Origin of the sequence: Labrys sp. LIt4 (assembly GCF_017813775.1) — a bacterium.
In the GTDB taxonomy this organism is placed as follows: Bacteria; Pseudomonadota; Alphaproteobacteria; order Rhizobiales; family Labraceae; genus Labrys; species Labrys okinawensis_A.
On sequence record NZ_JAGIPY010000021.1, the window covers coordinates 1 to 57,671 of the forward strand.

The window sequence follows — 57,671 nt, forward strand, 5'->3', positions numbered from 1 at the left end:
TCGCCGTCCTTGACCAGCGTCACCGCATAGCCGATCCGCCCCAGCGCCGCCGCCATGTCGTTGGCATCGTTGGCCGGGTTCACCAGAGGCGTCACCGACCGATAGGCACTGTTGCCGATCACCAGCGCCGCCTTCTGGGCCGCCAGAGCATCGCCTCCCAGGAGCAGGCCGGTGAGGAGAAAAAGACCCCAAACATAACGTCGCATCATCATGGCCCGACCGGTCTTGTACAGCTTGGTAGAGTATCACCTTTTGTTAACACATCGAACGCGCGAAAAAGCACAACCGGTGCCCTACGCAATTTTTTGGAACCGATGGCTGTGGCAGGATTGTCACGCCTCCCAACCGTCTCATGATTCAGGGCAATTTCGCCGATTTCATCCTTGCAACGAAGCAGCGCTTGCGGCCATGAAGGCTGCCACCCAAGTGTTGTGTACGGGATCGGAGAGGCCGTGGATTTGCGCCAGGCAACCGCCATTGCGAAACAATTCATGCCACGGCCGCGCCAACAGGCCAGCCTCGCGGTTCTCGCGCTGCTCGCAGCGTCCGGTACAGCCCGAGCGGGCGATGATTCTCAGCCCATGCAGTTCAGCATCGTTGCTTCCGGCAAATCCTGCCCGGGATGCGTGGTGATCAATGCCTCGGGCCAGATCGTCGACGAAACCTCGCGAAACTTTGCCGTCTTCCTCTCGCAGAACCGCCTGAGCGGTGTCCTGCCCGGGGAACCGGTGGACGGGCAAGTGCCGCCGGGCGATGCGCCGAAGGTCATCATCGCTTTCGAGTCAGTCGGCGGCAAGGTGCAGCCCGCCCTGATCATGGGGCGGCGCATCCGCAAAGCCGGATGGACGACCGTGATCGGCCAGGCCCGACTTCAGCGCGGCCAGCCTGTCTTCGATCAGGCCGGCTGCTTTTCGGCCTGCACCATGGTGATGCTGGGCGGCACCGCGCGTTTCGTCGTGCCGGGCTCAAAAGTCGGCGTGCATCAGTTCTCGCCGCAATTTACCGATGGCGAGAGCTTCGATGCCCGCGAAATGGGCCAGATCGTGCGCGACTACGGCCGCGAGGTCGTCAGCGTCTATGATTTCGTCAAGACCATGGGGGTGAACGAGGCATTCTTCACCACCACGCTGCGCACTCCCTTCAACAGCCTCGACGTCCTGCCCGAAAGCCAATGGATCCCTGTCGGGGTCGCCACCGCCCTGCTGCCCGCCTCCGATGAGCCTGTCCTGGCATCGAGTCTACTTGGCAAGACGGGAAGCGAACAGCCGATGGCCGCCATTGCCAAGCCGAGTGTGGGGCTTAAGACCGCCCCGGGCACTCTGCCGACCAGTCATGGCCGCTGGACCCTCATCCAGACGACGGGACTGCCGGCAACCGCGGAATTCGCCAGCGAGAAGTTCCGTGTCGCCCTCGCCTGCCGCGACAGCAAGACAGCGCGCCTGGAACTTTCCTTCAAGGCCCTGGCGCCGCTCGACCTCGAGCGCATGCGGGCTGCCGCCGTCTCGGCGCGATCGCTCAGGATTGCAGGGCGTCAGATTGCGATCGACAGCGTGGAAGCGGCCGGTAACGGCGAACAAAGCGTTGCCGCCCTGCTCGCCGCCAAGGATGTCCGGGATTTGCGCAGGAGCGGCAATCTCACCGTCGCCGTGCTTGACAAGGCCGGCGAGGCGGTCGGCCGGTCGGAAGCCATCCCGACCGAAGACGCCTCCAAGACGCTCGACGACGCCATGGCCGCCTGCGGCGCCTGAGAGCCACTTTTTCAAGGTCTTTCGAATAGGCTGGGATAGGGGCAGTGCGACCCCTCATCCACCCCTTCGGGGCACCTTCTCCCGCAAGGGGAGAAGGCGATTGGTGAGCGTAGCGCGCCTTCCAAAATGATCTCCTTCTCCCCTTGCGGGAGAAGGTGCCGGTAGGCGGATGAGGGGTCGCACTGCCCTATTCAGGCTTCAGACCTCAACACCTTGAAAGGAGGCCTGAAAGCCCGCAGGCCGGGACGAATCCGGCCTCTTTGCGCTTTTCAGGCGGAGCACCGTGTCTTTCGGGAAACGACGCCGCCTTGGAGTTCAATGCAGCTTGTCGGCCTCCCAGGCCGCCCGCATGGCATCGTCGACCGAGGCGAAATGCGGCGGCACGTCGTCGGTGCTATCCTCGGCGTGCGGCTTCTCCTCGCGAATGACCAGCACCGAACAGCCGGCATGGCGAACGATGGCGCTCGCATTGCAGCCGAGCAGATAGGTCGCGACGCTCGGTTGATGCGAGCCGACCACCACGAGATCGGCGCGCTGCTCCTCGGCAATTGCCAGCACTTCATGATAGATGCCGCCGATCCGCACCACGCTCTGCACCTGGCCACCCGGGAGCAGCACCGTGCGGGCGAGATCGGCAAGCGATCCCTTCGCCTTCTCGGCGACTTCGCCTTCGAAGCTCACGGGCACCGTATCCAGCATCATCAGGGGCATGATGGGCACGACATGGACCAGGGTCAGCGTCGCGCCGGCGGTATCGGCAAGTTTCACTGCGCTGTCGATGGCGAGTCTGGCCAGTTTCAGATCTGCGATATCGACAGGAACGACGATCGACTTGAACATCTTGTCTACTCCCGTTGGCCGAGCTGACGCGCAGAACAGAATAGACGTTATGGCGTCACGCCTCAGTTGAAAGAGCACGCCCCAACCATCCGTGGACGGCTGTACCTAATCGATATAGGGCCCCCTGACGAATTGCAAACGCTTAGGATGCCGAAAAGTTCAGAGCACTCCGAGTTTCTTTTGCAGGGAGGAGGACGAGGTCGTGTATTGGAAGGTCAGGCGCTTCTCGGGATAGATGTAGCGGAAGGCCTTCTGCGCCATCAGCGCGCCTTCATGAAAGCCCGAGAGGATCAGCTTGAGCTTGCCGGGATACCAGTTGATGTCGCCGATGGCGAAGATACCCGGCTGCGACGTCTCGAAGGTCTCGGTGGAGACCAGCACCAATTCGTCATTATGCAGATCGAGCCCCCAACTCGACACCGGCCCGAGCTTCATGGTCAGACCGAAGAAGGGCAGCATGTGGTCGACCGGCAAGGTGTAGACCGTGTCGGCATCCTCCTTGATCACGGCGCCGGTGAGCTGGCCGTCCACCCCTTCCAGGCCGACCACCTGCCCAAACTTCAGGTCCATCGCCCCCTCTGCCACCAAGGCCCGCATCTTCTCCACCGAATGCGGCGCGGCCCGGAAGGCATCGCGGCGGTGCATCAGGGTTACCCGCTTGGCAATCGGCTGCAGGTTGAGCGTCCAGTCGAGAGCGGAATCGCCGCCGCCGACGATGAGGACGGAGCGGTCGCGGAAAGCCTCCATCTGCCTGACGGCATAGGAGACCGACTTGCCCTCATAAACCTCGATGCCGTCGATCGGCGGCTTCTTAGGCTGGAAGGAGCCGCCACCGGCAGCGATCACCACGGTCTTGGTCTCGAAGACGTCGCCGGCGTCGGTGGTGACGCGGAACAGGGGATCGCCGATACGCTCGATCGTCGAGATCATGCGCGACAAATGGAAAACGGGCGAGAAAGGTTCGATCTGCTTGAGAAGATTGTCGACCAGTTCCTGCCCCGTGACGATCGGGAAGCCCGGAATGTCGTAGATCGGCTTTTCCGGATAGAGCTCGGCGCATTGTCCGCCGATCTTGTCGAGAATGTCGACCACATGCACCCTTATATCGAGCAGACCGAGTTCGAATACGGAGAACAGGCCAACGGGCCCGGCGCCGACGATGAGCACGTCGGTCTTGATAATCTCAGTCATGATCTGTCCGATGGGTGGTTCACAGCGCAGCTTCTAAAGCGTTTTGCGATTTGGCGGAATCGCCAAGAATCGCAAAGACGCGTCCAATCAAAGAGTGAGAGCAATGCGGCGTTTCCGTCCAAACGCGCTTTGCTCTAGGGCAGCAAGGCTGACCAAAGTCAACGAAGCGCATGCCCTCGTCAACTCCGCAATCATGATCAAATCAGCGCAGCTAGGGTGAAGCCACCGGAGACAGGTCATGAGCCGCCACGAAACCAGCCTCGCCTATGCCGCTCGCATCGAGCGGGTGATGAGCCACATCGCCGATCATCTCGATGACAGGCTCGAACTCGACGATCTCAGCGACATTGCCTGCTTCTCGCCCTACCACTTCCACCGCGTCTTCGTCGCGGTCACGGGAGAAACAGTGGCAGAGGCTGTGCGGCGGCTGCGCCTCCATCGCGCTGCCGTCGAGCTCAATCGCTCCCAGCATACCCTGGCACGCATTGCCAGCCGGGCGGGCTACGGATCGGTGGCGGCCTTCACCCGCGCTTTTGCGGCCTCCCATGGCTTGCCGCCGGCCGCCTATCGGCGCGCCGGGCGGGATCTGCGCCCGGTATCCCAGCAATCAGGATCACAAGCCATGACCCGTGCGACCGCGTTGCGCTCCGCCCTGCATTACGACGTCACCATCGAGACCGTGCCCAGACTCAGGCTGGTGACCTTGCCCCATCGCGGCGATTACCAGAAGATCGGTGCCAGTTTCGAGCGCCTGTTTGCCTGGGCAGGCGGCCACGGCCTGCTGCGCCCGGGCGTGCGGTTGATCGGCATCTATTACGACGATCCAGACAGCAAGCCCGTGGCGGAGTTGCGCTCGGAGGCAGGCCTTTCGGTGCCGGAAGACAGCCCGCTCGGCCCGGACATGGTCTGGCGTGAGGTCGGTGGCGGCCCGGTGGCTCGGCTGGTGCACAAGGGTCCCTATGCCGATCTCGATGTGGCCTATGCCTTTCTCTATCATAGCTGGCTGCCGCATTCCGGGCGCCAGCCGGGCGATGCGCCCTGCTTCGAGGAATATCTCAACGATCCCCGCAGTGCGCCACCTTCCGAATGGCTGACGGCGGTGAACCTGCCGTTGAAGTAGCTTCCTCGCCAGGCCGGAGCAGCTTGCCATCGGTGGAAGCAAAGACGCGCCGACAACGCGTCAGAGCAGCTCGAAAAGACTGTAAACCGGCCCTCCCGGCTGCCTGTCGCCGATACCAATGGCAAGAACACGATTGAGCCAATCATAGTTCGCCGAGGCGGTTTCGAAGGTGCCGGTGATGCGGAAATAATAGTCCGCCGGCTCGACCCGACCGCCTTTCGCCAGCTCCGCCATCACATCGGGAGGTCCGTGCCGCAAGCCCCGATAGGACATGCCGATCAGGGCGCCATCCACGGTCTTGAGAATCAATCGCACGTCCAGTGTCGTGCTGCCGTCCGGCCGCGCGATCTGCCAATCGCTGCCGCCCTCGAGCACCTCGCCGGACAACCGCTCGCCTTCGAAACGGCCGCCGGCGACGACGCCGACACGCCGATCCCCATTTGGCGTCGTCCCAAAGCCGATCGGCTTTGCCACGTCCAGGGTCATCACAAAGAGGGGTCTGGTGTGGATGCCCCTTTGTACGTCCGGCAATCCGTTGAGAGATGGAGAGGGCATTTCGAACAACTCCCTGGCAGGAAGGAACCGATCGCCCTCCTTGAGGGCATCGTCGTTCTCATTGAAAATTGGGCCGCAGCCCGGTTACCTCTCATAGTTCACGACGATCTCACCGATCCCCTCGCAAGAGCCACGCAGGGCGTCGCCGGGCTTCACCGAACTGACCCCGGCCGGCGTGCCGGTCATCAGGAGATCGCCGGGCGCCAGCGCCACATAGCGCGACAGATAGGCAACCGCCTCCGGCACCGACCAGATCATCTGCGACAGATCGCCGGACTGCTGCACCTTGCCGTTGACCGTTACCTCGATCCTGCCCTTGTCGGGGTGACCGATGCGCGCGGCCGGCACGATGGCGCTGATCGGACAGGATTGGTCGAAGCCCTTGGCAAGCTCCCAGGGCCTGGAAAGTTTCTTCGCTTCGGCCTGGATGTCCCGGCGCGTCATGTCGAGGCCGACGGCATAGCCATAGACATGCTCGAGCGCCCGTTCGACCGGAATGTCCCGCCCGCCCCGTCCGATGGCGACCACCAGTTCGATCTCATGGTGCAGGTCCGAGGTCTGGCTCGGAAATGCCAGCAGGCCGCCCGGATTGACGGCATCCGCCGGCTTGGCAAAGAAGAAGGGTGGCTCGCGCGTGGGATCGGCTCCCATCTCCCGGGCATGATCGGCATAGTTGCGCCCGACGCACCAGATGCGGCGTACCGGAAAGAGGCCGGTTTCCCCGGCGACGGCCACGACGGGCTGCGAGGGCGGTTCAATGACATAGTTCATCACAAGATCTTCCTGACTATCTGGAATTCATCGCACTGGCGGGCCCCAATCAGCCGAATATTTCTCTCACGCGCTTGACGATATCGGCCACGCCGAATCTGACGGGATCCGTCGTCGGCAGGGCTTCGGCCTGACCGATCTCGGCTAGGCAGGCCCTCGCTGCTGCCTCGTCCAGAGCCTGGGTGTTGACCGCGATGCCGACACATCGAATGCCGGGATTGGTGAGGCGGCCATTGGCGACGGTGGCGTCGATGACGGCGCGGATGCTCGGCAAGGCTGCCGGCACACCGCGCATGGTCCTGCGGGTCGGTTCGTGGCAGACGACGAAGGCGTCGGGCTGGGCGCCATGCAGCAGCCCGAGGGTCACGCCGGCGAAGGAGGGATGGAACAGGCTGCCCTGCCCTTCAATCACGTCCCAATGATGGGGATCTGCCTCCGGGCTGAGCCATTCGGCGGCGCCGGAAATGAAATCGGCCACCACCGCATCCACGGCGACGCCGCGGCCAGAAATCAGGATACCGGTCTGGCCGGTGGCCCGGAAATCGGCATCGAGGCCCTGGGCCCGCATTTCACGCTCCAGAGCAAGGGCGGTATATTTCTTGCCCACCGAACAATCGGTGCCGACGGTGAGCAGCCGCAGGCCGCTGCGCTTGGTGCCCTTGCCGGTGGCGAAACCCTGGGACGGGATACGCACGTCGTGGAGCTGCCGGCCATGGTGCCGGGCAGCGTCGGCAATCTGCGGGAACTCCTCCAGCCGGCGATGCAGGCCGGAGGCGACGTCGAGCCCGGCTTCCAGGGCTTCGACGATCACGCTGATCCAGTGCTCCGGCAGGACGCCGCCGGCATTGACCACGCCGATCACCAGGGTCCTGGCGCCGCGCCGGACACCCTCGGCAATATCGAGATCCTCCAGCCCCAGATCGGCCCGGCATCCCGGCAGCCGCAACTGGCCGACGCACCAGTCCCTGCGCCAGTCGACGATGCCCGCCGCGGTCTTGGCGGCGAGCTGGTCGGCCACGTCGCCGACGAACATCAGATAGGGCTTTTCGATTTGCATGGGACGGCGCCTTCCTGAAGACCTGCGCGCAGTGGTTGCCGGATCGCGCTCTCACACGCTATCCTATTGACTGCACAGAAATATTGGCAAAAGCAGCACGGGGCTTTTTGCGCATCATGCCCGAGAGACTAGTATGACCTCCAGTGATTCCCCCGCAAGAGCGCGTTCCGCAACTTGAAGCCCGAGCCGGACATAGACAACAGCGATCTGACCCAGGCGGGTCCCGCTCGGCTGGCGCCAACAGGCGCCTGGGTCGCGCGTAATTCGCGCCATCTGGAAAAGCTCTCCGCGATCATGATCAAGGCCGCCCCGGCCAATACGGTGGTGGAGTTCGACCTGTCCGGCGTTTCGCAGCTCGACACGCTCGGCGGAGTCGTCATCGAGAATATCCGGGCGGCCTTCGGCGCGCGCAACTCCACGCTCGAGATCACCAACGCCACCGAAGCTCAGGCGATCCTGCTGGCGGAGATCGCGGCCCAGAACATTACTTCGCCCCCTCAACCGCCCGAGGCACACCATCTCATCGAACTCCTGGCCGATCTCGGCCAGTCCATGCGCAGGATCGTGCATGATGCCGTGAACATGAACGTGTTCCTCGGCGAAACCATGCGCGCGATCGGGCGCCTGCTCACGGCGCGCACGCGCTTTCGCTGGGCCGCGGTGGTGAACCAGATCGAGTTGATCGGCTTGAGGGGCGTACCGATCATCACGCTGATCTCCTTCCTCGTCGGTGCCATTCTCGCCCAGCAGATGATCCTGCAGCTGAGCTATTACGGCGCCACGCTGCTGGTGGTGTACACCCTGGCCGTGCTGATGTTCCGGGAAGTCGGCCTCCTGCTTGCCGCCATCATGGTGGCCGGCCGGTCCGGTTCGGCGATCACGGCCGAACTCGGCTCGATGAAGATGCGCGAGGAGATCGACGCCATGCACGTCATGGGCATCGATCCCATGGAGGTTCTGGTCATCCCCCGTATCCTGGCCTTGATCATCGCGCTGCCGATGCTCACCTTCCTGGCGGCGATGGCCGGCATGTTCGGCGGCGCGTTGGTGGCCTGGGGCTATGGCGGCATCACGCCCACCACCTTCCTGCAGAATCTGCGGGATTCGATGACCATGCACACATTCCTGGTCGGCCTGATCAAGGCGCCCGTCATGGCGTTGATGATCGGCATCACGGCCTGCATCGAAGGTTTCAAGGTGCAGGGATCGGCTGAATCGCTCGGGCGCCAGACCACGGCCTCGGTGGTCAAATCCATGTTCATCGTCATCGTGGTCGATGGCATCTTCGCCATCTTCTTCGCATCGATCAGTTTCTGACCATGGCGCCCCCAGACCAATCCCGCGAAGTCATCATCTCCGCCCACGACGTCAGGGTGAACTTCGGATCCCGTTTCATCCTCGACGGCCTCAGCCTGGACGTCTATCGCGGCGAGATCCTGGGTGTGGTCGGCGCTTCGGGCACCGGCAAATCGGTGCTGATGCGTACCATCATCGGCTTGGCACCACTTCACTCCGGGCAGATCGACGTCTTCGGCATGGACTATCTCAACTTGCGGCCGCGCGAACAGCAGCGCATTGCCCGGCGCTGGGGCGTGCTGTTCCAGCAAGGCGCCCTGTTCTCCTCTTTGACGGTGAAGCAGAACATCCAGGTTCCGATGCGCGAATATCTCAAGCTCTCGCCCAAACTGCTGGACGAGCTTGCCATGCTGAAGATCGCGCTGGTGGGCCTCAAGCCCGATGCCGCCGACAAGCGGCCCTCCGAACTCTCCGGCGGCATGATCAAGCGCGCGGCGCTGGCACGAGCCCTCGCCCTCGATCCGGATCTGGTTTTCCTGGACGAACCGACTTCCGGCCTCGATCCGATCGGTGCCGGTGAATTCGACGAATTGATCGCCACGCTCAGGCAGACACTCGGCCTGACCGTCTATATGGTGACGCACGACCTCGACAGCCTCCATGCAATCTGCGATCGCATCGTGGCGATCGGCGAGGGACGCGTGTTGGCTCAAGGCCCGATGGAGACCATGCTCGCTTCCGAACACCCCTGGCTGCGCGCCTATTTCCACGGCCCCCGTGCCCGTGCCGCCCTGGCGACTGCCAGCAACGGCGCCAAGAGAACGAGTTGAGCATGGAGAGCGAGCTGAGCATGGAAATCGAGCTGAACATGGATAATGCTTGACCCATGGAAACACGCGCTCACAACGCCTTGATCGGCCTGTTTACCCTTGCGGTCGTCGCCGCGGCGCTCGGCTTCGTGATCTGGTTCGCCCGCATCAGCGAGAGCCAGACCGTCCGGCGTTTCCAGGTGGATTTCGCCGGTTCCGTCACGGGCCTTACCGTCGGTTCGAGCGTCACCTTCAACGGTATCCGCGTTGGCCAGGTCGAAACGCTGGAGATCAATCCCAACAATCCCTCGGGCGTGATCGCGATCATCAGCGTGCGGGACAAGACCCCCGTGAAGGTGGACACTTCGGCAAGGCTGGAATTTACGGGCATCACCGGCGGCGCCAACATCCAGCTCTATGGCGGCAAGCCGAACACCGAGGATCTCAAGCCCAAGGACGGCCAGCAATATGCCGTGATCCAGGCCCAGCGCTCGGAACTGCAGAACCTGGTCGACGGCGCGCGCGACACCATCACCCAGGCTGCCTCCACCATGAATCGCCTGGATGGCTGGATCGCCCAGAACGAGGCCAATGCCACGGCGACCATTCAGAACGTTCAGGCCTTCACCAAGGCGCTCGCCGACAATTCCGCCAATGTCTCGGACTTCCTGCACAGCACCGGCGAGGCTGCCCAAAGCATCAAGCGCGTGGCCGACAACCTCAACGGCATGACATCCGATCTGCAGGCCTTGCTCAAAGCGGTCTCACCCGAGAAGATCGATCACATCGTCAGCAATGTTTCCCAGGCCTCCGACAACCTGACATCCTTCACCAAGGCCTTCGACGCTGCCAAGGCGCAGGCTGCCGTCGACAACATCACGGCCTTTAGCAAGACGCTGGCCGACAGCCGCGAGCCGCTGCAGGCCTTTGCCACCAATGCCTCCTCGCTGACGGCCCAGCTCAATGCGATGGCGCCCAAGCTCGACGCCGGGCTCGAGAATATCAACCGCATCACCGCGGCGGTCGACGGCGCGAAGGTCAACAAGGTGGTCGACAATGTCGCAGCCTTTACCGGCGCACTCGGCCAGAGCGCCGATGAAATCACGGCCTTCGTCAAGGATGCCCGCAGGATTTCCGGTGACCTGTCGGTCATGACGCCCAAGCTCGCCACCGCCTTCGACAGTTTCAACAGGGTCGCGACCGCTCTCGATCCTGCCAAGATCGACGGCGTCGTCACCAATGTGAACAAGTTTGCCGCCACCCTCGGCGATTCCAGCGCCCAGGTCCGCCAGGTGGTCGCCGATGCCGGCGACATCTCCAGAAAGCTCAACCGCGCGGCCGACCAGCTCGACGGCATCATGAAGAACATCGCGGACATGACATCCGGCCAGGGCGGCCAGGGCATGTTCGCCGAGATCACCGAAGCGGCCAAAGCAATCCGCCAATTCGCCACCAATCTCGACGCCCGTACGGCGGCATTGGCCAAAAATCTGGACCAGTTCACCGGCGCCGGCTTGCGGGACTATCGGCAATTGGCCGTTGACGGACAGAAAACCCTGCAGAATCTGCAGCGGACTCTCAACGGGCTTCAGCGCAATCCGCAACAGCTGATCTTCGGGCCGAAATCGAATATCCCTGATTACAAGGGTAAATGATATGCGTGGTGTCGGTATGCGTTCCCTCCTCCACTCCCTGCCCGCCCATTCGGCCAAGGCCCTCACGCTCACAGCAGCTCTGCTGGCCGGCGGCTGTTCCACGCTGGCCGGCTCGCCGCCACCGACCACCTATGACCTCAGCGCCCCCCGCGACGTCGAGGCGCGCGGCAACAGCCGAGCCCAGATCATGGTCGCCGAGCCGACCGCGCTCCAGGCCATCAACAGCGAGCGCATCCTGGTGCATAGCGCCAACAGCCAGATCTCCTACCTACCCGCTGCCCAATGGGCCGATCGCCTGCCCCTTCTGGTGCAGGCGCGTCTGATCCAGACCTTCGAGAACGCCCACCGCATCGGCATGGTCGGGCGGCCCGACGACAAGTTCACGCCGGACGCGCTGCTGGTGACGGAACTGCGCGATTTCCAGATCGATGCAGGCGCTTCGCCCGTGGCGGTGGTAACGGTCGCGGCTCGCGTGGTCAGCCAGAAATCGGGACGCATCGTCGCCGCCAATCTGTTTTCCGCCCGGGTTCCCGCTCCCGGCCTGACCGGTCAGCAGGCCTCCGGCGCCCTGGATCAGGCCCTGCGCAAAGTGCTGATCGAGATCGTAGCCTGGACGACGGGCAAGGCGTCCCTGGCATCATAATTTCGATGAGGTTTTAGCCGCAACAGATTGGAATAACAAAAAGTTCTTATCATTCGCGTGCGATAGAGGTTGCACCGAAAGCCGTGCCTCCGGCACGTGAAAGAACCGCTTCAGCTGAACAGCGCCGCCTTCTTGGCAAACGGCATGGCTTCGATTTCACCCAAGGTCAGGCGAGGTGCGAGGTCGCGTGCCTTCGCGGCGGCAGCAGGCTTGCGGACAATGACAGCCGCAGCGTCCGTATCCACGACCGCCTCCGGCTCGAGCCTGAGGGGAGCGGTAAAGATCGACTGTTCCTCCTCCGCCGGCTCCTCATCGATGAAGGTTACCAGCCCGGAAGCAGGCGCGGGCTCGAGCGCTTCCTCCACAACGGCCACCATGTCGAGCACCTTGTCTCGCTCGCCATTCGTCGTCGAGGGATCGGCACCGCCACCGCCTTTGCCCGAGATCGCCGTCCATTTGTCGAGTCGATGCTGAGCCGTCTCTTCCCCGGCGACCAATTCCTTGTGCCAGCGCTGGGTGGCGAGATGGTTGGGAGGCAAGATCAACTCCTGGCGCGGCACGTCCAGCGTCAGCAGCGCCTCGGTCGCCTCTTCGTCGAGTTCGAGAATGGGAAAGAGCTCTTCAGGTTCCGCCGGACCGCCACTGGGTGCGGAAACAGCCCCGTGTCGCTCGATGGCCGTGGCGGCGATCTCCGGCGCAGCCTGCTCGTCGGCACCTTCGGTGCGTACAATTTCCATGCCGTCCGGGCTCTTCAGCTCCGGCGGCAGGCCCAGGGCCGCGATCTCGGTGGCCGCGCGTTCGAGGCCTTCCCAAGCCCGATCGGCGCTCTCGGTTTCAGCCTCCGCCCCCCGCTGTTCCGGTTCGGAGGGCGAAGATGCGACGGGTGCAAGGGCGTCCGCCTCGACCGGCGTGGTGGATTCGAGCCCGGGCGTGTCCTGCACGGTCTCGGCGATCGCAGGACGGGGAGCATCGGCTGCTGCCTCCGGCCCGGTTTCAAAAGCGGGTTCGATCTCGTCGATCTTCGCTGCTTCGATCTGTCCGAAAACCTGAGCCTCCGCGCCGGCGCGATGGTCGGCAAGGGCGGACGAAGTCTCCATCGGCGCCGATGTGGCATTGGCTGCAATCGCTACGCTCGCCGGTGCCGATTGGGCGGCAGCGATCGCTTGCGCGATATCGGCCATGCCGCGCGTGACCTCGTCGCGGGCATCCAGGGCGCCCGCGCTATGCACCAGGCGCTCCAGGCGACGGATCGCCGCCAGCACGGCTTCGGTGTCGGCGTTGCGATTTCGGCGAGCATATTCGGCCAGGAACCAGCGCCCCCGCGCCGTCTCCATCACGGCCGCTTCGATGGCGCCGTAATCCTCTTCGCTGAGCAGCGGTTCGGGCGAAAGCGATTGCATGAAATGGCCCTCGTCAACTGGCACAGGCGGGCGTAAGAGAAACAGCGAATCGTCGTAGTCCTGATTCTCACCCCATATAATCCAAAGCGCCCGCCGGGAGCCAATCCCGCGCGGTTGTTTTCCCCCGATGTCGCTGATTTCCTTCAAGGATTGGAGCGTCTCACGCAAATCTGCGATCGCAGCCAGCGTGACCTACGCCCTGTTGCTCTCCGGCCCCGGCGTCTACACGCCCTTCTTTCCCCTTTGGCTGGTCGAGCGCGGCTTCAATGCCAGCGATATGGGCCTGCTGCTTGCCATCCCCATGCTGATGCGCGTGACCTCGGCGCCCTTTGCCTGGATCGGCGACGGCCGGCTCGGCCCGCGCCGCACCTTTCTGTTCATGGTGTGCTGCGCGGCTTTCGGCTATGCCGGCCTCACTTTCGCCGAGAGCTTCGCCGCAGTCGCCGTCAATCTCGCCATCGCCTTTGCCTTCGTGGCCGCCACCACGCCCTTGCTCGATACCATCGTTTTGGGCGGTGTCAGCCTGCATGGCCACAAATATGGCCAGATCCGGCAATGGGGCTCGCTCGCCTGGCTCGTTTCCGGCCTCACCGCCGGGCTGGTGCTGAAGCATCTGCCGATCACCACGGTGCCGCCGATCCTGGCGATCCTGGCGGCGCTCACGGTTTTTGCCGGCCTGTCCTTGCCGGACGACCGCAGCCGCGGCCGGAGACTTATCATGCGTCCTGCGTCGGAAGGCACCTCACCGCCGCTCCAGTTGCTGATCGTCTTCGTCGCCGGCATCGCCTGCCTGCAGGGCGCCCACGCCTTCCTCTATAGTTTCGGCACGCTGATCTGGCAGGACCAGGGCTTTTCATCCCTGCAGATCGGCGTGCTGTGGGCCATCGGCGTGGTGCTGGAGACCAGCGTCTTTTTGTTCGGGGGCAATATTGCCGGGCGGCTCGGTCCCTACCGGCTGATCCTGTTCGGCGGAGCCGTCGGCATCGCGCGCTGGGTCCTGCTGGGGCTTGCCCCCGGCAACGGCTTCGTCGTGGCGGGCCTCCAGGCGCTGCACGGCTTTTCCTTCGCCTGCGTGCATCTGGCCACCATGGGGTGGGTCGCCCGCTTCACGCGCAACCCCTCCGCACGCCAGGGGGTGGTCGCTTCGGTCATCGGCATCGGCCTCACCCTCGGCACCGTACTGTCCGGCGAACTCTACGGCCTGTTCTCGGCCCATGGCTATTTCGCCATGGCCCTGATCGCCATGATCGGCACAGGCCTGGTGGTCGCCGCCGGTGCGATCGAGCGCAGGAACGGCGCTCAGCCCCAGAGCGCGGTCTCTGGCGGGTAGACGGTGCTGCCGTCATAGCGCAGGCCGGGTTCCCGGTCGCGAGCGAGCAGCAGCGGCCCGTCGAGATCGACGACGACGGCCTGTCCGGCAAGCAGCAGCGCGGGAGCCATGGCCAGGGACGTCCCCACCATGCAGCCGATCATCAGGTCCAGCCCCAGGGATCGGGCCTGCGCGGCCAGCGCAATCGCTTCGGTGAGGCCGCCTGCCTTGTCGAGTTTGACGTTGATCGCATCATAGCGCCCTTTGAGGTCCGGCAGCGATGCCCGGTCGTGCAGGGATTCATCGGCGCAGACGGGTACGATCCGCTCCACCTGCGCGAGGGCTCCGTCGTCGCCGGCCGGCAGCGGCTGTTCGATCAGGGTGACGCCGGCCTCGGCGCAGGCGCGCAGATTGGCTACGAGATTGTCGGCCCGCCAACCCTCATTGGCGTCGATGATCAGTTGCGACTGAGGAGCATGGCGGCGGACGGCGGCGATACGGGCGGTGTCGTCGGGCGTGCCGAGCTTGATCTTGAGCAGCGGCCGATGCGCCGCCCTGGCAGCCGCTTCGGCCATCGCTTCAGGCTCCCCCAGGGAAATCGTATAGGCCGTGGTCAGCGGGCCCGGTTCGGGGAGGCCCGCCATCTGCCAGGCCGGCCTGCCGGCAAGCTTTGCCTCCAAGTCCCACAACGCGCAGTCGATGGCGTTGCGGGCGGCACCGGCCGGAACGAGGTCCTGGAGCGCGGGGCGCGACAATCCCGCCTCGATCGCCTCGCGCCGGGCCTCGATTGCTGCAACCACGCCTTCCACCGTTTCGCCATAGCGCGCATAGGGCACGCATTCGCCGCGTCCCCGCATGCCATCGCGTGCGATTTCGACGACGACCACGACCGCCTCGGTCTTGGATCCGCGGGCGATGGTGAAGACGTTGGCGAGCGGCCAGCGCTCCACGGCAACGGAAAGATGCGCGGCCATGGCGAGGATCAGGCCTGCTTTTCGGGGGTATTGACGATCAGGCCGTCGAGATTGTCGCGAACGCGGATCTGGCAGGAGAGCCTGGAGGTCGGGCGCACGTCGAAGGCGAAGTCCAGCATGTCCTCCTCCATCGGCTCGGGCTCACCGACCAGGGGCATGAAGGCCTCGTCGACATAGACATGGCAGGTAGCACAGGCGCAGGCGCCGCCGCACTCGGCCACGATACCCGGAATGCCGTTGCGGATCGCCGCCTCCATCACCGTCGAGCCCGGCTCGGCCTCCACTTCCCGGCTTTGCCCGGTGTGATCTCGGAATATGATTTTGACCATCGTCCATCTCAGCTTTCTGACAAGCGTTCTATATAGAGCGCATTGGCAAGGTTCCAGTCCGCCCCGGCCCGGATCGCTTGCGAACCGGGCTTGCGGGGTGTCCGGCTTTTAGCCAATGCGGCCCCAATCCCGGGAAAACCTCGAATTTGCCTCATTTTCGCACGATTTCGACGTGGTAAAAAAGTCGTTAACGATGCTGCTGGAAAGCGTGCCGAAGCGGTTTCCATTCCCAGCTGTGCAGGATAGGATTTCAAGCTGGCAGCATTGTACTTCGCATAAGCGGACCGATGCGAACCTCATTTCGACCGAGATGGGGGCCGAAACAGGTGCAGCGATTTCAGCCTGGGGTCGTCCGGATCCCAGGCGGGCGGCGTTGAATTGAGTAGCGTGAGGCAGATTATGGCGAACAAGTCGAAGATGCAGGATCCGGCGGATGCCGCCCTGTCTGCGATCGAGGAAGCACTCAATCTGAGCACGGCTGCTTCACAAACGCCCGACAAGCAACCCGCGCAGCTCCCCAAGGCCGACGAGGGCTTCAATTTCGAAGTCGAACCCGAACCGCAGGAGCCGCCTGCCGCTGCGCCTCGTACCGAAGATAAGCCTGCTGCCGACCGCCCGCTCGCCCGCGAACCCCGCTCGCCTGCCAATGACGACCGCGCCAGCGTCGGCCAGTTGCTGCAGGCTCTCCAGCGCCGGCCCTCGCGCACGCCCTATTGGACCGCCCTCGCTCTTTCCATCGTCTGGCTCGCCGGCGGCGCCCTGCTCCTGAACGTCCTCGGCAACCTCAATCTCGCCAATCTGTTCCAGGCTTCGACCTATCAGGCCAATCCGGGCCTGGCGCTCGGCATTCTCGCCATCGTATTGCCGCCCTTCTTCTTCTTCGCCGTCGCGGGGCTGATCTGGCGCGCCCAGGAGATGCGTTTCGTCACCCGGTCGATGACGCAGGTCGCCCTTCGTCTGGCTGAGCCGGAAGGCGCGGCTGCCGAGGCCGTCACCTCCGTCGGCCAGGCCATCCGTCGCGAGGTCGCGGCCATGGGTGACGGCATCGACCGTGCCCTCGCCCGTGCCAGCGAACTCGAGATCATGGTGCACAACGAAGTTTCGATGCTCGAGCGCTCCTATACGGAGAGCGAGCAGCGCATTCGCTCGCTGGTGGAGGACCTCTCGACCCAGCGCGAAGCCATCGTCGGCAATGCCGACCGCGTGCGCTCGGCCATCGTGGTCGCCCATGACGACCTGACCCTGGCGCTCGGCTCGGTGGCCGGCCGGATTTCCTCGGAAGTCTCCGAGGCCGGCCTTCAGGTGATGCGTTCCTTCGGCGAGCGCGGCAGCCAGCTCACCTCGGAACTCGCCAAGGTCGGCGACCACATGGTCGGCGCCATGGCCGATCGCGGCAATTCGCTGATCGACCGCATGACCACCACTGCTCAGGACGTCAACAAGTCGCTGTCGAGTTCGTCCGAGCAGGTCACGGAACAGCTCAACCGTCGCGTCGCCGAGATCACCGAGCACCTGACCGCTACGTCCAACCAGGTCAACGAGAACTTCGCCACCCGCGCCAACGAGATCAGCAACACGCTGTCCTCGCGCGCGCTCGAACTGAATGAAACCCTGACCGCCAGCAGCCAGCGCATCCTCGACGACATCGTCGAACGCGGCACCGCGGTGAACGACACATTGGTTCGCACCGGCTCGGGCCTGAGCAACGCCTTCGCCGAAGGCACCGACGTGGTGGTCAATTCGATCCGAGAAACCGGCGCCAAGATGGTCGAGCAGATCATCGACTCGGTCGCCGACGTCAACAGCACGCTGCGCTCGACGGGTGATACCATTCTCGGCGATCTGCAGAACCGCGGCATGGACGTTGCCGGCAAGATCGAGAGCACGGCCACTCAGATTGCCGAGATCATCACCACGCGCGGCGGCGATCTTGCCGACCGCCTGACCCAGACCGGCGAGCGCATCCACGAATCCATCGTGGTCGGCGGCGGCGACATCGATCGCCGCCTCGCAGCGACCGGCCAGGCTATCGTGGCCAATATCGAAAAGCGCAGCACCGATGCCGAGGCTGCGGTTGCAGCATCCGCGCAACGCCTCCAGGCGGTGCTGGAAGAGGAAGGCAAGCAGCTTTCCGCGCGCATCAATACGGCCGCCCGCGACGCTTCCGGCATTCTCGCCATTGGCGGCGACACGCTGACCCGCGTTATCGGAGAGCGCAGCGCCGCTGCCGTCTCGCAGATCAATTTCGGCGTGTCGCGCCTCGAGAACACCGTCGAAACCCAGACGAATGCCTTCGGCAAGGCTCTCGCCGAACGCCTGGACAGCCACGAGAAGCGCAGCCAGGAGATCGCGGACAATCTGCATGCGCGCCTCGACGAGCGCCTGTCGGGCCTGGAGGCACGAAGCCTCGACCATGCCCAGAAGGTGCACTCGGCCCTGGACGACACGCTCAACGGCTTCGACACGCGCTTTGCCGAAAGCGCCGGCGCGATCCATGCCGGGCTCGACACCCGCATGTCCGAGTTCGAGCATCGCTTCAAGTCGCTCTCCACTCTCGCCCATGCCGATCTCGACCGGCGCCTGGGCGAGTTCGAAGTGCGCTTCGCCACGAATATCCAGAACAACCGTTCGGGCCTCGACGACACGCTCAAGGGCTTCGAACAGCGTTTCAACACCAATGCCGAACAGGCCCACAACGCGCTCAGCCAGCGCCTCGGCGAGTTCGAGCAGCGCTTCGGCACCAACGCCGAAGATATCCACGCCTCGCTCAGTCAGCGTCTCGGCGATTTCGAGAAGCGTTTCGGCTCGGGCGCAGACAGCATTCATGCTTCGCTCAGCCAGCGCCTCGGCGAGTTCGAACAGCGCTTCAGTGCCGGTGCCGAGGATATCCACAACACGCTCCACCAGCGTCTAGGCGAGTTCGAACAGCGCTTCGGGGCGGGAGCCGATAACATCCACACCGCTCTCAGCCAGCGCCTGGGCGATTTCGAGCAGCGCTTCATGTCGGAAGCGGGTGGCATCCAGAACACCCTGGCCGAGCGCATGTCCGAGTTCGAGCAGCGCTTCATGTCGGGTGCGAGCGACATTCAGACCGCCCTCGCCCAGCGCATGAGCGAGTTCGAGCAGCGCTTCGGCTCCGGCGCCCAGGGGATCGAAACGACCCTCAACCAGCATCTGGGTGAGTTCGAAAAGCGTTTCGGCTCAAGCGCACGCGACATCCAGGCCACGCTCAGCCGCGAACTGGGCGGTTTCGAACAGCGCTTCGGCGCCAGCGCCGACCAGGCGCAGGCCGCAATCGAGCAGCGCATCAGCGATTTCGAGCAGCGTTTCGGCGCCAGCGCGGATCAGGTCCAGGCCTCCGTCGACAAGCGCCTGGGCGAGTTCGAACTGCGCTTCGGCTCCAGCGCCAATGGTGCTCAATCCGCCCTCGACAAGCGCCTGGGCGAATTCGAGCAGCGCTTCAGCGCCAGCGCGGAGAATGCGCATGGGCTGATCGACAATCGTCTCAACCAGTTCGAGCAGTACTTCGCCGGCAGTGCCAACGACGCCCATGCCCTGCTCGATTCCCGCCTGAACGATTTCGAACATCGCTTCCAGATGATGGCCTCGACGGCCGCATCGAATTTCGAGAACCGGATCAGCGACTTCCAGGCCAGCTTCAGCGATACGCTGCAAGCCAACCAGGCCGATCTCGCCGCCCGCCTCGGCGATTTCCAGAGCCGCTTCAACGGCGACGTGCAGAACACCCAGGCCGCGCTGGACGACAGCCTGGCCGCCTTCGAGATGCGCTTCGCCAGCAACACGGCTCTGGTGCGCTCCTCGCTCGACCAGCGCTTCGGCGCCTTCGAGACGCATTTCCTCAACAACTCCTCCGCCTTGCAGGAAGCGCTCGACGAACGCCTGGTCACGCTGCAGGCGCAGGTTGCGGCCAATACAGACGTCATCCATGGCGCGATTGCCGACAAGCTCAACGCCTTCGAGACCAAGTTCCAGTCGAGCGCGACCACCATCCACGCCACGCTGGACAACCAGCTCAAGGCCTTCGAAGACGGCATGAGCCGGCGCATCGGTGAAGTGAACCAGTCGCTGGAGCGCCAGATCTCCGAGCTCGACGATATCGTCAGCAACCGCGGCCAGGCGCTCGCCACCCGTATCGGTGACGATTCCCGCGCCCTCAGCGACGACCTCGCCCAGAAGCTGCTCGGCTTCGAAAGCTCGATCCGCCTGCACGGCACCCGTCTCACAGACCAGGTCCAGGGTCACACGGCCCAGGCAGCCGAACTGCTGGGCGGCAAGCTCGAGGCTTTCGATGCCCGTTTCGGCACCCATACGGCATCGGTCGCACGTACGCTGGAAGAAAAGCTGGCGGCACTGGACGCACAGTTGTCGGACCTCGACAACCGTCTGACCATCAAGGCCAGCGACGTCGCGCAGACCATCGAGGGGCGCCTCGCCCGGATCGACCAGGGTCTGGACAGCCGTGCCCGCTCGCTCAACGAGACGCTGGCGACCCGCACGCTCGAACTCGCCAAACTGCTCGGCGAAGGCGGCAAGGAAGTCGGTGCCACGCTGGAAGCCAAGGCCCGCGAGGCCAGCGACCTGCTCGATGGCCGCGCTGCCGCCATCGGCAGCGTACTCGACAACCGCGCCTCCCAGATCAGCGAACTCCTGGATGGCCGCAGCAGCGCCATCGACGAATTGCTGGGTGGCCGTGCCACCCAGATCAGTGCGCTCATCGATGAGCGGACCCAGGCGATCGGCACCCTGCTCGACGGCCGGGCCCGCGAGATCACCTCGCTCATCGACGGCCGCAGCGCGGCGCTTACCGACACCCTGTCCCGCCGTGCCGACGACATCGTCGTGGCGCTCGGCAATAAGGGCGCCGACCTGACCGAAACGCTCAGCGCCCGTGCCGAGGACCTGACCTCCCATCTCGACAGCCGCTCCTCGCTGATGAGCAACGACCTGACGGTCAAGGCGGCGGAGATCGCAGCCCAGTTCGACAGCAAGACCACCGCGATCGCGGATGCGCTGTCCAGCAAGGTCGACGAAATCGATCGCGCCCTCAGCACGCGTGCCGACGACATTGCGCATACGCTCGACTCGCGGATCACCCGCTTCGAGCAGGATGTCCTCGGCCGCCTCGCCGACCTGTCGGATGCTCTCGACTCGCGCGGCCTGCATATCGCCGACACGCTCAGCGAGAAGGTGCAGAACGTCTCGGTCGACCTCCTGCAGAACGTGGCTTCGGTCGATGCGACGCTTAGCCGTCTGTCGGGCGATGTCAGCGCCAAGCTCGGCGAGCGTGCGGAAGAGATCAATGCCCTGCTCGACACCCGCGCCAACGCGATGGCCGGCCTACTCAGCGAACGCGGCCAGCAGTTGATCGATACGCTGAACCAGATCTCGGGCGATGTCAGCACTCAGCTGCGCGACAAGACCAGCGCGCTCGCCAGCCTGCTGGGCGCCCGCTCCGGCGAGATCGCCAGGATCCTCGACGAGCGCGGCCAGTTCCTGGTCGAGACGCTGTCCACGCGCAGCACCAGCATGACCAGCGAGCTCGGCGACATCGCCGAGACGGTCGCCAAGGCACTCGACGAGCGCGCCGGCCAGCTTGCCGAACTGATCGGCCAGAAGGGCGGCGATCTGGTCGAGGCTCTCTCGACCAAGCGCTTCGAGCTCAGCGAAGCGCTGGAAGCGTCGTCTCAGGCCCTCTCCTCGTCCATCGAGACCAAGGCCAGCCAGGCGATCGGCGATCTCGGTTCGCTGCAGGCGCGCCTGCGCGAGGAAATCACGGCGTTGCTGGATCGGGTCGCCGGCACCAACACCGCCCTGCAGGAGTCGCTCGACAGCTCGACCAAGGCTCTCGATGCTATCGAGAGCGGCTTGGCAGGCCGCCTGCGTGACTTCCAGTCGACCATGCTGAATCTTGCCGATCAGACCAGCGGCGCGACCGATCGCGTCGGTGATCAGGTCACGACGCTGCGCGATCTCGCCGCGCATGTGATCAGCGATGTCGGCACCATGGCTGAACGCCTGGAGGAACAGAGCAATCACCTCAGCAGCGCTGCGGCGGTCCTGACCGACACCCAGACCCGTGTCGATCAGGCCCTCGACGAACGCCGCGCCACCCTGGAGGCCCTGGTCTCCACCGTGGGCGGCAAGGTCGAGGCGATGGAAGCGATGATGAAATCCTTCGCCGAAGTGATCGAGGAAAAGCTCGCCAATGCCGAAAGCAAGGCGCGCCAGACCAGTGGCCTGCTCGCCGACAACGCCAACACCACGGCGCAGGCGATTGCCGACCAGTTCGAGCTCATCCGTGCCACCACCGGCAAGGAGCGCGAGCGCACCTCCACAGCCCTCAAATCGACCTATGAGCAGGCAGTGCAGGAAATCTCCGGCCTGTTCGGCGACGCCACCGAGCGTTTCGCCGAAGTGGCCCAGGAGATGCGCGGCATGACCCAGACCGTGAAGCAGGAACTGGAAGCCACCCGCTCCGAGCTCAAGCGCGGCCTCCTGGAGATTCCGAAGGAAACGTCGGACTCCACTGCCACCATGCGCCGGGTTGTGGCCGAGCAGATTCAGGCTCTCAACGACCTTGCCGACATCGTCAGCCGCTCCAGCCGCTCGCTCGATATCGCTGAGCCGACCGACCGGCCGATCCCCGCCCCGCTCCGGCTGCGCGAGCGCAGCGAAGCGACGGCCGAGGCCCCCGCCCGCAGGCCGGAAATGCCGCGCGCCGGTACGCTTCCGCCGGTGCCGGAGCTGAAGCCCACCGCTCCGGCCCGCGGCACCGCCGTGGCCGCGCCCCCTGCGCGGGGCGAGCGTCGCGGCACCGGCTGGCTCTCGGAAGTGCTGGCCCGCGCCTCTCGCGAGGAGCCCGAGCCGGCCCCCCAGGCCAACACGCCGGCCGTGATGGCTTCCTCCCTCGACACGCTGTCGGTCGACATCGCCAAGATGGTCGAGCATGACGCTGTCGCCGAGGTTTGGGACCGCTATCGCCGCGGCGAACGCAACGCCTTCTCGCGCCGGCTCTATACGCTGCAAGGCCAGCAGGCCTTCGAGGAAATCCGCCGGCGCTATCGCCGCGACGCGGACTTCCAGGCGACGGTGGACCGTTATGTCCAGGAGTTCGAGCAGCTCATCGCCGAAGTGGACCGCGAGGATCGCAGCGGCAACATGGCCAGGACCTACCTCACCGCCGATTCCGGCAAGGTCTATACGATCCTGGCGCATGCCGCCGGCAAGCTCACCTGAGCCGGCGGGAAGACGATCGCCCTCGACCGCCTGGTTGAGAATGGAAAAGGCCCCGAATTCGGGGCCTTTTTCGTGGTGGCGGCAACGGCCGCCCTGCCGAAGCCATGCTTGCGCTGAAGCGGGACCCCGCTATTCTCGGCCAGTCTGCGGCCGATGCGCCCACGCCCGGCCTACAGTGAGACATTTGCGATGGGTGACGCCCTGTTCCACCAGTTCCATGCCCTGCTCGCGGTCTACGCGCTCTATGCCATCGCTGTCGCCAGTCCGGGGCCGAGCAACATGGCCATCATGGGCGTGGCGATGGGCCGGGGGCGCCTGCCGGCGCTGGTGCTGGCATCCGGCATCATGACGGGCTCGATGATCTGGGCCGTGCTGGCAGCCACCGGCGTATCCACCCTCCTGGCCGCCTATGCCAATGCCCTCACCACCATCAAGATCGGCGGCGGGCTCTATCTCCTCTATCTGGCGGTCAAATCGGCCCGTTCCGCCTTCAAGGCGGGTCAGGACGAGACCAGGCAAGAACGAGGCCCGATCGACTATCGCCGGCTCTACCGGCGCGGGCTGATGCTGCATCTGACCAATCCAAAATCGATCCTGGCTTGGATCGCCATCATGTCGCTCGGCCTGAAGTCGGATGCCCCAGGATATACAGCCGCGGCGATCATCGCCGGCTGCGCGGTGATCGGGCTGATCACCTTCGGCGGTTACGCCCTGGTCTTTTCCGCCCACCCCATGGTCCGCCTTTATCAGAAGGCACGGCGCTGGATCGAAGTTACTCTGGCGCTGTTCTTCGGCCTGGCCGGGATCCGTCTGCTGCTGTCGCGGGTGTGATCCCGAGTGTTGCCCGCATCATTGGCTCTCGCATCGGCTTTCAGCGCCAGTATCACACCGGCAGACTGGCACGGCCTGGCTTGACCGTTCCGGCCGGCGCTGGCGTGGTCTTTGCCCGGTTGCAGGCATCCACCACATTGTCGACGAATTGGCGGGCGCAGGCGTCCCAGGAATATTTCAATGCTTCCGCCCGGGCGTCCCCGGGTTTGAGGTCGAGACAGGCCCGCGCCGCAACGGCAAGGTCATTGTCGAGGATGCCGGTCTTGCCCGTGCTGATCACGTCGATCGGCCCTGTCACCGGAAAGGCTGCCACCGGCAGGCCGCTGGCCATCGCTTCGAGCAGGACGATGCCGAACGTATCGGTCAGGCTCGGAAATACGAAGACATCCGCCGAGGCATAGGCCTTCGCCAGGTTCTCTCCCTCCAGCACGCCGGCAAAATGCACGGCCGGATAGCGCGAGCGCAGCATCTCCAGGGCCGGCCCGCCGCCGACCACCACTTTCGAGCCGGGCAGGTCGAGATCGAGGAAAGCCTCGATGTTCTTCTCGACGGCAACCCGGCCGACATAGAGGAAGATCGGTCCCGGCAGGTCGAAGATGCGCACCGGCCTTGGCTGGTACAACTCGGCATCGACCCCGCGAGACCAGCGCATCAGCCGCTTGAAACCCCGTCCCGCCAATTCGCGTTCGAGGGCCGGGGTAGAGACCATCGTACCCGCCCCGGCATTGTGGAAACGCCGGATCCAGCGATAGCTCCAGTCGAGGGGCACGGGGACGCGCGCGGCGAGATATTCGGGAAAGCGGGTGTGATAGCTGGTGGTGAAAGGGCGTCCCTTCTTCAGGCAGGCCCGACGGGTGAGCAGTCCGATCGGCCCTTCAGTGGCGATATGGACGTAATCCGGCTTCTCGGCCTCGATATGACGCTCAATCGCTCCGAGCGGCGGCATGGCGAGGCGGATTTCCGGATAAGAGGGCATCGGCACCGACCAGAAGCGATCCGGCGCCAGGAACCCGATTTCGACACCCTGCCGCGACGCAGCCGCCGCCGTCTGTTCCAGGGACCGGACGACGCCGTTCACCTGCGGGCGCCAGGCATCGGTGGCGATCAGGATTTTCACGCGACCGGCTCAGGCAGCACGCTGAGGGATCAGCGTCTCGCCCTGGAGTGCCGGCGGCTTGTTGGCCTGACGGACGAGTTCACTCCAGCGTACCAACTCGAAACGACCATCGAAATGTTCGACGATCGCCGTGCAGCTTTCGACCCAGTCGCCGGAATTGATGTAGGTGACCCCGTCGAGATCGCGCAGGGTCGCGTGATGGATGTGGCCGCAGATCACACCGTCGCAATTCAGCCGCTTGGCTTCCTTGGCCAATGTCTCCTCGAAATGGCCGATGAAGCTGACCGCGTTCTTCACCTTGAGCTTGGCCCAGGCGGACAGCGACCAATAGCTGAGGCCGAGGCGCCGGCGAATGGCGTTCAGCCAGGTATTGACACCCAGGGCCGTGACATAGGCCCAGTCGCCGAGCAAGGCCAGCCACTTGGCGTGGCGCACCACCACGTCGAAGGCATCGCCATGCATCACCAGATAACGCTTGCCGTCGGCGGCGACATGCACGGTCTGCTCGATCACTTCGATGCCACCAAAATGATGCCCGGGGAAATCGCGCAGGAACTCGTCGTGATTGCCGGGAATATAGACCATGCGCGCGCCCTTGCGGGCCTTGCGCAGCAGCTTCTGCACCACGTCATTGTGGGCCTGCGGCCAGTACCAGCCGCTTTTCAACTGCCAGGCATCGACGATGTCGCCGACAAGGTAGATCGTCTCGGCGTCATAGGCCCGCAGGAAGTCCAGCAGCATGCCGGCCTGACACCCCCGCGTCCCCAGATGCACATCCGAGATAAAGAGCGCTCGATAGCGCGTGCCTTCGCTTTCGCTGTTCATGGCACCATCCTCAACCGGCCCCGGACCTGTCGTCGGATCGAGCTTCGGGCCTGAATGCCGGATCAAGGCGGGTGCCTGCCGTGGCACGCCCTGCTCCAGGCATCGGCGGGATCGACGACCCGTCATGGTTGTCACAAACACGATTCAGTTCATGGTTTTATGACAATGCAGCCACAGCTCTGCGACAGGGGCGGACAAGACAGCCCCGGCGAGCCTTGAAGATTAAATCGGACACAACTTCGGCTTGTACCCTTGAAGCCGCCCGTCGCCGCCCCCAATTGGTCGAGGGCTGGGTTGTAACATGGGAGAGGATAATGACCTCTTGTTCTACGCGCGGCCGTTGGCATCCGCTTCATGTCGTGGCGGTGATCGCCGGCTTTCTGATCTGGTGGCCGCTTGGCCTGGCGGCGCTGGCCTATTTCATCTGGGGCGATCGCTTCCCCAGGGAAAAGGTGCGTGAAGGCTTCGAGCGGGCCAAGGCGGAGTTTGCCGGCTTCACCCGTGATCAGCACAGCCATGCCGGCCATGGCTGGTCGGCCACCGGCAATGCCGCTTTCGACGACTATCGCCGCGAGACGCTGCGCCGCCTGGAAGAGGAACGCCGGCGCCTGGAGGAAGAAGGCCGTGCCTTCGCCGAATTCGTCGCCAATCTGCGCCGTGCGCGCGACAAGGAAGAGTTCGACCGCTTCATGGCCGAGCGCAACGCCGCTCGCAATGGCGGCGACAGCCACTCCGCCTGATAGCCGCACATCCTTCGCGAAGCGTTGATGGAGCCCGCGCAGCACGAGCTGCGCGGGCTTTCCGTTGTCGGGTACGCGGGCATCCTGCCCGCCCTTCCTCCTCAAAGGTCGCCCCCTCCGGGAGCGGGCAGGATGTCCGCGCACCCGGGAAACAATCGCGCGCATTTCTCAGACAATACTTGCGATAGGTCCCCTCCATCGGGCATGATCCGCCCCGGCCGGTCGCGGGCGCTCGCCCGATGCAGACCGGCCTTCATGATCGATGATTTCAAGGACGGCCCTCAAGGGCCGCAGCTCTCGACCAAAGGACTCCACATATGAAGCTGGTACGGTATGGCAAGCCGGGCTCGGAAAAGCCCGGCCTGATCGATGCGGATGGCAAGATCAGGGACTTGTCGGCACATGTCGCCGACTGGAAGGGCGATGCCCTCTCGCCGCAGTCTTTGGCCCGGATCGCCGCCCTTGCGCCAGCCTCGCTGCCGGAAGTAACCGGCAATCCGCGCCTGGGCTCCTGCGTCGCCCAGCCCGGCAATTTCATCGCGGTGGGCCTGAACTATGCCGACCACGCTGCCGAGAGCAATCTGCCGGTGCCCAAGGAGCCGGTGCTGTTCAACAAGGCGCCGTCCTGCGTGGTCGGCCCCTATGACGACGTCGTTATTCCGCGCGGTTCGGAAAAGACGGACTGGGAAGTGGAGCTGGCCATCATCATCGGCAGCCGCGCCTCCTATGTCGAGGAGAAGGATGCCCTTTCCTATGTCGCCGGCTATGCCGTCTGCAACGACGTTTCAGAGCGCGCCTACCAGATCGAGCGCTCCGGCCAATGGATGAAGGGCAAGGGCTGCCCGACCTTCGGCCCGCTCGGCCCCTGGCTGGTCACGCCGGACGAAGTCGGCGACGTCCAGAACCTTTCCATGTGGCTCGATGTGGACGGCGAGCGTGTGCAGACCGGCTCGACCAAGACGATGATCTTCGGTGTCGCCCACATCGTGCACTATATCTCGCAGTTCCTGATCCTGGAACCCGGCGACGTCATCACCACCGGCACGCCTCCCGGCGTCGGCATGGGCATGAAGCCGCCGCGCTATCTCAAGCCCGGCAATGTGATGACGCTCGGCATCGAAAAGCTCGGCGACCAGCGCCAGACCACGGTGGCCTGGAGCGCCTGAGCGTTCCACCCCACCCGGCGGCATGACCAGCGCCCTTCCCCGCTCGACGGGAGGAAGGGCGCCGGATGTCGAACGATGGGGATGTACAACATGAAAAAGCCTTCGCGCCGGCCGAAACCCGCGCGAAGGCTTTTTGTTGAATGCAAGGCGCCTTACTTGAAGATGCCCGGCTGGTTAGGTTCGCCCGGATCATCCCAGCGATAGGTCAAGCTGGCCGAAACAATATCGACCGAAGCATCGACTTTGCCGAAATAGGGCAGTCCCACATAGTGGGGGTTGCGGGCATTGAGCTTGACGTCGCCGTTCAAAGCAAACAGGTGCGAATAAGCAAAATCCACCGAAAGCTTGTTGTTGACTTTGTAACCCAAGCCGATCGAGGCATGGATACGGTCGCTGTCGGGCAAGCGCAGATCTCGATTGAAGTCGGAAATCGGTGACCATTCATAGCCGAGGCCAGCGCGTAGGGTCAGTTCGGGACTCCAGGCATACTCGCCGCCCACAGAGACGTAGTAGCCGTCATCATATTTGAACGGCAATGTCGTCACCTGAGTCCCGGTTGCCTTCGCGACGACGGGAATTACACCAAATTCGCTCCATTTGGTCCATTCGAAACCGGCCGAAAGCGTAAGGTCGGGAGTCACTGTCTGCCGTATGCCGACGGTCAGCATATCCGGCAAAGTCAGGTCGGCCTTCACGCCTAAGCGCGCAAGGGGCGTCCGGAGGGTACCATCGAGGTCCTGCTTTACGGCAGAACGATAGCCGATGCCGATCTCGGTTCCTTCGATCGGCGTAATCGTCACACCGGCCGTGAAACCATAGCCCCAGCTATCGCCCTCGAGGGTCGCCGTCCGAGCATTGGGCAGGACGCCTACGGCTTGCGTCAGACGCGTCTTGAAATACATGGCCTGAAAGCCGAGACCGACCGACAGCCAATCCGTCACCTTGTAGGCGATGGTCGGATTGACGTCGAAGGAAATCACCTTTGAGGTACGGGCGTAGACCTGTCCCGGCGAATTGAAGGGGTTCTTGGTGACCAGGCCGAAGGGCGTGTTGGTGGCAAGGCCGATCCAGAGCCGGTCATTGACCTGGTAGGAGGTATAGCCCGCCGCCAGGATGCCGTCCTGAGCGATGTCGCCCGTGCTGGTACCCCGCCACAAAGGAGCCGGCAAACCGACGAAAGTCGGCGTGATTTCAGCCTGAGGGAAGATGCCGCTCACCGACCACTGCGACTGCCAGCCGGGAATGGCGGTCATCGTCGCCGGGTTCCAATACATGGAGCTGAGACCGCCCGAGCCGGCCGCCACGCCAGCAAAACCCTGGCCGAGGCCAATCGTGCTCTGCTCGCGCAATGCGAAGGAGCCGGCGTAGGCCTGGCTCGCCGTCAGCGAAACGCCGGCCATGAGCAGGAATGCGAGTTGGGTCTTTCTTGGCATTCGTTCCCCCATATCATCACCCGCCGCTACGGCAGGTCCGGCTGAGTAACCTCAGCTGTCTATTGCTTTTGTCAGACCACAAGCAAGTAAGTGCTTCTTGTGGATGGCTCATTCGAACTCATGATTCTTCGTACCAGAATATTCAATGCTCCGTAACGGGCAGCGCCGCCGTTTCATCGTGTTTGCGTCACATGCGTGTCTCAATTCAGCAAGGTTGTTGCGTTCCTGTAACACTCGGTTTTTACGTCAACCTCCAGCGGCAAACACGCTTTACCAAGTGAAAAACCATCCGGAAGCTCTTCGGAACGAGAACATGTCGATCGGAGAAGGCACAGGGCCCGGTGAGGGATGAGCGCTACGTAAAGCCACGGCCATCATCTTGGCGGGTGACAATACATCGCAAAGCTTCGATAATTTCGCGGAACTTCTTCAGGCGGGAGCTCGGCAATGAGCATCATCCCCTTTCCTCGCGCCGGCTTGCAGAAAGGCCCTGCAGCCCTGTTGCCGCCCATTCCCATCTTCGATGCGCGCGACAGCGGCCCGGTCGCACACGCCCAGGCTCGCAGAGATACGGTGCGGGCGCTGCTGCGGTCTTGTTTGATTTCAATGCCGGCAGAAGCGCATGGCAGGGTGACCGCACTCGACGCCGCCGCTCATGCCTGGCTGCTTGCCAGTCCCTCCCCCTATGTCGGCGAGATCGAAGCCATCGCAGCGCTCCTGCCGATGCCGGGCGCCTTCCTGATCAACGCCGCCTATGAATGGGGCTGCACCACGCTGGCGGCGGCGGCGCCGGACGGACGCGGTGCCCGCCTGCTGCGGACGCTCGATTGGGATTTCGACGGCCTTGGCCGTTTCGTCGAAATCGTCCGGCAACGCGGCCCCGCCGGGGAATTCCTCAACGTGACCTGGCCGGGGGCCGTGGGCGTGCTGACGGCCTTGGCGCCCGGCCGCTTTGCGGCCTCCATCAATAAGGGCCCGGCGCCGGCCGGCACGGCGAGCGCCAGCGGCGCGATCGTGCCGGATCTGTCCGGCTTGCGGCGCGGGCTGATGCCTCCCATGCATCTGCTCCGCCGCATCTTCGAAGAGGCTCCCGATTTCGCTACAGCGCGGGATCTCATGGAACGCATACCGCTCGCAGCCGAAACGATCTTCACCCTGACGGGTCTTTCGCCGGCCGAGACCTGCGTGATCGAGCGCCGGCCGGAAGCCTTCGTTACGCAAACCGGCCCGGTGGCCGCCGCCAACGATTGGACCAATGCGCCTGGCTGGAACAACGGCATGGCCTCCGAAAGCGACAGTCCCAGCCGCCGCCTGGCCATCGCCTCTCATGCCGGCCGGGCGATGGCACCCTTTGCCTGGGTGGAACCGCCCTTGCGCAATGCCATCACCCGGCTTGCCGTCGAAGCCAATGCCCGCCAGGGCAGCCTGCGTGTTCGCGGGTATGAAGCAGGTCCCGACCGCAGTGACGCCGTGCCCGTCACCGCCGATCTGGAATTGCAGGTCTGACGACGGCGCGTGCGGGAAACGCGCGCAGCGGCATCATGATAAAAGAAGGGGCGGACCGGCGGTCCGCCCCTCTCTCGTCTCGCCAGTCGATGGGCCTCAGGCCGCCGCGGCTACCGTTTGCGGCGCGTCGTCACCGCTCAGCGCGGCCGCGAGCTGGTCCTTGTCGAGTTCGCCCTCCCACCGGGCCACCACGATGGTGGCGACAGCATTGCCGACCAGATTGGTGAGGGCCCGGCATTCGGACATGAAGCGGTCGATGCCGAGGATGAGGGCCATGCCGGCAACCGGAACGGAGGGCACCACGGCCAGCGTCGCCGCCAGGGTGATGAATCCGGCGCCCGTGATGCCGGCCGCGCCCTTCGAGCTCAGCATGGCAACCAGGAGCAGCAGGATCTGCTCGCCCCAGCCAAGCTGGATGCCGGTGGCCTGCGCGATGAACAAAGCGGCCAGGGTCATGTAGATATTGGTGCCGTCGAGGTTGAAGGAATAGCCGGTGGGGATGACGATACCCACCACCGATTTGCGGCAGCCGGCCCGCTCCATCTTGTCCATCAGGCTGGGCAGCGCGGCCTCGGAGGAGGAGGTGCCGAGGACCAGCAGGAGCTCTTCCTTGATGTAGCGGATCAGAGCAAGGATCGAGAAGCCATTGTACCAGGCGACTGCCCCGAGCACGACCAGCACGAAAAGCAAAGAGGTCAGGTAGAAGGTGCCGATCAGCATCAGGAGATTGGCGATCGAACCAATGCCATAGGCACCGATGGTGAAGGCCATGGCCCCGAAGGCGCCGATGGGCGCGGCCTTCATCAGGATGGCGACCAGCCGGAACATGCCGCGCGAGATCGAGTTCAGCACGACCAGCAGCGGTTCGGCTGCACTGCCGATCTGGGCCAGCGCGATACCGAACACCACCGAGAAGAACAGCACCTGCAGCACGTCTCCGCCCGCCAGCGCGCTGATCGGGTTGCTGGGGATGATGTTCATCAGGAAGCCGGTGATGGTCTGGTCATGCGCCTTGGCGGCATAATCGGCCACCGCCTTGGGATCCAGTGTAGCCGGATTGACGTTCAAGCCGGCGCCCGGCTGCACGATATTGCCGACCAGAAGCCCGATGATCAAAGCCAGGGTGGAGAAAGTCAGGAAGTAGATGAAGGCCTTGCCGACGACGCGGCCGAGCTTCTTGAGATCGCTCATGCCGGCAATGCCCGTGATCACGGTCAGCGCGATCACCGGGGTGATCACCATCTTCACCAGCTTGATGAAGGCGTCGCCCAGCGGCTTCAGGGACTTGCCGAGATCGGGATAGAAATGACCGAGCAAAATCCCCAGCGCGATCGCGACAAGGACCTGGAAGTAGAGGTTTGCATAGAAGGGGCGCTTGCGCGGAGCCTCCGCCTTGGGCATCTCGCTGAGGGAGATCATCTGTTCCTCCATGGGGCCCCGGCAAGCGGCCTGGCCCAAAGGGTTTCCTCGACGCCGCTTTCTGCCAGCGGCTGCCTTATGATCAGCAAATCCCGTGCCAACAATCAAGCTATTGATATTGCTCGATTTCGTGGCTCGCGCCCATTGGGCGGCGCCAAGCCTTTTGAGCGAAGCCCCGCACATCGGCCTTGCTCCTGTGCGGATTTCCGCACATGCTTGGCCGCGAAGGATGGCGAAAAAATCGATGAGCGGGGCTGCGCAAAGACGGCGAAAGCGGCGGATCGAATGGCTGGTTTTTGCCGCGCTCAGCCTGGCGAGCCTGGCGCTCGCCGTCTGGCTTGCCGGCAATTACGGCACACGCCAGGCCGCCGAGGCACTCCGTGCTCAGGCTGCCGGCAGTGCCACGCTGGATATCGCCGTACTGCGCAGCGAGCTGGAAAAGCAGCGCACGCTCTCGCTGGTGCTGTCGCGCGATCCCGATGTGCTCGCCACCCTGAGCTCGCCGGATGCGGCTCGTATCGGAGCCATGAACGCCAAGCTCGAAAGCCTGAATGCCGGCGCGCGCTCGGCCGTGATCTACCTGATCGACCGCACGGGCCTGGCGATCGCCTCTTCCAACTGGAAGGAGGACATCAGCTTCGTCGGCACCAATTATGCCTTTCGTCCCTATTTCACCGAAGCCGTGGCCAAGGGAGACACCGAGCATTTCGCCCTTGGTACCGTCAGCCAGCGGCCGGGCCTCTACATTGCCCGTCGCATCGACGGCCCAGGCGGCATGCAGGGCGTCATCGTGGTCAAGGTGGAGTTCTTCTCTGTCGAGGAGGATTGGCATCGCTCGGGCGCCATCGTCTACGTCACCGACCCCCGCGGCATCGTGCTGCTGACCAGCCAGCCGGAATGGCGCTTCATGGCGCAGGCCCCGATCGCCGCCGAAGAAGCAGCAAGGATCCGCTCCTCTCTACAGTTCGGCGATTCGCCGCTGACAGTCTTGCCGATCCGGCGCAGCCAGGCATCGACGCCGGGCGCAGACTTCGTCTCTCTGCGCGGCAGCGGGCTGCACCTCGCCAGCGCGAGCAAGGTGCCTACGACCAGTTGGCAGCTGCATCTGCTGGAGCCGGCCGCGCGCGCGCTTGCCGCCGGCGCCGCGACCTTGCGCTCCATCACCTTCGCGGTGGTCGGAGCCACGCTGGTCCTGCTCGGCATACTCCTGCACCGGCGCCAGCGGGCGATCGCGCGCACGGCCGAACTCACCGAAGCCCAGATCGAACTCGAGCATCGCGTCGAGGCTCGCACGCTCGACCTCAGCCAGAGCAATGCTCTCCTCTCCGCCGAGATCGACGAGCGCCGCAAGGTCGAGGCCAAGCTGCAGACCGCGCGAGATGAACTCACCCAGGCCAATCGCCTCGCGATCCTCGGCCAGATCACGGCAGGCCTCGCCCATGAGGTGAACCAGCCGGTCGCCGCCATCCGCAGTTTCGCCGACAATGCCGCGATCTTTCTCGACCGCAGCGAGCCGGTGCCAGCCCGCCAGAACCTGGCGACCATTGCCGGGCTGACCGAAAAGATCGCCGACATCATCGCGCAACTGCGAAGCTTCGCCCGCAAGGCCAGCGGCGATGTCGGGCCGGTCGCCCTGCGCGACGTGCTCGACGGTGCGCTGCTGCTGGTCGGTATCCGGGCCCGGCGCCAGGGGGCGGAGATCGACGTCGATCCTGTTGCGGACGATCTGAGGGTGGCGGCCAATCGCGTGCGGCTCGAGCAGGTGCTGGTCAATCTCCTGCAGAACGCCCTCGAAGCCCTGGAAGGACGAGCCGTCCAGGCCATCCATATCGGCATCGCTGGCGAAGGAGACCTGGTCCGTCTCACCGTGTCCGACAATGGCCCCGGCCTTGCGCCCGAGGTGACGGCCCATCTCTTCACGCCCTTCACCACCACCAAGCCCGGCGGGCTCGGTCTCGGGCTGGTGATTTCAAAGGACATCGTCGAGGAATTCGGCGGCCGCCTGGAGGTGGAAAGCCAGCCGGGCCAAGGCTGTCGTTTCCTGATCACCCTGAAGCGGGCGGAGAAAGAAGGATGAACGGCATGAGCAACACTTCGATATTCCACCTCGTTCGGCCGCCGTCTCCCGTCAGCCTTCTGCCGGAGATGCGCACGCCATGACTGCCGGCTCCCCCTTGCCCGTTGCCTTCGTCGACGACGATGCCGTCCTGCGCGACGCCAATGCGCAGACACTGCGGCTTGCCGGCTTCGAGCCGTTCCTGTTCGAATCCGCCGTCGAAGCCCTCAAGGCCATCGACGAACGCTTTCCGGGCGTGGTGATCACCGATCTGCGCATGCCGCGCGTCGACGGCATGGAATTGTTCCGCACCCTGCGCGCCCGCGATCCCGACCTGCCGGTGATCATGATCACCGGGCATGGTGACATTGCCACCGCCGTCGAAGCGATGCGCGAAGGGGCCTATGATTTCCTGCCCAAGCCCTTCGCCTCCGACAGGCTGATCCAGAGCGTGAAACGCGCCACCGAAAAGCGGGCTCTGGTGATGGAGAACCGGCGCCTGCGCCAGGCGGCGGCAGAGGCCAACGCCCCCTCGCCTTTGCTCGGCGACGCTCCCGCGATGGAGCGTCTGCGCGAAACGCTGAAGGCGGTGGCCGATGCCGATGTCGACGTGATGATCGTGGGCGAAACCGGCACCGGCAAGGAATTGGTGGCCGACCAGCTCCATCATCTCGGCCGCCGGCGCAGCGGGCGTTTTGTCGCGCTCAATTGCGGCGCCCTGCCCGAAACGGTGCTGGAAAGCGAACTGTTCGGACATGAGAGCGGCGCCTTTACCGGCGCGCTGAAGAAAAGGGTCGGGCTGATCGAGCATTCCAGCGGCGGCACGCTGTTCCTGGACGAGATCGAGAGCATGCCGCTCAGCGCCCAGGCCCGCCTGCTGCGCGTGCTCGAGCAGCGCGAGATCACGCCGCTCGGCTCCAACACGGCTCGGCAGGTGGATCTGCGCGTAGTCGCCGCCGCCAAGAGCGATCTCGGCTCTCCGGCGCACAGGGCCAGCTTCCGCGAAGACCTGTTCCACCGCCTCAATGTGGTGACGCTGCGCATTCCACCCGTGCGCGAACGGCGGGAGGACGTGCCCCTGCTGTTTGCCGTCTATCTCGACCGGGCCTGCCGGCGCTTCCAGCGCGAAGTACCGATGCTGACGCCGGCCGTGCGCCACCATCTCGCCACCCATGATTGGCCGGGCAATGTGCGCGAGATCGTGCATTTCGCCGAGCGCATGGCGCTGGGGCTGGCCGAAATCGACCTCGCCGCGGCCGGAACAAATGCCCCGGCCTCGGGCTTGGGTGAAGGCACCTCGCTGCCCGAGCGGCTGGAGCGCTACGAGGCCGACCTCATCCGCGAGGCGCTGACCCGGCACAAGGGCGATGTACGGGCCAGCCTCGAAACCCTCGGCATCCCCCGCAAGACCTTCTACGACAAGTTGACGAAATACGGCATCAACCGCGCGAGTTTCGAGGCGGGAGAACCGTAATCTCCGGGCGCAAAGGCATCTTGCCCATACGCGCTTGCTTTGCGGGCGAGAGGCGAGCGTCCGGTGGGTCGATCTCCAGATCGACCATCTTGGAAACGCCAGACTTGCCCGCAAGAAGATGCCGATCCCCCTCCATCACTTGATCGAGCCGAGGAGATGGGCGCGCCGCTTTTCGTGCGCCTTCCGCTCGCAAAGGTAACGCCCATAGGCATCTTGCCCGTTCTTTCCTTCCAAGGTGCGCCGCGTTTCCAGGAGCGGGCAGGATGCCCGCGCACCCGAAAAGAAACGACCCTCCCCGCTGTCGCGGGAAGGGCCATCACGATATCGGGAAGTGAGTGTCGCCTCAGAACTGCGCCGTCTCGGTCGAATGTTCCATCGCCGTGGTCGAGCTCTGGCCCTCGCCAAGGATGGTGGCGATGGCGTCGAAATAGGAGGTGCCGACCTCGCGCTGGTGGCGCGTCGCAGTGAAGCCGTCGGCCTCGGCGGCGAACTCGGCCTGTTGGAGCTGCGAATAGGCGGCCATGCCATCCTGCTTGTAGCGGCGGGCGAGATCGAAGGTGGTGTAGCTGGTGTTGTGGAAGCCAGCCAGCGTGATGAACTGGTACTTGTAGCCCATCGCACCCAGTTCGCGCTGGAACGCCTTCATCGCCGCCGGATCCATATGCTTGGCCCAGTTGAACGAGGGCGAGCAGTTATAGGCCAGCATCTGGTCCGGATGGACCTTGCGCACGGCTTCGGCGAAGCGCTTGGCGTCGGCCAGGCTCGGCGTCGAGGTCTCGCACCAGATCAGATCGGCATAGGGCGCATAGGCAATGCCGCGGGCGATCGCCGCCTCGAAGCCGCCCTTGAGCACATAGAAGCCTTCCGGCGTACGCTCCCCGGTGATGAAGGGCCGGTCGGCCTCATCGACATCGGAGGTGATCAGGCGCGCTGCCTCGGCATCGGTACGGGCCATGATCAAGGTCGGCACGCCCATCACGTCGGCCGCGAGGCGTGCCGCGTTCAGCGTCTTGATGAAGGTGCGCGTCGGCACCAGCACCTTGCCGCCGAGATGGCCGCACTTCTTTTCCGAAGCCAGCTGGTCCTCGAAATGCACCGCGGCGGCGCCCGCCTCGATCATCGCCTTCATCAGTTCATAGGCGTTGAGCTGGCCGCCAAAGCCGGCTTCGGCATCGGCGATCACAGGCACGAAATAATCGAGCTGCTCACCGCCCTTGCCGTCGACGCGCTCCATGGTCTGGATCTGGTCTGCGCGCTGCAGGGCCTTGTTGATGCGGCGCACGACGGAGGGCACGCTGTCGACGGGATAGAGGCTCTGGTCGGGATACATGTTGCCCGAGCTATTGGCATCCGCCGCCACCTGCCAGCCGGACAGATAGATCGCCTCGAGCCCGGCCTTGACCTGCTGCACCGCCTGGTTGCCGGTGAAGGTGCCGAGCGTCGGGACATAGTCGCGCTTGTGCAGGAGTTCCCACAGGCGCCTGGCGCCATTCTCGGCCAGCGTATGGCGGATCGGCAGCGACCCGGCGAGCCGCTCCACGTCGCGCGGCGTGTAGTTGCGGCGGACGTTGCGCCAGCGATCCGGCGCCCATTCCGGGGCGGGGAAGGTCTCGGCGGGGCGGTTCTTCTGGGTATCGAGCATCACAAACTTCCTAACGTGTCGACGTGTAAAGAGATTGACTGATTGAGTGCCGATCTTCAGATCGACAATTTCCTGCCGCGTTTCCGAGAGTGTCGATCGAAGATCGACATTCCAGATGCCTCCAAAAGGGGGCCGCGGTTCGGGCCGGCATCAGTTGCGGCGCGTCCGGGTAAAGGTGGCGGCGATCATCGACTGGCCGTCGAACATGTGTTCGGAAGCGCCGCCGCCCACGCGGGTGAAGCGATGCCGGCCGATCTTGTGCACGATCGAGAAGTCCCGATCCGCCAGGCCCTGAGCGTGGTACTCGGCGTTGATCTCGGCCATGCTGGCGCCGATGATGGTGATGAATTCGTCGTGATCGTTGCTCTGGCGCATCTGGTCCATAACACGTTCCTCCGTACCGCGTTTCGTGTTAAGTCAATGATTGACACCGCGGCGCAATAAAGCAAGACGTATCGCATTTCCGGGGCGTTAACCGGAAAATCGCTGTAAAGAAAATTTTGTAATGTTGTAAATCTTGTAAAAATTTACAAGGTGACAAGACCGGGAACGAACCATGACAGGTGCCATGCAAGAGGCCGATCCGCGCATCGGCGGCAAGATTCAGAGGTTGCGCCGGCAGAGCCGGATTTCGCAGGCCCAACTTGCCAGCTCGCTCGGCATTTCCGCGAGCTATCTCAACCTGATCGAGCACAACCGCCGGCGCATGACGGTGCCGTTGCTGTTGAAGACGGCAAGCTATTTCGGTGTCGACGCCACCGAGCTCGCCGAGAACGACGATTCGCGGCTGGCCGGAGACCTCATGGAGCTGTTCGGCGACGATCTCTTCGCCGACAGCGACGTCACCAATCAGGATGTGCGCGATCTCGCCAGCTCCAACCCGCAGATCGGCCGGGCCATCGTGCATCTGTTCGACCGCTTCCGTTCGCTGCGCAATGCCAATCAAAGCGCCACCTCGGCCCAGGAGGCGGGCTACCACGTCGCCACCGATGCGGTTTCGGACTTCCTGCAGGCCAATGCCAACTACTTCCCGGCCCTGGAAGCGCAAGCCGAGCGCATTCGCGGCGAGATCGACAATCTCTCCGATTCCTTCGAGCACGGCCTCAAGCTCTACCTCTCCAACGTGTTCGGCGTGCAGTGGCGGCTCGCTCCCCTGCCCCAGGGCCTTGCCGGGCGCCTCGGCCGCGACGAGGAGACCTTCGAGACCGCCGACGTGCTCTCGCCCGAGAGCGCCACCTTCACGGCCGCCCACCGCCTCGGCCTGCTCGCCGCCTCGCGCGAGATCGAGCATCTCATCACCGAAAGCGCCTTGCCCGCCGATGCCCCGGCCCTGGCTCGCCACGCCCTTGCCGCCTATTTCGCCGGCGCGGTGATCATGCCCTATCAGCCCTTCCTCACCGCCTGCCGGGAGACGCGCTACGACATCGACAGGATCGCCCGGCGCTTCAAGACCAGCTTCGAGCAGGTCTGCCACCGCATGACCACGCTGCAGCGCCCCGGGGCCAGCGGCATCCCGCTACACCTGATCCGCACCGATATCGCCGGTAACATCTCCAAGCGCTTCTCGCTTTCGGGCATCCACATCCCCCGCCATTCCGGCGCCTGCCCGCGCTGGAACGTTTATGCCGCCTTCCTGCTGCCGGGGCAGATCAACATCCAGATCAGCCAGATGCCGGAAGGCACGCGCTATTTCTGCATTGCAAAGTCGTTGACGAAAGGGGGCCATCGCCATAACGCGCCCAGGCGCCATCTTTCGATCGGCCTTGGCTGCCACATCTCGCATGCGGCCGAGATGGTCTATTCCGACGGCATGGATGTTTCCAATGCCGGCCAGGCCGTGCCCATCGGCGTGGGCTGCCGCATCTGCCCGCGTCTCGACTGCGGACAGCGTGCCCATCCCCCGGCCGAGCACAAGCTGGTGCTGAACGAGCATGAGCACGCCGAGAGCCTCTATTCGCGGATCTGAGGCCGTTCGACACATAGCGCCGGAAGAAACGTCATGCCTCGCTGGGCCTGCCGAACCACCGCCCCAGGGCCGTGGAGGCTTCCTCTGGGTCCTGGCCGGTTTCGCTGGCCCAGGCGACGACGCCATCCGGGCGTACCAGCAAGGCACTCAGGCCGAGCCGGTCGTCGGCGTCACCGCCGACATAGCTGATGCGGTCGCTCCAGCGTGACAGAAGGGCCTGCCAGTGCGGCCGGGCGTCGAAATCGAGGAAGATGCCTTTGCCCGTCCTGAGGAGCTGGGCAAGCCTCGTGCCGCCGCCCAACTCGAAGTCGGGCGCGCTGCGGCCCACCAGTGGATGGCTGTCGCCGAGATCGTAGCGCAGAGACACACCCCACACCCGCTCGGCAAAATAGGTCGCGCCGTCCCGCGTCTCCATGAGGTCTCGAATGATGGCTTCGAGCGCGCGCGTACTGGCGGTCGGCCGCATGATGGCAACCTGGGCGCGGGACCAGTCGAGGATCCGCGCGCCCACCGGATGCCGCTCCTCGAAATAGCTGTCGAGCAGGCCGTCCGGGGCGCTGCCTCGGATCGTGGCGGCCAGCTTCCAGCCGAGATTCATCGCATCGCCAAGCCCGAGATTGAGCCCCTGGCCGCCCAGCGGGGAATGAATATGTGCGGCATCGCCGGCAAGCAGCACACGCCCCTTGCGATAGGCCGTCGCCTGATAGGCGCGATCCGTCCACGTCGCGGCGAGCTTGAGAGCCGTCAGAGCGACATCGATGCCGGTGACATGGCGAAGCACCGCCTGGACATGGTCGAGCGTGACCGCCTGGGTTCGATGAAAAGCCCCGCCATCGAAATCGACCATCGCGATCGTACCGGGCGGTGAATAGGTATACATGCCCGTCGGCGTGTAGTGGCGGCCCGGGTTGAGCCTGTCCGGATCGGCCATTTCGACGTCGACGGAATAGCCGGTGAATTCGGGATCGGTACCGGCGAACCCAAAGCCGCCGGCCTTGCGCACAATGCTGCGGCCCCCGTCGCAACCGACCAGCCAGCGCCCGCGAAACGTCGAGGCGCCGGCACGAATGCTCACGTCTTCCCCCGACTGATCGAAGCCCTCGACACCGAGGCCCCGCCTGATCTCCACGCCCATGGCATGGGCGTGCGCGGCCAGGACGGCTTCGAGATGCTCCATCGTGACCGCAAGGCCGGACCCAGCCGGATTCGGCAGGCGGTAGGGCCACTTCGAAGCAACGATATTGTCATGAAAGAACTGGATGCCAGCAAAATGTCCGCCGGGACGGCGAGGTTGCTGCATCCAATGGGCGGCGGCCTGGGCGCCGCGGCCTGAACCCTCTTTGGCGGGCTGCGAAGACGCGATCTCGTCCAGCAAGCCGCGACGGTAGAAAGCTTCGGCTGTTGGCACCGACAGGCCCCTCAAGCCGAAGGGAAGCCGCTTCAGGGGGGACTGCGAATCTTCGTTCTGCTCCAGCACCAGCACGGACAGATCCGCAAGGCGCAGTTCACAGGCCAGGAACAGGCCGACCGGCCCCGCGCCGGCAATCACGACATCATGCAGCAAGGGATAAATCCTCCATCGCGCCGGTGAAGGCCGGTCTGCACGCCAGCACTGCCTTGGCGAAAGACGCCGTAGCGAACCCCAGTCATTGCTTGAGACATGTCATCAATATCGCTATAAAAATTACACTGAGTGCGATTTTTTATTGCACTCAGTGTAATTTTGCAAGAGGTAGCGATGGAGCCGTTTGGTATGGAAGACGTCTCACCAAAGCCGCGGGGCCTGCGGGAGCGCAAGCGGCGCGAGACGTCCGAGCGCATCGTCGAAGAAGGCCTGAAACTGTTCGTGAAACACGGCTATGAAGGCACGACGCTCGAGGCGATCGCGCAGGCGGCGGGTATCTCGCGCCGAACCTTCTTCTACTATTTCAAATCGAAGGAGGATGTGCTGCTGGCCGCACATGACGGCGGCTTCCGCGAGGCGCTCGGGCCGGCCATGCTCGAAGAATCCGCCGAGGAGCGCCCTCTGGTCGCCGTGCAGAACTGCCTCGTCAAACTTGCATCTCGGCGCGAGACCAAGGAGTCCATCGTTTTCGATCGCCTGATGCAATCGACCGAAGCCCTGCGCGCGCGCAAAGAGGCTGGTTTCGTCGAGACCGAGCGCATCCTACTGGAAGCGATGTGCGAGCTCTGGCCCTCCCCCGAACGGCGGGACGGGCTTCGGCTGGTGGCGATGGTAGCCATGGGTACCCTGCGCCTAGCCCTGGAGAAATGGAAGCAGAGCGAGGCGACCCGTCCTCTCGCCCATTATGTCAAAGAGAGTTTCGCCCTGCTGGCGAAAGAGTTTTGAGCCAGCCACCATTCTTGAAATCAGACATAAGAACGCAGGCTGGACCTCAACCACACTCCCCATCATCGCTATTGCCGCCTGCACCGTCATTGCGGGCGCAGCGAAGCAATCCAGAGGCACGAGTGGCGCCCCTCGGACACTCGATTGCTTCGCTGCGCTCGCAATGACGCGCGAGTCAAACATCGCGACCACTGGTATAGACTGTCTCGATGTCCGCCCCTGTCCGCAAGATCATCCATATCGACATGGATGCCTTCTACGCCTCCGTCGAGCAGCGCGACGATCCCTCGTTGCGCGGACGGCCGCTGGCCGTGGGCTATTCGGAACGGCGCGGCGTGGTCGCGGCGGCGAGCTATGAGGCGCGAGCCTTCGGCGTGCGCTCCGCCATGCCTTCCTCGACCGCGCTGCGCAACTGCCCCGATCTCATCTTCGTCAGGCCGCGCTTCGAGGTCTATCGCGCCGTCTCGCGCCAGATCCACGCCGTTTTCGCCGAGTTCACGCCGCTGATCGAGCCTCTTTCGCTGGACGAGGCCTATCTCGACGTCACCGCAAATTTGCAGGGCCTGCCCAGCGCGGCGGCGACGGCACAGGCCATCCGCACCCGCATTCTCGAGGAAACCGGCCTCACCGCCTCGGCCGGCATTTCCTACAACAAGTTCCTGGCCAAGCTCGCCTCCGATCACCGCAAGCCCAACGGGCAGTTCGTCATCACCCCCGCCATGGGACCGGCTTTCGTGGAGACATTGCCGGTGGCCAAGTTCCACGGTGTCGGCCCGGTCACCGCTGAGAAGATGAACCGGCTCGGCATCGTCACCGGCGCCGACCTCAAGGCACAGTCCCTGGAGGATCTCGTCCGCCATTTCGGCAAGGCCGGGGCCTGGTATCATGCGATCGCACGGGGCGAGGACGATCGGCCGGTGGAGCCGGACCGCCCGCGCAAATCCTCCGGCTCGGAGACGACGTTCTCCGAGGATCTGACGACGCCCGAGGATATCGAGGCCGGCGTCCTCGCCATGGCCGACGAGGTCTGGGCCTGGTGCGAGAAGACCCAGGCCTTCGGCCGGACCGTGACGGTGAAGATCAAATATGCCGATTTCCAGCAGGCCACCCGCAGCCGTACCCTGACCGCACCGGTGCACACCCAGGAAAGCCTGCGATCCGTCAGCCTGGACCTCATCCGCAGCGTGTTCCCGCCGGCGAAGGGCATACGCCTGCTCGGCGTCACCCTATCGGGTTTCGCTTCGGAGGAACCGTCTGACGGCGAACAGCTCGAACTCGGCCTGGAAAATTGATTTCCCCGAGAAATTTGCCGGATCGAACCGCCATTGCCATTCTCCCGAGGTCGTGACGTCCTGGGACCGATCTAACCCCTATCTCGATTTGCCGCTTGACTTAAAGTTCACTTGAACTTCTATCAACACTCCCTGAGTGATTCAGGGAGTGTTGATCAATGAGCGTTCATAGCGATCTCAAGGGCTTGCGGGCAGCCGTAACCGGCGGCACCTCCGGGCTTGGGCTAGCCCTCGTGCGGGCGCTGACAGAGCGAGGCGCACAGGTCACCTTCGTTGCTCGCACCAGGGAAGCCGTCGAGCGCGTGGGCGTGGAAACCGGTGCGCTCGGCATTGTCGGCGACGTCGGATGCAAGGCCGATATCCATGCCATCGCCCTGCAGATCACCGGCAACCTCAGCGGCCTTGACCTCCTCGTCAACAATGCCTCCAGCCTTGGGCCGGTGCCGCTCGCCTTGCTGGCCGATACGCAATGCGAAGAGCTGGAAGAAGCTCTCGCCGTCAATCTGGTCGGCCCTTTCCGCCTGACCAAGGCCCTGTTCGGCGCCCTCGCGGCCTCGGCGCGGCAGGGGCGTGACGCGGCCGTGGTCAACATCACCAGCGACGCGGCCGTCAACGCCTATGCCGGCTGGGGCGCCTATGGCGCCAGCAAGGCCGCGCTTCAGCATCTCACCGCCATCTGGGCCGAGGAAGCACGCGAAGAAGGCGTGCGCTTCCTTGCCATCGATCCCGGCGACATGGACACCCCCCTGCACGCTCAAGCCGTGCCGGAGGCCGACCGATCCGCGCTCAAGCGCCCGGAGGAAGCGGCAGCCGACATCCTCCGCAGCCTGGGCCTTGGTCAACCGCGCCTCGCCCTGACCGCAGGGATTCGGCCATGATTGCCGCCGACAATCCCGAGCCGGGCGCCGCGCGGCTGCTCGCCGTCTCCAGCACCGGCAAGATCCGCCATTTGCCGCGCAGTGCCCTGTCCCTGCTGTTCAGCCCCGGCGACCTCCTTGTCGCTAACGATGCGGCCACCCTGCCCGCCAGCCTTGCCGGCCTCCATGCCGGCAGCGGCAGGCCGATCGAGGTTCGGCTTGCCGCCTGGGTATCTGCCGGCGATCCCAGCCGTTTCGTGGCGGTCGTCTTCGGGGCGGGCGACCACCGCCTGCGCACGGAAGATCGTCCCGCGCCACCGCAACTCCTCGCCGGCGACAAGCTCGAGCTTGGCCCGCTGACAGCCGAGATCGAGCGCCTGCACGGCTATCCACGCCTGGTCTCGCTGCGCTTTTCCGGTCCGACGGATCAAATCCTCGCCGGCCTGGCACGCCACGGGCGACCCATCCAATATGCCCATGTACCAGCCCCCCTGGCGCTTTGGGACATGTGGACGGCGATCGCTGCCGAGCCATTGGCGTTCGAACCGCCTTCGGCCGGTTTCGCGCTCGATTGGCGCATGATCGCCGCCTGGCGACGGCGCGGCGTTGGGTTTGCCAGCCTGACGCACGCCGCCGGCATTTCCTCGACGGGCGATGCGGTGATGGATCTGAGCCTCCCCTTCGACGAGCCCTATCGCATCCCGGCAGCGACGGCAGCCGCGATCGCCCGCACGAAGGCGGCCGGTGGACGGGTGATCGCCATCGGGACCAGCGTCGTGCGAGCCCTCGAACATGCCGCCTCGGCAGCCGGTGGCCTCCGGGCCGGCGACGGCGTGGCGCAGGGTCGGATCGGCCCGGAAACGAGGCTTCGTCTTGTCGATGCCATTCTCAGCGGCGTCCATCAGCCGGGCGAAAGCCATTTCGAACTGCTGCGCGCCTTTGCTGACGACCTAACGCTCGACCGCGTGTCGCTGATGCTGGAAGCCTGGAACTATCGCGCCCACGAATTCGGCGATTCCGTGCTGATCGAGCGCCGGACGGCCACGCGAAAAGAACAGGGCACCGATCGGCAAGCCCGTATCACGCCAAGCTCTCTGTGGGCGGGCGCGGCCCCTACTCCATGAGAGCCGCCTTCATGAAGCAGACCATGGTGGCGTGGACGGGCTCGTCGCCGACCACGCGGATGGCATGCTGCCGGTCGCAGCGATAGCGCAGCGTCTCGCCGGGCTCCGCCCGTTCGCGCACGCCGGCCACGTCGACCTCGACCACGCCGGCGAGGATCGACAGGCATTCGACAGAGCCGCGCTGATGGGCATCGCTTTCGAGCACCCCGCCTGGCTCGGCTCGAAAATCATACCATTGCAGCCATTCCACGGTCTTCAGCCAGCCGACCACCGCCAGGCGGCACTTGCCGTCGTCGGAAATGATCACGGGCGTATCGACCCGCGTGGTCTTTTCGATGAAGGGCTCGTCCTCGCTCGAACCCAGCACTCGCTCGATCGAAACGTCGAGGGCCTGAGACAGACGCCAGATCGTCGCCAGAGTGGGGTTGGTTTCGTTGCGCTCGATCTGGCTGATGATCGACTTGGCCACGCCCGACTGCTCGGCCAGCTCCGACAGCGAGAGATTATAGGCCTTGCGCAGACGCTGGACCGTCTTGCCGAGCTGCCCCGATAGCGCAACGGCGCCCGCATCGAGTTCACCCCGCTTGTCCGACCCACTCATTGCCAGCCTTTCGTTTGTTATGACGAACGATTGTTTGTTCTGGCGGACAATAGGGCCAAGCCGCGTGGGAGAAAAGCTCTTTGATGAAGCAGAGGCCGGATCAAACCCATGTCCATCCTGTCACAGGGTGACGGAGACTCCCGCTGCAGGCCCGATTGGCTTATGTTTGAGGTCCTAGCCTGCCGGGATCACGACAAAGAATGGGACCTGACTGGGATTCGCGATGGGGCATGGACATGACAGCCGGGGCGAACCTGCCTTTTGGCACCGACCTCCGACCCCGCACCTGACCACGCTGGTCAGCGGGATCTACGGCTATCGGGAGAACGGCGTTGCCATGCGGGGGCTCACCGAGGCTGCTTCGCTGGCCGTGCCGCTGATCGTCAATTTCGGCAGCCCGTTCCGCATCGGTCTCGGCAGGGCCCCAACTCTCGCGGAGAGCTATGGCAGCTTTGCCGCCGGCCTGTTCGCAGGCCCCATCATCATGGATTCGGATGGTGCGGCCGCATGTATCCAGATCAATTTCACCCCGCTGGGCGGCCGTCTGTTCTTCGGGCTGCCGATGAGCGAGTTGGCCGACCGCATGGTCACCGTGGATGACCTCGCCGACCGCGGCATCAGCCAGTTCGCCCGGCGGCTTGCCGACCTCAATTCCTGGGAAGCGCGCCTCGATCTCGCCGAGCATTTCGTCGGGATGCGCCTCGGCCACGCCTCGCCTGCCAATCCCGCCATCCACTGGGCGTTCTGCCAGCTCATGCGCAAGGGCGGAGACGTCCGTATCGGCACCCTGGCGGAAAAGCTCGACTGGAGCCGTCGGCGCCTGGTCGCAAGCTTCCGTGAGGAGATCGGGCTGGCTCCAAAATCCGTCTCCCGCATCATCCGCTTCAATGCCGCGCAGGCCCTTGCCGCCAGGGGCACGGCGGCCGGATGGGCCGATATCGCGGCTGCCTGCGGCTATGCCGATCAGGCCCACCTCACCCGCGAATTCTCCTTGCTGGCGGGCTGTCCGCCGACGGCCTGGCGCATGGATGCGTAACATTTCTTCAAGACGGCCCGTCGCCATGCGGCCACAGTCCGCTCCGGTTCACAACGGAGACATGCCCCATGCCGCTATCGACGACCGAAGCTCCCCGCCTCTACCCCGCCCTGCGCTATGCCGACGCGCGGGCCATGATCGACTGGCTGCAGGAAGCCTTCGGCTTCACCTTGCACGCCTGCTACGGCACTGGCGATGTCGTCGATCACGCCCAGCTTGCCCTCGGCTCCTCGATGATCATGCTCGGCACGGCACGCGACGATAATTTCTGCAAGATCGTCGGTTCGCCGGGATCGGGTGGCGGCAAATCGATCTATGTCGCCGTCGACGATGCCGACGCCGCCTATGAGCGCGCCAAGGCCGCCGGGGCAAAGATCGAGGAAGAACCCGTCGACCGCCACTATGGCAGCCGGGAATTCATCTGCCGCGATCCGGAAGGCAATATCTGGGCTTTCGGCACCTATTGGCCCAAGGCGTCCGAGCCAGCCTCCCCCTGAAAAGCAGGGGATGGCAGTCACGAAGGGCGCCGAAGAACAGATGGCGGTTTTCAGCAAAACGCTGCGACAATCGTGGCTTGCAGCGTCGGCTCCCCCTATTGAAGTCGGGTCCGACACTGCAGCCGCGCGAGGCCTATTCGGCCGCCAGCTTGCGGTTCTGCGCCTCCTGGATCGTGCGCCACACCACTTCAGGGGTCGCCGGCATGTCGAGCTTGGTGACCCCGACGCCGCGCCTGAGGGCATCGATCACCGCATTCATCACCGCCGGCGCGGCGCCGATGGTGCCGGCCTCACCGGCTCCCTTGATGCCGAGCGGGTTGTTCTTGCAGGGAATGTTGCGCGTCTCGAAATGGATGAAGGGCAGATCGTCGGCTCGCGGCAGGGCATAGTCGGTGAGCGATGCCGTGAGCAACTGGCCGTCTTCCGAATAGACCGTGCGCTCCAGCAAGGCCTGGCCGATGCCCTGCACCACGCCGCCATGCACCTGGCCTTCCAGCAGCAGCGGGTTCACCACCATGCCGAAATCGTCGACGATGGTGTAGCCGAGGATATCGGTGACACCGGTCTGCGGATCGATCTCCACCTCGCAGATATGCGTGCCGTTCGGATAGGTCGCCTCGCCGGGCTGATAGTCGGTCTCGGCGCTGAGCAGATCGGGCGTAGCCTTGGGCAGACGGGCGAGCGCGGCAAAGTCGATGGCCTTGTCGGTGCCGACCACCCGCACGCGGCCGTCGACGATTTCGAGATCGGCGATGCCGGCCTCGAGTTCGTCGGAGGCGAGCGTCTTCAGTTTCTCCGCCAGGGTCTGGCTGGCCCGGGCCACGGACGCGCCGCCCACCGGGATCGAGCGCGAGCCGCCGGTGCCGCCGCCGGTTTTGATCCGGTCGGAATCGCCCTGGATCACGTTGATGCGTTCCAGCGGCAGATCGAGATATTGCGAAACGAACTGGGCGTAGGCCGTCAGGTGACCCTGCCCGTTGGTCTGCGTTCCGATCAGCACGGTGGCGGTACCGTCCTTTTCGAGCGTGACGCTGGCGGCTTCCTTGGGCCCGTCGGCACAGGCCTCGATATAGGTGGACATGCCGATGCCGCGGAACTTGCCCGCCTTCTTCGAGGCCTGCCAGCGGCCCTTGAAATCGCCCCAGCCGGCGACCTCCATGGCCTTGCGCATATGGCCCTCGAACTCGCCCGAATCATAGGTGCGGCCGGTCGGCGCCTTGAACGGCATCTGTTCCGGCTTGACGAAGTTGCGCGCGCGCACCTCGTCGACGGAAAGCCCGGTCTCGAAGGCAATGGCGTCCATCAGCCGCTCGATGAGATAGGCGGCCTCCGGCCGGCCGGCGCCGCGATAGGCATCGACGGGCAGCGTGTTGGTGAAGACGCCGCGCACCCTGACGTCCATGGCGCCGATCGCATAGGCACCGGTCGCCATCAGGGCGCCGAGCCAGGGAATGAAAGGTCCGAACTGCGAAAGATAGGCGCCGAGATCGCCGATGATATCAATCTTGACCGCCAGGATGCGCGACCGCCGGTCCAGCGCCGCCTCGATACGGCTGATATTGTCGCGGCCCTGGGTGTCGGCGAGGAAATGCTCCGCGCGGTCGGCAAACCACTTCACCGGCTTGCCGAGGCGGCGCGCCGCCTCCAGCGAGAGCGGATATTCGCGATACATGAAGGCCTTTGTGCCGAAGCCGCCGCCGACATCGCCGGTCTTCACATGCACCCTGTCGGGCTTCACCTTGAAGACATGGTTGGCGAGCGTATCGCGGATGGAATGCACGCCCTGGCTGCCCACCGTGAGGGTGAAGCGCGCACCGTCCCATTCGGCGAGGCAACCGCGGGTTTCCATGTAGTTGGCGACGAGACGATTGTTGACGACGTCCAGGGATACCACGCGGGCTGCCTTGTCGAAGGCCTTGGCCACTTTCTTGGCGTTGCCGATCTGAGCGTCGAAGGCGAGGTTCGAACCATGCTCCGGCCAGACCAGCGGCGCGTCGGGCTCGAGGGCAGCAACCGAGCCGACGATGGCGTCCAGCGATTCGTAATCGACCGGAATCGCCTCGGCGGCATCGCGGGCCTCGGTGAGCGAATCGGCGACCACGAACGCCACCGCATCGCCGACATGACGTACCACGTCTCGCGCCAGCAGCGGATAGGGCTGCGGACGCTGCGGCGAGCCGTCGGCATTCTTCATCAAGGCCAGGCAGGGCAGATCGCCGAGCCCGTCGAGATCGGCCGCCGTCAGAATCAGCCTTACGCCCGGCATCGCCGCGGCGTCGGAAAGATCGCCGATGCTGAAACGGGCATGGGCATAGGGAGAGCGCAGAACATAAGCCCTCAGCGCGCCGGAACGCTGCTCGTCATCGACATAACGGCCCGTACCGGTGATGAAGGACTGGTCCTCCTTGCGACGCACAGCTTGGCCAACGCCAAATTTGGTGGGCGGCATGAGGAACCTCCGGCGATTTAATGAATGGTGCTTTTGAATAGAGCCTTCGAATAGCACGCCGGCGCGCAATTTCAAAAAAGCCGAAGAATTTTTCCGTCACACGCTGGACACACACAAAGAGCTTTGCTACATCGCCGCCATCGAACGCGGCACCGCGTCGCGCTTCGGTGGTTTCGATGGGCGCATAGCTCAGTTGGTAGAGCAGCTGACTCTTAATCAGCGGGTCCTAGGTTCGAGCCCTAGTGCGCCCACCATCGAAACTTCTGATATCGCTGACGAAAAGCAAGGCGCCCTTCGAGGCGCCTTCTTTCGTTTGGGGTGGAAGTGCCCTCGCCCGAGCAAGCGACTCCCCTCCCCGCCATGCGGGACGAGCAGAGATTCGCGCGCTGCCCCTTCCTCCGGCGAGAAGTTCGACAAGCCGCGGAAGGTAGAAGAGCATGCCGGCCGACGATGATGGCATTGAGCCAAGGTCGTCCAGGGCCGCTGTAGCCGAGGCCCGCAGCGTTCAGCGATTTGACGCAGTCACCACGAATCGCAAAGACGCGTCGAACCAAAGAGCTGGAGAGAGCGGGCGCTCACATGACGTGCTTTGCTCTGGGGCAATCCTGGGCTCCAGTTGGTCAATGCATGATGAATATTGGGCCGACCGGGAACAACCACATACCGCCTCCCGGTAAGTTTCAACTGTCGAATACTCTTCATTCTGGAGATATTTCGGTCTCGACGATTCAGTCTCCGAAGCAAATTTTCTCAGAAAATGAAACAGCGGCGACGATCCTTCCCCTAAAGAGTTAATATTTATATCTCCTCTACTCCTTATAAAAATCCTCTCTAGTGATATCCTCAGTGACACTGGACTGGGGGCATTCCAGAAAGAGAGCGAGTTACTGATCATGAACATCGCCTTCGAAAACGAAATAGAGAGAGGTTCGTATTCAACTTTCGATAAAATCGAACACATACTTGAAACAGATCAGCGAATATTCAAAGAAAATTACAATGTGCGACCTTTCAAGCTTCATCATACACTTTGCCGGAGCGGCTTATTCGAGATCCCGGAGATCGTCAAAACTGCTCGCAGCATCATCGGAAGCGGTAATGCTGCCGACTTTCTCGCTCTCGATTTGAGAAGGGAATCGATCAGCAGCAAATTCACCGAGGCCGCGCAGCATGACCGACTGACGGAGGTGATCGATCGGCTCGGCGAGAGCGGCTCCTGGATCAGGCTTTCGCGGACGCAGGATTACAATCGCGATTACGCCCGGGTTCTCGCCATGCTCATTGACGAAATCGGGACCCACGCCGATCGGCCGTTCCGCCAGGAAGTGACCTGGGCAACCCTGACCGTGATTCTGACCTCACCGGGGATTTCCACGCCCTTCCATATCGATCACGAATCCAACTTCCTGTTCCAGATCAAGGGCGAGAAGGAAGTCTGCCTGTTCGACCCCGGGGATCGTGAAGTTCTGCCGGAAATCGAGCTCGAACGCTTCTATGCCAGCAGCTACAACACCCCCCGCTACAAGCCCGAATTGCAGGGCCACGGCCAGATCTACAGACTGACGCCCGGCGAGGCCGTCCATCATCCGCCTGTAGCGCCCCACTGGGTCAAGAACGGCGACAACATCTCCGTCAGCCTGAGCATTTCCTTCTGCATGCGCCCGTTGGAACGGCGGGCCAGGATCTATCAAGCCAACTTCATGCTGCGCCAACTCCGGCTGAAACCGAGACCGCCCGGCCTTTCGCCGGGACGCGACGCACTCAAGGCCAGGCTGGTTTCCGCTCTTGAAATGGCCGATCCCAAGACCTTCCAGGATATCGTCTATTCCCCGATGAACCGTCTGAAATCTCCGATGCAATTCCTGAAGAAGGTTTCCGGCCGCCGAGTCGCCACCTGAAAAGTCGCCGTGCTTCGGCCAAGCCTGCCTGTGGCACGAGCGCAGATGGCTATCTCGTGCCGCTGCTGCCTGCACAGTTGGGCGCCGCTCGAACGACCGATGAGGCGCTAAAAAAGAAAAACCCGGCGCTGTCGGAACGCCGGGCCAAGGAGGTTGCTGTCCCGCTGAATCGCGGAACGAAGGTGATAAATTTCATATCACGTGATACATACGTGACGCGGCAATGGTGAGGCGTTGTCATCGCGATCTCCGGCATCGCTGCCAAAGAAAAAGCCCGGCGATACGCTACCTGCCGGGCCAAGATCGGATGCGACGTATCGGGCCGGTATTGGGAACGGCCGACAACATGCGATGATTAGACCAAATGGTGTGACGGGAGCGTGATAAGGCTCGCCCGCATCGCTCCTGCCGTCGGCTGTCACGGCTTGGACAGACGCTTCACATTGGAACGGACCTTGCGCCGATAGTCTCGAACGACCGCACCGGGCGTCGTGCCCATCATCAGCTTGCCGGCGGCGTTCTGCGCCGCAGCAACTTTCTCGCTGATCATCAGCTTGGCCTCGTGCTCGGCACGGCTTCCGCCCTGTGCCAGCCGAAGCGTACGTAGCCAGATGGCTTGCTGCGATTCAAAAGCAAGCATCGACATGTCGTAAAACAGCTTGAACATCGGATCTCCTATGCCCTTAGGTAACATAGCCCGATGTCGACGACGCAGCTATGTCGGCCGCGCAGGTCCGGCATTCACCCGCCGCTCACGCGGCCTGCATTCGATCTTCTCCCGAGCCCAATCAGCCCTCATCGGCTCCGGACAAGCCAGGCAGGCATTGCCCGTCCTGTGCGAAAAAGCACAACCATGGGCCGCCGCAAGGGCTAAGCCGCGCATGGATCATTTCGACGGTCCACGCAGTGCATCTCGACACATGTCCTTCCGTCCGAGCCCATTTCATGATCGCAAGAGCCATTATCCTGTTGCCAGCCGCATTGCTGTGCCTGGTAACCCTCACGCCTGCCCGGCTTGTCGCACAGGAGGCCGCCATGGCAGATGCTCCCGCAGCAACGGCCTCGGCCTGCTCCCCAGGCTTCCACTTCAATCAATGGCGCAGATGCGTGCCCAACCGTACCATCAACGACGCCACCCGTGATGCGTTCGATCCGCGGCGCATGGCATCGAGCGCGTCTATCGGCCAGTCTTCGGACCATCGCAGAAACATCGACGTATGCCCGCCCTCGCAGCGTCCCAATCACGCCGGCCAATGCGTCCCCAAGAGTTGAGGGGCGGTCGACATCCCGCCTAGAAAACGCCCGGCGATCCCCGATTATCGGCCGGCCGGCGCAGCATTCTGCGAGGCGCCTTTCGGTGACCTATGCATCCCCTCGCGTCAGGCAGCGCGCTTGCGCAGGCTCTTGATGCCGCGCCAGACCAGGAACAGCACCACCGGCGCCGCACACAGCATGGCGATGGCCTTGTCGACATGCCAGATATGGCTGAAGCCCTCGATCATGTAGCCGAGAATGGCGAGGGTATAATAGGAGATTGCGATGATGGAGAGCCCCTCCACCGTCTCCTGCAGGCGATACTGGCTTTCCGACGTGCGCGAAATGGTGTCGAGAATAGTCTGGTTCTGCATTTCCAGGCTGAGGCTGATATGGGCGTTCAACAGTTCAGCCGAACGCTCCAGCTTCATCGCCACTGCCTGCAGGCGTTTCTCCGTCGCCAGGCAGGTGGCCACCGCCGGGCCGGTCCGATTGGTCAGGTAGCGTTCGATGGTGGTGAACTCGCCGATCGGCCGCTCGGCAAGCTGCCGCAGGCGCGTGCCGAGCACCGCCGCATAGGCTTGGCTCGCCGCGAAGCGAAAGCTGGTTTCCTCGATGCTGCGGCCGACTTCGGCGGACAGCGCATGGATGCTCTCCAGCGCCTCCCGGTTCTCCCCGGTGGAATGGGCATGGCCGACGCGGCCCATCACCTGGCTCACCGCTCCCTCGAACTGACGGATCGTCGAGCCGAGGGCCCGAGCTACCGGCAAGCCGAGCAGGACGAAATTGCTGTAGGTCTCGATCTCCAGGAGCCTGCGCACCAGCACGCCGCGGCGTACGCCATTGCATCGTCCGGCTGCGAGTTCGTAGCGGGTGAAACCGTCCAGATCACGATTGAAATCGGTGGCGACCTGAGCCATGCCGTCATAGAGCTCGGAATAGCACAGGCTGATCGGGCTGAAGCCGACCAGCGCCGCCTCCATGATGGTGGAGGTCTCGGTCAGGTCGATACGCGTGGCGCTGACGCGCTGCAGCCCGGCGAAGCATTCCAGGCCGATATCGTCTGGCCAGATCTCGCGATCGGTGAGGACGGACTGCCAGGTCAGCGTGGCAAATTCATTGTGGAGCTCGAAAGTGGCCTTGCGACCACTCCTTTCCACCGTGATTTGGCGCGTTCGTGCGTCATCAAAGGGCAAAGCGGACTGGCCGGCGAAAAGAGCGAAGCGCCGCGCCACCTCCTCCAGTGAAGGCCCCTCGTCTGCCGGCATGAAGGCGACCCGGCGGATACGGGCCGAGGTCGTGATCGGCTCGGTCGGCCTGGCATGCAATTCGGCATAAATGGCCGCTCGCTTCGGATGATCGGCAAACAGGGATTCGCTCGCCTCCGAGGCGCCGGTCGCCGTCATCGTGATTTCCCCCATTCCATTGCGACGAATTTTCAAAGCAATTTCCAGGCCAGGACCTGCCGGATAACCCGCCCACAGTGCAGGAAATACACGTCAACGTTGCAGGACGAAAGGCAGAACAGCCGCCGGCGCCCGCCTCCATTTGACGCGGCACGCCTATTCTTTGCTTCTCTTTGGGCGCGAGGATCCTTAACACCGGCCTGTCGCAACCACCCGTCGGGAGGATGAGAGCCTTCATGAGTATCGTCTTGGTGACCGGAGGAGCCGGTTATATCGGCAGCCATGTCTGCAAGGCCCTGGCCTCATCCGGACACAGGCCCGTGGCGTGCGACGATCTCTCCCGCGGCAGAGAAGACCACGTCCGCTGGGGGCCTTTCGAACAGGGCGACATTGCCGATGCGGACTGGCTTGCCAGCGTCTTCGCCCGCCACCGCCCCGACGCGATCATGCATCTGGCTGCCTACGCCGAGGTGGGTTCATCGGTCACCGATCCCTCGCCTTGCTATGCTGCCAATGTCTCCGGCACACTCGCCGTAATCGAGGCGGCGCGGCATAACGGCAATTGCCCGATCGTCTTCTCCTCGACCTGCGCCGTCTATGGCGACGCCCCGGCCCTTCCGGTTACCGAAGCGTCCCCGACGGCGCCCGTCAGCCCCTATGGCACCACCAAGCTCATCGGCGAGCAGGCGCTCCGGCACTACGACACGGCCTATGGCCTTCCGAGCGTGGTGCTGCGCTATTTCAATGCGGCCGGCGCCGACCCCGATGGCGAGATCGGCGAGCGCCACGCGACGACGAGCCTCGCCATACCCAAGGCGATCCGAGCAGCCCTCGGCCTCGGCCCGGTCTTCAAGCTGTTCGGCACCGACTATGCCACCGCCGACGGCACCGCCATGCGCGACTATGTCCATGTCGCCGACATCGCCGATGCCCATCTGCGCGCTCTCGGCCACTTGCTGGCTGGGCGCGGCAGCCTCACGCTCAACCTCGGCAGCGGTCGCAGCACCACCGTGCTGGAACTGCTCGAGGTGGTCGAGGCCGTCATCGGGCGGCCTGTGCCGGTCGAGCCTCATCCCCGCCGCAGCGGCGATGCGGCCGCCCTCTACGCCAATATCGACAGGGCAGCCGATGTGCTGGGCTGGACCCCAGGCAAAAGCGACCTCCGCAGCATCGTTGCCAGCGCTGCAGCCTGGATCGAGAAGTCGCCAGGCTGAGAAGAGAGGAACTTCAGGCCGCGGCCGCTCCCAGCAGGCGGGCATATTTGTCGGTGGCCTCGATCAGGCGATGCAGCGTGCCCGGCTCGGAGAAGGAATGGCCGGAATCCTCCACGATCTGCAGTTCCGCCTTGGGCCAGCGCTTGGCCAGTTCCCATGCCGTGACCGGCGGACAGACCACGTCATAGCGCCCCTGCACGATGGTGCCGGGAATATCGGCGAGCTTGCCGGCGTCGCGCAGCAACTGCCCTTCCTCCATCCAGCCGCCATGCACGAAATAGTGGTTCTCGATGCGGGCGAAGGCCAGGGCGAACTGTTCCTGGGCATGTCCGGTCGCGGGTCCCTCCGGCATCAGGGTCGACGTTTCGCCCTCCCATACGCTCCAGGCTCGGGCCGCCGCCAGGCGAACGGCCGCATCGTCTCCCGTCAGGCGCCGGTGATAGGTCAGGATCGGGTCGGCCCAGGCATCCTGCGGCAAATCCTTGCGGAAGGCTTCCCATTTGTCCGGGAAGAAATAGGAGGCCCCTTCCCGATAATACCAGTCGAGTTCCATGCGGCGCAGGGTGAAGATGCCGCGCAGCATGAGCGCCTGCACCGTCTCGGGATGGGTCTGGGCATAAGCGAGCGCCAGGGTCGACCCCCAGGAGCCACCGAACAGGCTCCAGCGCTCGACCTTCAGCACCTCCTTGCGCAGGCGCTCCATGTCCGCCACGAGATGCCAGGTGGTATTGGCGTCGAGATTGGCGTGCGGACGGGAACGGCCGCATCCGCGCTGATCGAACAGCAGGACGTTCCAATGGCGCGGATCGAACAGGCGCCGATGCTTGGCCGAACAGCCAGCCCCCGGACCGCCATGCAGGAAGGCTACCGGCAGACCCTCGGGATTGCCCGCCAGTTCCCAATAGATGGAATGACCATCGCCGACCTCGAGCGTGCCTGAGCGGTAAGCCTCGATTTCGGGATAAAGCCCGCGCCTCGGCGTGCCGTCGGGCTCGCTCGAGCGATCAAACGCCATGATGAAATTCCTGCGTGCTGAACTGTGTTGCCAAGGGAGCAAGGCTGGGATCGAAGACCTGCCTTGCCCATGTTTCAAAGGAAGCTCCGACAATGCAAATGGCTGGCCCCCAGCGGAAGCCAGCCAGCGAAAGTCGCCGCGGCCGACGGCAGGGCCGGCCGCATGTGCTCCTCAGTGCAAAATCTGGCTGAGGAAGAGCTTGGTGCGCTCGTGCTGGGGATTGGAGAAGAAGGTGTTGGGCTCGTTCATCTCCACGATCTGACCGGCATCCATGAAGATCACCCGGTCTGCGACCTGGCGGGCAAAGCCCATTTCATGGGTGACGCACAGCATGGTCATGCCGTCATTGGCAAGGCCCACCATGGTGTCGAGCACCTCCTTCACCATTTCCGGATCGAGGGCCGAGGTCGGCTCGTCGAACAGCATGATCTTCGGATTCATGCACAGGGCCCGGGCGATCGCCACGCGCTGCTGCTGCCCTCCCGAGAGCTGGCCCGGATATTTGTTGGCCTGCTCCGGAATCTTGACACGCTTGAGGAAGTGCATCGCCTTTTCGGTGGCATCGGCCTTCGACATCTTGCGCACCCAGATCGGGGCGAGCGTGCAGTTCTCCAGCACGGTCAGATGCGGGAACAGGTTGAAGTGCTGGAACACCATGCCGACCTCGCGCCGCACCTCGTCAATGCGCTTGAGGTCGTTGGTGAGCTCGATGCCGTCGACGACGATCGAGCCCTTCTGATGCTCCTCCAGCCGGTTGATGCAACGGATCATGGTCGATTTGCCCGAGCCCGAAGGCCCGCAGATCACGATGCGCTCGCCCCGCTTCACGGTGAGGTTGATGTTCTTGAGAACGTTGAACTCCCCATACCACTTGTTCATGTCCGTGATCTGCACGGCGATCGGGTTCAGCTTCTCGTTGGTATTGTTTGCGGCGTTCGCCATTGTTTCCCTCAACGTTTGTAACCGGTATCGAGACGACGCTCCAAGCTCTGCGAGTAGCGCGACATCGAGAAACAGCAGATCCAGAAGAAGATAGCGGCGAATGCATAGCCCGTATAGTACGTCACGGGTGTCGCCCAGTTCGGATCGGGAATGGACGCCTCGATCGTCTTCAGGAAGTCGAAGATGCCCACGATGGCCACCAGCGTGGTGTCCTTGAACAGGGCGATGAAGGTGTTGACGATGCTGGGGATCACCAGGCGCAGCGCCTGCGGCAGGATGATGAAGATCAGCATGTAGGAATAGTTCAGGCCCAGGGCCTGGGCCCCTTCATATTGGCCCTTGGGGATGGCCTGCAGGCCGCCACGCACCACTTCCGCCATATAGGCCGACCAGAACAGCGCCACGCCTACGAGCACGCGCAGCAACGAATCCGGGCGCCAGCCTTCGGGCAGGAACAGCGGCAGCATGACGTTGGCCATGAACAGCACGGTGATCAGCGGCACGCCGCGCCAGAACTCGATGTACATCACCGAAATGGTGCGGGCGATCGGCATGCGTGAGCGCCGCCCGAGTGCCAGCAGCACGCCGAGCGGCAGGGACGCCACGA

46 protein-coding genes and 1 tRNA gene (1 of these 47 running past the window's edge) are annotated in these 57,671 nt (G+C 64.0%); 24 read left to right on the forward strand and 23 right to left on the reverse strand.

The genetic code is table 11. The features are described 5' to 3' along the window. Window positions 1–212: caspase family protein (locus tag J8I29_RS26200; protein WP_245197389.1), on the reverse strand; the 212-nt coding region annotated here is incomplete at its 3' end. Between the two features lie 369 nt (window positions 213–581). Here J8I29_RS26200 and J8I29_RS26205 point away from each other — a divergent pair. Continuing rightward, window positions 582–1,748, forward strand: coding sequence for a hypothetical protein (locus tag J8I29_RS26205; RefSeq protein WP_209433910.1), 1,167 nt, complete (start codon window positions 582–584; stop codon window positions 1,746–1,748). Window positions 1,749–2,063: 315 nt separating this feature from the next. Here the strand turns inward: J8I29_RS26205 and J8I29_RS26210 are convergent, their stop codons facing one another. Further along, on the reverse strand, window positions 2,064–2,588 hold the full coding sequence (locus tag J8I29_RS26210; protein ID WP_105862873.1) for a universal stress protein: 525 nt from the start codon (window positions 2,586–2,588) through the stop codon (window positions 2,064–2,066). A gap of 159 nt (window positions 2,589–2,747) precedes the next feature. Next, window positions 2,748–3,779, reverse strand: coding sequence for an NAD(P)/FAD-dependent oxidoreductase (locus tag J8I29_RS26215; protein WP_209433911.1), 1,032 nt, complete (start codon window positions 3,777–3,779; stop codon window positions 2,748–2,750). Between the two features lie 238 nt (window positions 3,780–4,017). On the opposite strand from J8I29_RS26215, the gene J8I29_RS26220 reads away from it, so the two are divergent. Further along, window positions 4,018–4,899 carry an AraC family transcriptional regulator gene (locus J8I29_RS26220; protein ID WP_209433912.1) on the forward strand — a complete coding sequence of 294 codons (882 nt, stop codon included), beginning with the start codon at window positions 4,018–4,020 and terminating at the stop codon, window positions 4,897–4,899. Window positions 4,900–4,959: 60 nt separating this feature from the next. Here J8I29_RS26220 and J8I29_RS26225 read toward each other — a convergent pair whose 3' ends face one another. From J8I29_RS26225 to dgcN, 3 genes are all read right to left on the reverse strand, one after another. Further along, window positions 4,960–5,454 (reverse strand): DUF3237 domain-containing protein, encoded by a 495-nt coding sequence (locus J8I29_RS26225; RefSeq protein ID WP_209433913.1) that lies wholly within the window; start codon window positions 5,452–5,454, stop codon window positions 4,960–4,962. Window positions 5,455–5,538: 84 nt separating this feature from the next. Continuing rightward, window positions 5,539–6,225 carry a fumarylacetoacetate hydrolase family protein gene (locus J8I29_RS26230; RefSeq protein WP_209433914.1) on the reverse strand — a complete coding sequence of 229 codons (687 nt, stop codon included), beginning with the start codon at window positions 6,223–6,225 and terminating at the stop codon, window positions 5,539–5,541. 49 nt (window positions 6,226–6,274) lie between these two features. Further along, window positions 6,275–7,282, reverse strand: coding sequence for an N-acetyltransferase DgcN (gene dgcN, locus J8I29_RS26235; protein WP_209433915.1), 1,008 nt, complete (start codon window positions 7,280–7,282; stop codon window positions 6,275–6,277). Between the two features lie 294 nt (window positions 7,283–7,576). On the opposite strand from dgcN, the gene J8I29_RS26240 reads away from it, so the two are divergent. The 4 genes from J8I29_RS26240 to J8I29_RS26255 are packed head-to-tail and all read left to right on the forward strand — an operon-like array spanning window position 7,577 to window position 11,685. After that, window positions 7,577–8,599 carry an ABC transporter permease gene (locus J8I29_RS26240; RefSeq protein WP_105863226.1) on the forward strand — a complete coding sequence of 341 codons (1,023 nt, stop codon included), beginning with the start codon at window positions 7,577–7,579 and terminating at the stop codon, window positions 8,597–8,599. A gap of 2 nt (window positions 8,600–8,601) precedes the next feature. Beyond that, window positions 8,602–9,408, forward strand: a complete 807-nt coding sequence (locus tag J8I29_RS26245) for an ATP-binding cassette domain-containing protein (protein WP_105862868.1) — start codon at window positions 8,602–8,604, stop codon at window positions 9,406–9,408. A gap of 56 nt (window positions 9,409–9,464) precedes the next feature. Continuing rightward, the gene (locus J8I29_RS26250) at window positions 9,465–11,042 is read left to right on the forward strand and encodes an MCE family protein (protein ID WP_209433916.1); all 1,578 of its coding nucleotides are present in this window, start codon (window positions 9,465–9,467) and stop codon (window positions 11,040–11,042) included. A 16-nt stretch (window positions 11,043–11,058) separates the two neighbouring features. Next, window positions 11,059–11,685, forward strand: a complete 627-nt coding sequence (locus J8I29_RS26255) for an ABC-type transport auxiliary lipoprotein family protein (protein ID WP_105863225.1) — start codon at window positions 11,059–11,061, stop codon at window positions 11,683–11,685. A 110-nt stretch (window positions 11,686–11,795) separates the two neighbouring features. On the opposite strand, the gene J8I29_RS26260 is transcribed toward J8I29_RS26255, so the two are convergent. Then, window positions 11,796–13,085 (reverse strand): hypothetical protein, encoded by a 1,290-nt coding sequence (locus J8I29_RS26260; RefSeq protein WP_209433917.1) that lies wholly within the window; start codon window positions 13,083–13,085, stop codon window positions 11,796–11,798. 127 nt (window positions 13,086–13,212) lie between these two features. Here J8I29_RS26260 and J8I29_RS26265 point away from each other — a divergent pair, with 127 nt between their 5' ends. Then, window positions 13,213–14,415 carry an MFS transporter gene (locus J8I29_RS26265; protein ID WP_209433918.1) on the forward strand — a complete coding sequence of 401 codons (1,203 nt, stop codon included), beginning with the start codon at window positions 13,213–13,215 and terminating at the stop codon, window positions 14,413–14,415. On the opposite strand, the gene dgcA is transcribed toward J8I29_RS26265, so the two are convergent. Together dgcA and J8I29_RS26275 are read right to left on the reverse strand one after the other, a co-directional pair. After that, window positions 14,385–15,368 carry an N-acetyl-D-Glu racemase DgcA gene (gene dgcA, locus J8I29_RS26270; protein WP_209433919.1) on the reverse strand — a complete coding sequence of 328 codons (984 nt, stop codon included), beginning with the start codon at window positions 15,366–15,368 and terminating at the stop codon, window positions 14,385–14,387. The two genes, J8I29_RS26265 and dgcA, sit on opposite strands and share 31 nt — an antisense overlap. An 8-nt stretch (window positions 15,369–15,376) precedes the next feature. Continuing rightward, window positions 15,377–15,697: a 2Fe-2S iron-sulfur cluster-binding protein gene (locus J8I29_RS26275; RefSeq protein ID WP_209433920.1), complete on the reverse strand. Its 321-nt coding sequence runs from the start codon at window positions 15,695–15,697 to the stop codon at window positions 15,377–15,379. 399 nt (window positions 15,698–16,096) lie between these two features. Here J8I29_RS26275 and J8I29_RS26280 point away from each other — a divergent pair, with 399 nt between their 5' ends. Further along, entirely contained in the window at window positions 16,097–22,954 is a 6,858-nt protein-coding gene (locus J8I29_RS26280; protein ID WP_209433921.1) for a hypothetical protein, read from the forward strand. A 189-nt stretch (window positions 22,955–23,143) separates the two neighbouring features. Continuing rightward, entirely contained in the window at window positions 23,144–23,785 is a 642-nt protein-coding gene (locus J8I29_RS26285; RefSeq protein WP_209433922.1) for a LysE family translocator, read from the forward strand. Between the two features lie 52 nt (window positions 23,786–23,837). On the opposite strand, the gene J8I29_RS26290 is transcribed toward J8I29_RS26285, so the two are convergent. Beyond that, window positions 23,838–24,902 carry a glycosyltransferase family 1 protein gene (locus tag J8I29_RS26290; protein ID WP_209433923.1) on the reverse strand — a complete coding sequence of 355 codons (1,065 nt, stop codon included), beginning with the start codon at window positions 24,900–24,902 and terminating at the stop codon, window positions 23,838–23,840. Between the two features lie 9 nt (window positions 24,903–24,911). Next, window positions 24,912–25,727 (reverse strand): UDP-2,3-diacylglucosamine diphosphatase, encoded by an 816-nt coding sequence (locus J8I29_RS26295; RefSeq protein WP_105862858.1) that lies wholly within the window; start codon window positions 25,725–25,727, stop codon window positions 24,912–24,914. 314 nt (window positions 25,728–26,041) lie between these two features. Between J8I29_RS26295 and J8I29_RS26300 the strand changes: the two genes are divergently transcribed. Then, window positions 26,042–26,467, forward strand: coding sequence for a DUF2852 domain-containing protein (locus J8I29_RS26300; RefSeq protein WP_209433924.1), 426 nt, complete (start codon window positions 26,042–26,044; stop codon window positions 26,465–26,467). Window positions 26,468–26,784: 317 nt separating this feature from the next. After that, on the forward strand, window positions 26,785–27,633 hold the full coding sequence (locus J8I29_RS26305; protein ID WP_105862856.1) for a fumarylacetoacetate hydrolase family protein: 849 nt from the start codon (window positions 26,785–26,787) through the stop codon (window positions 27,631–27,633). A gap of 152 nt (window positions 27,634–27,785) precedes the next feature. Here the strand turns inward: J8I29_RS26305 and J8I29_RS26310 are convergent, their stop codons facing one another. Continuing rightward, entirely contained in the window at window positions 27,786–29,078 is a 1,293-nt protein-coding gene (locus J8I29_RS26310) for an outer membrane protein transport protein (protein WP_348536175.1), read from the reverse strand. Between the two features lie 618 nt (window positions 29,079–29,696). Here J8I29_RS26310 and J8I29_RS26315 point away from each other — a divergent pair. Beyond that, window positions 29,697–30,572 carry a hypothetical protein gene (locus tag J8I29_RS26315; RefSeq protein WP_209433925.1) on the forward strand — a complete coding sequence of 292 codons (876 nt, stop codon included), beginning with the start codon at window positions 29,697–29,699 and terminating at the stop codon, window positions 30,570–30,572. A 96-nt stretch (window positions 30,573–30,668) separates the two neighbouring features. Here the strand turns inward: J8I29_RS26315 and J8I29_RS26320 are convergent, their stop codons facing one another. Then, on the reverse strand, window positions 30,669–31,991 hold the full coding sequence (locus tag J8I29_RS26320; RefSeq protein ID WP_245197391.1) for a dicarboxylate/amino acid:cation symporter: 1,323 nt from the start codon (window positions 31,989–31,991) through the stop codon (window positions 30,669–30,671). Window positions 31,992–32,235: 244 nt separating this feature from the next. On the opposite strand from J8I29_RS26320, the gene J8I29_RS26325 reads away from it, so the two are divergent. Both J8I29_RS26325 and J8I29_RS26330 read left to right on the forward strand, forming a co-directional pair. After that, on the forward strand, window positions 32,236–34,068 hold the full coding sequence (locus tag J8I29_RS26325; protein ID WP_245197392.1) for an ATP-binding protein: 1,833 nt from the start codon (window positions 32,236–32,238) through the stop codon (window positions 34,066–34,068). 79 nt (window positions 34,069–34,147) lie between these two features. Further along, window positions 34,148–35,521 carry a sigma-54 dependent transcriptional regulator gene (locus tag J8I29_RS26330; RefSeq protein WP_209433927.1) on the forward strand — a complete coding sequence of 458 codons (1,374 nt, stop codon included), beginning with the start codon at window positions 34,148–34,150 and terminating at the stop codon, window positions 35,519–35,521. 343 nt (window positions 35,522–35,864) lie between these two features. Here J8I29_RS26330 and aceA read toward each other — a convergent pair whose 3' ends face one another. Beyond that, complete coding sequence (aceA, locus tag J8I29_RS26335) at window positions 35,865–37,163, reverse strand: isocitrate lyase (RefSeq protein WP_209433928.1); 1,299 nt, start codon at window positions 37,161–37,163, stop codon at window positions 35,865–35,867. A 150-nt stretch (window positions 37,164–37,313) separates the two neighbouring features. Beyond that, window positions 37,314–37,547 (reverse strand): hypothetical protein, encoded by a 234-nt coding sequence (locus tag J8I29_RS26340; protein WP_105862850.1) that lies wholly within the window; start codon window positions 37,545–37,547, stop codon window positions 37,314–37,316. A 172-nt stretch (window positions 37,548–37,719) separates the two neighbouring features. Between J8I29_RS26340 and J8I29_RS26345 the strand changes: the two genes are divergently transcribed. Continuing rightward, window positions 37,720–39,129: an XRE family transcriptional regulator gene (locus J8I29_RS26345; protein WP_245197393.1), complete on the forward strand. Its 1,410-nt coding sequence runs from the start codon at window positions 37,720–37,722 to the stop codon at window positions 39,127–39,129. 31 nt (window positions 39,130–39,160) lie between these two features. Here J8I29_RS26345 and J8I29_RS26350 read toward each other — a convergent pair whose 3' ends face one another. Continuing rightward, window positions 39,161–40,693, reverse strand: a complete 1,533-nt coding sequence (locus tag J8I29_RS26350) for an FAD-dependent monooxygenase (protein WP_209433929.1) — start codon at window positions 40,691–40,693, stop codon at window positions 39,161–39,163. 129 nt (window positions 40,694–40,822) lie between these two features. Between J8I29_RS26350 and J8I29_RS26355 the strand changes: the two genes are divergently transcribed. From J8I29_RS26355 to J8I29_RS26370, 4 genes are all read left to right on the forward strand, one after another. Continuing rightward, complete coding sequence (locus J8I29_RS26355) at window positions 40,823–41,479, forward strand: helix-turn-helix domain-containing protein (protein ID WP_348536176.1); 657 nt, start codon at window positions 40,823–40,825, stop codon at window positions 41,477–41,479. A 209-nt stretch (window positions 41,480–41,688) separates the two neighbouring features. After that, window positions 41,689–42,771 (forward strand): DNA polymerase IV, encoded by a 1,083-nt coding sequence (dinB, locus tag J8I29_RS26360; protein WP_209433930.1) that lies wholly within the window; start codon window positions 41,689–41,691, stop codon window positions 42,769–42,771. A 158-nt stretch (window positions 42,772–42,929) separates the two neighbouring features. Continuing rightward, window positions 42,930–43,649: an SDR family oxidoreductase gene (locus J8I29_RS26365; protein ID WP_209433931.1), complete on the forward strand. Its 720-nt coding sequence runs from the start codon at window positions 42,930–42,932 to the stop codon at window positions 43,647–43,649. Continuing rightward, window positions 43,646–44,752 carry an S-adenosylmethionine:tRNA ribosyltransferase-isomerase gene (locus tag J8I29_RS26370; RefSeq protein WP_209433932.1) on the forward strand — a complete coding sequence of 369 codons (1,107 nt, stop codon included), beginning with the start codon at window positions 43,646–43,648 and terminating at the stop codon, window positions 44,750–44,752. Before J8I29_RS26365 ends, J8I29_RS26370 begins: the two co-directional genes overlap by 4 nt. Here the strand turns inward: J8I29_RS26370 and J8I29_RS26375 are convergent. Continuing rightward, complete coding sequence (locus tag J8I29_RS26375) at window positions 44,742–45,353, reverse strand: XRE family transcriptional regulator (protein ID WP_105862844.1); 612 nt, start codon at window positions 45,351–45,353, stop codon at window positions 44,742–44,744. The genes J8I29_RS26370 and J8I29_RS26375 overlap by 11 nt on opposite strands. Before the next feature lie 223 nt (window positions 45,354–45,576). Between J8I29_RS26375 and J8I29_RS26380 the strand changes: the two genes are divergently transcribed. After that, window positions 45,577–46,389, forward strand: a complete 813-nt coding sequence (locus J8I29_RS26380; protein ID WP_245197394.1) for a helix-turn-helix domain-containing protein — start codon at window positions 45,577–45,579, stop codon at window positions 46,387–46,389. Between the two features lie 68 nt (window positions 46,390–46,457). After that, window positions 46,458–46,886, forward strand: coding sequence for a VOC family protein (locus J8I29_RS26385; RefSeq protein WP_209433933.1), 429 nt, complete (start codon window positions 46,458–46,460; stop codon window positions 46,884–46,886). A gap of 133 nt (window positions 46,887–47,019) precedes the next feature. Here J8I29_RS26385 and J8I29_RS26390 read toward each other — a convergent pair whose 3' ends face one another. Continuing rightward, a complete protein-coding gene (locus tag J8I29_RS26390; RefSeq protein ID WP_209433934.1) occupies window positions 47,020–49,335 on the reverse strand; it encodes a xanthine dehydrogenase family protein molybdopterin-binding subunit in 2,316 nt (771 codons plus the stop codon). Between the two features lie 178 nt (window positions 49,336–49,513). On the opposite strand from J8I29_RS26390, the gene J8I29_RS26395 reads away from it, so the two are divergent. Then, window positions 49,514–49,589: transfer RNA gene (locus J8I29_RS26395), tRNA-Lys, on the forward strand. Between the two features lie 639 nt (window positions 49,590–50,228). Continuing rightward, complete coding sequence (locus J8I29_RS26400; protein ID WP_209433935.1) at window positions 50,229–51,233, forward strand: cupin-like domain-containing protein; 1,005 nt, start codon at window positions 50,229–50,231, stop codon at window positions 51,231–51,233. A 418-nt stretch (window positions 51,234–51,651) separates the two neighbouring features. Here the strand turns inward: J8I29_RS26400 and J8I29_RS26405 are convergent, their stop codons facing one another. Together J8I29_RS26405 and J8I29_RS26410 are read right to left on the reverse strand one after the other, a co-directional pair. Then, entirely contained in the window at window positions 51,652–51,900 is a 249-nt protein-coding gene (locus J8I29_RS26405) for a hypothetical protein (protein WP_105862840.1), read from the reverse strand. Between the two features lie 712 nt (window positions 51,901–52,612). Continuing rightward, window positions 52,613–53,893, reverse strand: coding sequence for a DUF3422 domain-containing protein (locus tag J8I29_RS26410; RefSeq protein WP_181161184.1), 1,281 nt, complete (start codon window positions 53,891–53,893; stop codon window positions 52,613–52,615). 236 nt (window positions 53,894–54,129) lie between these two features. Between J8I29_RS26410 and galE the strand changes: the two genes are divergently transcribed. Then, window positions 54,130–55,107, forward strand: coding sequence for a UDP-glucose 4-epimerase GalE (galE, locus tag J8I29_RS26415; protein ID WP_209433936.1), 978 nt, complete (start codon window positions 54,130–54,132; stop codon window positions 55,105–55,107). Between the two features lie 13 nt (window positions 55,108–55,120). Here galE and pip read toward each other — a convergent pair whose 3' ends face one another. The 3 genes from pip to J8I29_RS26430 all read right to left on the reverse strand — a co-directional run. Beyond that, on the reverse strand, window positions 55,121–56,122 hold the full coding sequence (gene pip / locus J8I29_RS26420) for a prolyl aminopeptidase (protein WP_105862837.1): 1,002 nt from the start codon (window positions 56,120–56,122) through the stop codon (window positions 55,121–55,123). A 171-nt stretch (window positions 56,123–56,293) separates the two neighbouring features. Further along, complete coding sequence (locus J8I29_RS26425) at window positions 56,294–57,064, reverse strand: amino acid ABC transporter ATP-binding protein (protein ID WP_105862836.1); 771 nt, start codon at window positions 57,062–57,064, stop codon at window positions 56,294–56,296. An 8-nt stretch (window positions 57,065–57,072) separates the two neighbouring features. Next, window positions 57,073–57,671: the 3' portion of an amino acid ABC transporter permease gene (locus J8I29_RS26430; protein ID WP_209433937.1), read on the reverse strand. 559 nt of this gene lie beyond the right edge of the window; only the last 599 of its 1,158 coding nucleotides appear in the window; its start codon lies beyond the right edge, outside the window; the stop codon is at window positions 57,073–57,075.

Coding starts and splice junctions, on each gene's coding strand:
- J8I29_RS26205 (WP_209433910.1), top strand. CDS start 582: ATGCAGTTCAGCATCGTTGCTTCCGGCAAATCCTGCCCGGGATGCGTG.
- J8I29_RS26210 (WP_105862873.1), bottom strand. CDS start 2,588: ATGTTCAAGTCGATCGTCGTTCCTGTCGATATCGCAGATCTGAAACTG.
- J8I29_RS26215 (WP_209433911.1), bottom strand. CDS start 3,779: ATGACTGAGATTATCAAGACCGACGTGCTCATCGTCGGCGCCGGGCCC.
- J8I29_RS26220 (WP_209433912.1), top strand. CDS start 4,018: ATGAGCCGCCACGAAACCAGCCTCGCCTATGCCGCTCGCATCGAGCGG.
- J8I29_RS26225 (WP_209433913.1), bottom strand. CDS start 5,454: ATGCCCTCTCCATCTCTCAACGGATTGCCGGACGTACAAAGGGGCATC.
- J8I29_RS26230 (WP_209433914.1), bottom strand. CDS start 6,225: ATGAACTATGTCATTGAACCGCCCTCGCAGCCCGTCGTGGCCGTCGCC.
- dgcN (WP_209433915.1), bottom strand. CDS start 7,282: ATGCAAATCGAAAAGCCCTATCTGATGTTCGTCGGCGACGTGGCCGAC.
- J8I29_RS26240 (WP_105863226.1), top strand. CDS start 7,577: ATGATCAAGGCCGCCCCGGCCAATACGGTGGTGGAGTTCGACCTGTCC.
- J8I29_RS26245 (WP_105862868.1), top strand. CDS start 8,602: ATGGCGCCCCCAGACCAATCCCGCGAAGTCATCATCTCCGCCCACGAC.
- J8I29_RS26250 (WP_209433916.1), top strand. CDS start 9,465: ATGGAAACACGCGCTCACAACGCCTTGATCGGCCTGTTTACCCTTGCG.
- J8I29_RS26255 (WP_105863225.1), top strand. CDS start 11,059: ATGCGTTCCCTCCTCCACTCCCTGCCCGCCCATTCGGCCAAGGCCCTC.
- J8I29_RS26260 (WP_209433917.1), bottom strand. CDS start 13,085: ATGCAATCGCTTTCGCCCGAACCGCTGCTCAGCGAAGAGGATTACGGC.
- J8I29_RS26265 (WP_209433918.1), top strand. CDS start 13,213: ATGTCGCTGATTTCCTTCAAGGATTGGAGCGTCTCACGCAAATCTGCG.
- dgcA (WP_209433919.1), bottom strand. CDS start 15,368: ATGGCCGCGCATCTTTCCGTTGCCGTGGAGCGCTGGCCGCTCGCCAAC.
- J8I29_RS26275 (WP_209433920.1), bottom strand. CDS start 15,697: ATGGTCAAAATCATATTCCGAGATCACACCGGGCAAAGCCGGGAAGTG.
- J8I29_RS26280 (WP_209433921.1), top strand. CDS start 16,097: ATGGCGAACAAGTCGAAGATGCAGGATCCGGCGGATGCCGCCCTGTCT.
- J8I29_RS26285 (WP_209433922.1), top strand. CDS start 23,144: ATGGGTGACGCCCTGTTCCACCAGTTCCATGCCCTGCTCGCGGTCTAC.
- J8I29_RS26295 (WP_105862858.1), bottom strand. CDS start 25,727: ATGAACAGCGAAAGCGAAGGCACGCGCTATCGAGCGCTCTTTATCTCG.
- J8I29_RS26300 (WP_209433924.1), top strand. CDS start 26,042: ATGACCTCTTGTTCTACGCGCGGCCGTTGGCATCCGCTTCATGTCGTG.
- J8I29_RS26305 (WP_105862856.1), top strand. CDS start 26,785: ATGAAGCTGGTACGGTATGGCAAGCCGGGCTCGGAAAAGCCCGGCCTG.
- J8I29_RS26310 (WP_348536175.1), bottom strand. CDS start 29,078: ATGGGGGAACGAATGCCAAGAAAGACCCAACTCGCATTCCTGCTCATG.
- J8I29_RS26320 (WP_245197391.1), bottom strand. CDS start 31,991: ATGATCTCCCTCAGCGAGATGCCCAAGGCGGAGGCTCCGCGCAAGCGC.
- J8I29_RS26325 (WP_245197392.1), top strand. CDS start 32,236: ATGAGCGGGGCTGCGCAAAGACGGCGAAAGCGGCGGATCGAATGGCTG.
- J8I29_RS26330 (WP_209433927.1), top strand. CDS start 34,148: ATGACTGCCGGCTCCCCCTTGCCCGTTGCCTTCGTCGACGACGATGCC.
- aceA (WP_209433928.1), bottom strand. CDS start 37,163: ATGCTCGATACCCAGAAGAACCGCCCCGCCGAGACCTTCCCCGCCCCG.
- J8I29_RS26340 (WP_105862850.1), bottom strand. CDS start 37,547: ATGGACCAGATGCGCCAGAGCAACGATCACGACGAATTCATCACCATC.
- J8I29_RS26345 (WP_245197393.1), top strand. CDS start 37,720: ATGACAGGTGCCATGCAAGAGGCCGATCCGCGCATCGGCGGCAAGATT.
- dinB (WP_209433930.1), top strand. CDS start 41,689: ATGTCCGCCCCTGTCCGCAAGATCATCCATATCGACATGGATGCCTTC.
- J8I29_RS26365 (WP_209433931.1), top strand. CDS start 42,930: ATGAGCGTTCATAGCGATCTCAAGGGCTTGCGGGCAGCCGTAACCGGC.
- J8I29_RS26370 (WP_209433932.1), top strand. CDS start 43,646: ATGATTGCCGCCGACAATCCCGAGCCGGGCGCCGCGCGGCTGCTCGCC.
- J8I29_RS26375 (WP_105862844.1), bottom strand. CDS start 45,353: ATGAGTGGGTCGGACAAGCGGGGTGAACTCGATGCGGGCGCCGTTGCG.
- J8I29_RS26380 (WP_245197394.1), top strand. CDS start 45,577: ATGGGGCATGGACATGACAGCCGGGGCGAACCTGCCTTTTGGCACCGA.
- J8I29_RS26385 (WP_209433933.1), top strand. CDS start 46,458: ATGCCGCTATCGACGACCGAAGCTCCCCGCCTCTACCCCGCCCTGCGC.
- J8I29_RS26390 (WP_209433934.1), bottom strand. CDS start 49,335: ATGCCGCCCACCAAATTTGGCGTTGGCCAAGCTGTGCGTCGCAAGGAG.
- J8I29_RS26400 (WP_209433935.1), top strand. CDS start 50,229: ATGAACATCGCCTTCGAAAACGAAATAGAGAGAGGTTCGTATTCAACT.
- J8I29_RS26405 (WP_105862840.1), bottom strand. CDS start 51,900: ATGTTCAAGCTGTTTTACGACATGTCGATGCTTGCTTTTGAATCGCAG.
- J8I29_RS26410 (WP_181161184.1), bottom strand. CDS start 53,893: ATGACGGCGACCGGCGCCTCGGAGGCGAGCGAATCCCTGTTTGCCGAT.
- galE (WP_209433936.1), top strand. CDS start 54,130: ATGAGTATCGTCTTGGTGACCGGAGGAGCCGGTTATATCGGCAGCCAT.
- pip (WP_105862837.1), bottom strand. CDS start 56,122: ATGGCGTTTGATCGCTCGAGCGAGCCCGACGGCACGCCGAGGCGCGGG.
- J8I29_RS26425 (WP_105862836.1), bottom strand. CDS start 57,064: ATGGCGAACGCCGCAAACAATACCAACGAGAAGCTGAACCCGATCGCC.